We start from the raw sequence: 53,909 nt of genomic DNA on the forward strand, positions 1-53,909 counted from the left end.
TCATCGGCCCGGTGGACCGGTGTAAGGGCCCGTCCCGTGAGAATGAGCAAGCCAATACACAACGAAGAAGTAGGTTACCGGTCAGCCCCCGGACGGGTCAAAACGAGTCCGCCCGACACCCCGCACGAAACGCCCCGGAACCGGACGGCGGACAAACGCGGCATGCCGCCCGACGCCCTCCGGCACCCCCCGCGCCCCGTCTAAGATGCGCCCCATGAGTTACGGGCAGGGGGGACCCCAGTCTCCGTGGGATCCCTGGAAACCGCATTCCCAGCAGCCATGGAACAGCGCAGCCGACGACGGGTCGCCGGACTGGGCCGCGCTCGCCGAGGCCTCGGAGACGCGGAACAAGCGCCGCAAGCTGCTGTTCACAGCCGGCGGCGCGCTCGCCACCGTCGCGATAGGCACCGCGGTCGCCATGGCCGTCGTCTCCGCGAACGGCGGGGACGGCAGGACGGGCGCCGGCAGCGCGCCCGCCGGCTCCGCGCTGCCCGGCACCGGCACCGCGACGCCGTCGTTCGCACCCACCAGCGCCCCGCCACCGCTGGACCCCACGGAGTTCGTCTCCAGCGCCAGGAAGGACACCGCCCCGCTCAGCCCCGACACGCTGTTCCCGGGCACACGGCTGACCATCGGCGGCACGGTGTACAAGAAGGGCCTGACGGCCGACACCACGAGCTGTGCCACGGCCGCCGGTGCCACCCTGCCCAAGATCCTCACCGCCAACGGCTGCACCCGTCTGATGCGGGTGACCTACACCGACGGCGGCATCGGGGTCACCGTGGGCGTCGCCGTCTTCGACACCGCCGCCCAGGCCGCGAAGGCCCGCTCCCAGACCGACGACAGGAGCATCGTGCGCTCGCTGTTCGGCAAGGGGGTCAAGCCGTTCTGCGACGGGCCGTTCTGCCGCTCGACCCGCAACGCCTACGGCCGCTACGCCTACTTCACGATCTCCGGCTTCACCAGCGGCAAGGACGTCACCACCAAGGACACCACGGTCTTCCGCACCGGCAACGACCTGGCCCAGTTCACCGTCAATCAGATCAACCGCCGCGGCCGGATCCAGGCGTCGGCCGCCGCCGCACGCTAGCGGCCGGGCGGCCGGTGCCGCTTCAGGCGCAGCCGCAGCGGGACCACCGCCGACTCCAGCTGGGCGCGCAAGGTCATCTTCGAGACACCCTCCGTCCGCTCGGCGAAGCGGATCGGGATCTCGACGGCCCGGTGTCCGGCCCGTACGGCCTTGTACTTCAGCTCCACCTGGAAGCTGTAGCCCGCGCTGTCCAGGGACGCCAGGTCCACGTCCCTGAGAGTCGCCGCGGACCACAGGTTGAACCCGGCCGTGACGTCCTGGATCTCGGTGCCGAGGACGGCGCGCGCGTACCGGTTGGCGAAGCGCGACAGCAGCACCCGGTGCGCACCCCACTGCTCGTCCAGCGAGCCGCCCGCGACGTAGCGGCTGCCGACGACGAGACCGGCGCCCGAGTCGACGGCCGCGGCCAGCATGCGCGGCACGGCCTCGACCGGATGGCTGCCGTCGGCGTCCATCTGGACGACGTACGCGGCGCCCTCCTCCAGCGCGGCGGACATGCCGGCCGTGTAGGCCCGCCCCAGTCCGTCCTTCTCCGTGCGGTGCAGCACACTCATCCGGCGCCGGCCGCCGCTGCCGTACTTCTCCGCCAGCTCCTCGGCGATCCGCCCGGTGCCGTCCGGGCTGGAGTCGTCGACGATCTTCAGGTGCAACCCGTCCAGCGGCAGCCCGAGCACGGCCTCGGCCATGCCCGGCAGGTTCGCCGCCTCGTTGTACGTCGGCATCACCACGGTGACCGGCGTCTCGTCGTAAGCCCGCACTGCCCCTCCCCCGCCGGCGCCGGGGTGCCCGGCGCGCGAAAGTACCAGCCCGCCGCGGCCCAGCGGTCCGCGTCGAGCGCCCCTCGCCCGTCCACGATCCGGGACCGGGCCACCAGCGGGGCGGCGCGCACCGGGTCGATCGCCCGGAAGGGCGGCCACTCGGTCGGACGCAGGACCAGGTCGGCCCCGCGCAGCGCGTCCTCCAAGCGTAGGGGCCGGTAAGGCATCTACGCCCGCACCTGCGGACACGGCGCACATGTGATGCGGGCTGCAACGCGACTAACAGGTTTCACAACCCGAGGTCCCGGGGAGCGACCGCTTGTTCCGGGCCTCCTTGTTCCGGGCCGCCAGCAGCTCGTCGGCGGGGTAGCCGACCTCCTCCAGCGTCAGCCCGTGCGGTCGTACGACATGCACGGCGGAGTCCCGCACACCGGCGGCCAGCACCTTCCCCGGCCACTTCGGGCCCCGGTGCCCGTCGCCCACGAACAGCAGCGCCCCGATCAGCGAACGCACCATGTTGTGGCAGAACGCGTCCGCCCGGACGGTGGCGGTGATGATCCCGTCGCCGCCCCGCACCAGGCTCAGCTCCTGGAGCGTCCGGATGGTCGTGGCCCCCTCCCGCCGCTTGCAGTACGCGGCGAAGTCGTGCTCCCCCAGCAGCGTCCGGGCCGCCTCGTTCATGGCGTCCACGTCGAGCGGCCAGTCGTGCCACAGCACGTGGTGGCGCAGCAGCGGATCGACCCCGCCCGGATGGTCGGTGACCCGGTACGCGTAGCGCCGCCAGACCGCCGAGAAGCGGGCGTCGAACCCGGCCGGGGCCTCGGACAGCCGCCACACCCGGACGTCCTTCGGCAGCCGCCCGGCGAGCCGCTTGAGCAGCTTCTCCCCGTGCTCCGCCCACAGCCCGGCCGGCAGGTCGACATGGGCCACCTGCCCGCGCGCGTGCACGCCCGCGTCGGTCCGCCCGGCCACGGTCAGGTCGTACGTCTCCTTCGACCGCGTCACCGTCCGCAGGGCGTCCTCGATCTCGCCCTGCACGGTCCGCCTGCCGCCGGCCTGCTTGGCCCAGCCGTGGAAGGCGCTGCCGTCGTAGGACAGGTCGAGGCGGATGCGTACGAGTCCGGGGTGTACTTCGTCACTCACGTAGGGATCCTCTCAGGGCGAGTCCGGGGGCGGAGAACGCGAGAGCGGGCCCGCCCCGGAGGGCGGACCCGCTCACAGCGTCAGGCAGAGCCTCAGGCGTCCTTGGACTCCTCGGCCGGAGCAGCCTCGGTCTCCTCGACCTTGGTCTCCTCGGCCTTGGCCTCGTCGGACTCCTTGACCGCGCGCTTGGTGGCGGCCTCGGCCTCACCCACGGCGTTCTGCTGCACCGTCAGCGCCTCGACCAGCTCGATGACGGCCATGGGCGCGTTGTCGCCACGGCGGTTACCGATCTTGGTGATGCGGGTGTAGCCACCGGGACGGTTCTCGTACCGCGGGCCGATCTCGGTGAAGAGCGTGTGCACGATGCTCTTGTCCGTGATGACCTGGAGCACCTGGCGGCGGTTGTGAAGGTCGCCCTTCTTCGCCTTGGTGACCAGACGCTCGGCGTACGGACGCAGCTTGCGCGCCTTCGCCTCGGTGGTGGTGATGCGGCCGTGCTCGAAGAGCGCCTTCGCGAGGTTCGCGAGGAGCATCTTCTCGTGCGCGGCGCTGCCGCCCAGACGGGCACCCTTGGTGGGCTTCGGCATGGTGTCTCTCCTAGGTGTCTGCCCCGGCCGTGTCAGGTACCGGGGTCAGTGTCCGAGCGGGCGATCACCCGTCGGAGATCCGGGCGCCTCAGGCGCCCGGAGGGTCCGCGCCCCGTCAGGGGCGCGGGGACCGCGCGACCCGCCGCAGCGGGCCGGCAGCCGCAGCACCGGCCTCCTCGCGGAGTGCTCAGTACTGCTCGGTCTCCACGAACCCGGCGTCCGCGTCGTCGTCGGCGCCGAAGGCGTCGGCGGCGGCGGTCGGGTCGAATCCGGGCGGGCTGTCCTTCAGGGCCAGGCCCATGCCGGCCAGCTTCGCCTTGACCTCGTCGATGGACTTCGCACCGAAGTTGCGGATGTCCAGCAGGTCGGCCTCGGAGCGCGCGACCAGCTCACCCACGGAGTGGATGCCCTCACGCTTGAGGCAGTTGTAGGAGCGGACCGTCAGCTCCAGCTCCTCGATCGGCAGCGCGAGGTCGGCGGCCAGGGCGGCGTCCGTCGGGGACGGACCCATGTCGATGCCCTCGGCGTCGATGTTCAGCTCGCGGGCGAGACCGAACAGCTCGACCAGCGTCTTGCCCGCGGAGGCCATGGCGTCGCGCGGACGCATCGCCTGCTTGGTCTCGACGTCGACGATCAGCTTGTCGAAGTCGGTGCGCTGCTCGACACGCGTGGCCTCGACCTTGTACGTGACCTTCAGCACCGGCGAGTAGATGGAGTCGACCGGGATACGGCCGATCTCCTGGCCCACCTGCTTGTTCTGCACGGCGGAGACGTAGCCGCGACCGCGCTCGACGGTCAGCTCCATCTCCAGCTTGCCCTTGCCGTTGAGCGTGGCGAGGACGAGGTCGGGGTTGTGCACCTCGACACCGGCCGGGGGCGCGATGTCGGCGGCGGTGACCAGACCCGGGCCCTGCTTGCGCAGGTACATCACGACCGGCTCGTCGTGCTCCGAGGAGACGACCAGCTGCTTGATGTTGAGGATCAGGTCGGTGACGTCCTCCTTGACGCCCGGCACGGTGGTGAACTCGTGCAGGACGCCGTCGATCCGGATCGAGGTGACGGCGGCACCCGGGATCGACGACAGGAGGGTACGGCGCAGGGAGTTGCCGAGGGTGTAACCGAAGCCCGGCTCCAGCGGCTCGATCACGAACCGGGAGCGGAACTCGTCGACGACCTCTTCGGTCAACGAGGGACGCTGAGCGATCAGCATGAGTGGATCAGATCCTTCTTTCGTGGACGCCCGCTATTTGACGTCCGACAAAACCGTGGGTTCGCACCGCACGGGTATGGCAAGGGTACGGGCGATACGGCCCTTTCACGGAGCCGTACCGCCCGGAATCCTCAGACCGGCACGCGGCCGACGCGTCAGACGCGACGACGCTTCGGCGGGCGGCAGCCGTTGTGCGGGGTCGGGGTGACGTCCTGGATGGAGCCGACCTCGAGACCCGTGGCCTGAAGGGAACGGATCGCGGTCTCACGACCGGCACCCGGGCCCTTGACGAACACGTCGACGCGGCGCATGCCGTGCTCCTGCGCGCGGCGGGCAGCCGACTCGGCGGCCATCTGCGCGGCGAACGGCGTGGACTTCCGGGAGCCCTTGAAGCCGACGTGGCCGGCGGAGGCCCAGGAGATCACGTTGCCCGACGGGTCCGTGATGGAGACGATCGTGTTGTTGAACGTGCTCTTGATGTAGGCATTGCCATGAGCGACGTTCTTCTTTTCCTTGCGGCGCACCTTCTTGACGGCGCCCTGACGTCCCTTGGGGGGCATCTACTTACTCCTAGGGAGGTGGTCGGTCCTACAGCGAAGACCGTGGACAGATGTCCGCTGCGGACTACTTCTTGCCCGGCTTCTTCTTGCCGGCGATGGCGCGACGCGGACCCTTGCGGGTACGAGCGTTGGTGCTGGTGCGCTGACCGCGGACAGGCAGACCGCGACGGTGACGGAGACCCTGGTAGGTACCGATCTCGACCTTGCGGCGGATGTCGGCCTGGATCTCGCGACGGAGGTCACCCTCGGTCTTGATGTTGTTGTCGACGTACTCGCGGATCGCGACCAGCTGCTCTTCGGACAGGTCACGGACGCGGGCGTTCGGGTCGACGCCGGTCGCAGCCAGCGTCTCCTTCGAGAGGGTCCGGCCGATGCCGAACACGTAGGTGAGCGCGATCTCCACGCGCTTGTCGCGCGGGATGTCGACACCGGAAACGCGTGCCATTCAATGGCTCCTGGTGAATCTTCGGAGGTCTTCCACAGGACCGGTTCCCGGCCGCCGTACCAGGTACGAACCGGGTCCCCGGCCTCCGACCGGGGGTGTCAAGCCGCTCGCGACGACTTGGGCCCTGCGTATGAACATATTCAGCTCGCGTCGCGCGAATCTCTGCGATAGCGGTGCAGAGGGTGGTGTTCCTGCGTCAGCCCTGGCGCTGCTTGTGGCGCGGGTTCTCGCAGATGACCATGACCCGGCCGTGACGGCGGATCACCCTGCACTTGTCGCAGATCTTCTTGACGCTCGGCTTGACCTTCATGGGGTGAGGTTCTCCGGGTCAGTGCCATCGCTCCGGGCGGGCCCGGGGCTCGGGCAAGATCTACTTGTACCGGTAGACGATCCGGCCGCGCGTGAGGTCGTACGGAGAAAGCTCCACCACGACCCGGTCGTCAGGGAGGATACGGATGTAGTGCATACGCATCTTGCCGCTGATGTGCGCCAGGACCTGGTGGCCGTTCTGGAGCTCGACCTTGAACATGGCGTTCGGAAGAGACTCGACGACAGTGCCCTCGATCTCGATGGCACCTTGCTTCTTGGCCACGCTTCGCCCTTCGAATCGACTACCTTGATCGACCCTCGGGCGTTCCCTGGGATTCCCTTGCGGGAGCATGCGGACATGCGGGTGCACGAGAGCCGACGAGTCAGTCTACGTCGGCGCACCCGGAAAGGCGAATCGAGGAAGTCTGCCCCACGCGGGTGACCCTTATGCCAGAGGGTCCGGAGCGGCCGTGATGCCGTACTCCGCCAGCTTCGCCCGGCCGCCGTCCGGCGCCGTCAGGACCAGCGGCCCCTGCTCGGTGAGGGCGACCGAGTGCTCCCAGTGGGAGGACCAGGTGCCGTCCGTGGTGATGACGGTCCAGTCGTCCTCGAGGACCTCGGTGCGCGGGGTGCCGAGGGAGACCATCGGCTCGATCGCCAGGCAGAAACCGGGCACCAGCTTCGGGCCCTTGCCGCGCCGGCGGTCGACGTAGTTCAGCAGGTGCGGGTCCATGTGCATCTCGGTGCCGATGCCGTGGCCGCCGTAGTCCTCGATGATCCCGTACCGGCCGCCGCCCGGCTTGGGCTGGCGGCGGATGTACGTCTCGATCGCCCGGGAGACGTCGACCAGGCGGCCGCCCGGCTTCATGGCCGCGATGCCGGCCCACATCGACTCCTCCGTCACCCGCGACAGCTCGATCAGCTCCGGCGCGTGGCCGGAGCCGACGAACGCCGTGTAGGCCGCGTCGCCGTGCCAGCCGTCGATGATCGCGCCGCAGTCGACGGAGATGATGTCGCCGTCCTTCAGGACGACGTCCTCGGAGGGGATGCCGTGCACGACGACGTCGTTGACGGAGGTGCAGATGGTGGCCGGGAAGCCGCCGTAGCCGAGGAAGTTCGACCGGGCGCCGTGCTCGGCGAGGACCTTGCGGGCCACCTCGTCCAGGTCCTTGGTGCTGGCACCCGGCACGGCGGCCTCGCGCGTGGCCGCGTGGATGGCGGCGACGACCAGGCCCGCCGCCCGCATCCTGGCGATCTGCTCGGGGGTCTTGATCTGCACCATGGGGGGCCTGCGCTCTCCGTCACTCACGTCGACTGGGTTACCTGTACAACAGTACGGCCGCGGCGCCCAGGGGGTCCTCCCGGACGTCATCCGGGAGGAGGAGGGCACCGCGGCCGGAAAGGGCCGGGATCTACTGCTGGGCCTTCTCGCGCTTGAGGGCCTCCAGCGCCCGCTGCGTGATCTCGTCCACCGGGCCCAGGGACGAGATCGTCACGACCAGGCCCTGCGCCTTGTAGTAGTCGATGATCGGCTCGGTCTGCGTGTGGTAGACCTCGAGCCGCTTGCGGACCGTGTCCTCGGAGTCGTCGTCGCGCTGGTACAGCTCACCGCCGCAGACGTCGCACACGCCCTCCTGCTTCGGCGGGCTGTACGTCACGTGGAAGACGTGCGAGGAGTCGTTACGGCAGATGCGCCGGCCGGCGATCCGCTTGACGACCTCTTCCTCGGGGACCTCCAGGTCCAGGACCGCGTCCAGCGTGATGTCCTCGTTCTCCAGCAGCTGGTCCAGCGCCTGGGCCTGCGAGACGTTGCGCGGGAAGCCGTCCAGCAGGAAACCGCCCTCGGCGTCCGGCTGCGCCATGCGGTCCTTGGCCATCGCGATGGTGACCTCGTCGGGTACGAGGTTTCCGGCGTCCATGTAGGACTTCGCGAGCTTGCCCAGCTCGGTCTGCTGGCTGATGTTGGCCCGGAACAGGTCACCCGTGGAGATGTGCGGGATGGCCAGCTTCTCTGCGAGCCGGACGGCTTGCGTTCCCTTACCGGCACCCGGCGGCCCGACGAGGACGATACGCATCAGCGGAGGAACCCTTCGTAATTGCGCTGCTGGAGCTGGCTCTCGATCTGCTTCACCGTCTCGAGGCCGACACCCACGATGATGAGGATGCTGGTGCCGCCGAAGGGGAAGTTCTGGCTTGCCCCAAAGCCGACCAACGCCATTGTCGGTACGAGAGCGATCAGGCCCAGATACAGCGAACCCGGCCAGGTGATCCGGTTGAGCACGTAACTGAGGTACTCAGCGGTCGGTCGGCCAGCCCGGATGCCCGGGATGAAGCCACCATACTTCTTCATGTTGTCGGCGACTTCCTCGGGGTTGAAGGAGATCGCCACATAGAAGAACGCGAAGAAAACGATCAGCAGGAAGTACGTGGTGATGTAGATCGGGTGGTCGCCCTTGGTCAGGTTCTGCTCGACCCAGGTCTTCCAGCCCGACTTGTCGTTGCCCGCGAACTGGGCCACGAGCGCCGGGATGTAGAGCAGCGACGAGGCGAAGATGACGGGGATCACACCCGCCTGGTTCACCTTCAGCGGGATGTAGGTGGACGTACCGCCGTAGGAGCGGCGGCCGATCATCCGCTTCGCGTACTGCACCGGGACGCGGCGCTGGGCCTGCTCGACGAAGACGACGAGCGCGACCATGACCAGGCCCACGGCGATGACCGTGCCGAACTCGATCCAGCCGCCCGCCAGCGTGCCCTGCTTCTTGATGGCCCACAGCGCGGACGGGAACGTCGCGGCGATCGAGATGAACATCAGGATCGACATGCCGTTGCCGATGCCGCGGTCGGTGACCAGTTCACCGAGCCACATCACGACGGCCGTACCGGCGGTCATGCAGATGACCATGGTGATCGTCGTGAAGATGGCCTGGTCGGGAACGATGCTCGACGCGACCGAGCAGCCGTTGAAGAGCGCGCCGCTGCGGGCGGTGGCGACCAGGCCCGTGCCCTGGAGGATGGCGAGCGCCACCGTCAGATAGCGGGTGTACTGCGTGATCTTCGCCGTGCCGGCCTGGCCCTCCTTCTTCAGGGCCTCGAGGCGCGGGATGACCACGGTCAGCAGCTGAAGGATGATGCTGGCGGTGATGTACGGCATGATGCCGAGCGCGAAGACCGTGATCTGGAGCAGCGCGCCACCGCTGAACATGTTCACGAGGCCGAAGAGGCCCTGGTTGCCCGACGCCTCGTTCACACACTTCTGGACGGCCTGGTAGTTGACGCCGGGGATCGGGATGTGGGTACCGACCCGGTAGACCACGATGATGCCCAGCGTGAAGAGCAGCTTCTTGCGCAGGTCGGGCGTCCTGAACGCCCGGGCGAACGCGGTGAGCACGGTGCCTCCTGCGACCCCCGCGCAACTGCGTCAAGGGTGACGGTCTGAGGTTCGACGAATACGAAAAAGAACAGTGCAGGCCACCATACCGGCGACACTGCCTCCCTAGGAACGACCAACCGGGGATACCTCATTGTGAGGTATCCCCGGTCGGGTTCGTTTTACGTCATCGAGGCGTCGCCTGAGCGACTCAGACGAGCTCGGTGACCGTGCCGCCGGCGGCGGTGATCTTCTCCTTGGCGGACCCGGAGACGGCGTCGACCGTCACCTGGAGCGCCACGGAGATCTCGCCCTGGCCGAGGACCTTGACGAGGCTGTTCTTGCGAACGGCACCCTTCGCGATCAGCGACTCGACGGTGACCTCACCACCCTCGGGGTAGAGAGAGGCCAGCTTGTCGAGGTTCACGACCTGGTACTCGGTCTTGAACGGGTTCTTGAAGCCCTTGAGCTTCGGGAGACGCATGTGGAGGGGCATCTGGCCACCCTCGAAGCGCTCCGGAACCTGGTAACGGGCCTTGGTGCCCTTGGTACCACGACCGGCCGTCTTACCCTTCGACGCCTCACCACGACCCACACGGGTCTTGGCGGTCTTGGCGCCCGGGGCGGGACGGAGGTTGTGGATCTTGAGCGGGTTGTTCTCCGCCATGATCAGTCGACCTCCTCGACCGTCACGAGGTGGCGGACGGTGTGCACCATGCCGCGGAACTCGGGGCGGTCCTCCTTGACGACCACGGTGTTGATCCCCTTGAGACCAAGCGACCGCAGAGTGTCACGGTGGTTCTGCTTGCTGCCGATGTAGGACTTGACCTGCGTGATCTTGAGCTGAGCCATTACGCAGCACCAGCCCCGGCACGCGCGCGCAGCAGAGCCGCGGGAGCGACGTCCTCGAGCGGCAGACCACGGCGAGCCGCGATCTCCTCGGGACGCTGCAGGCCCTTCAGGGCCGCCACGGTCGCGTGCACGATGTTGATCGCGTTCGACGAGCCGAGCGACTTCGACAGGATGTCGTGCACGCCGGCGCACTCGAGCACGGCGCGCACCGGGCCACCGGCGATAACGCCGGTACCGGGGGAAGCCGGCTTGAGCAGGACGACGCCCGCAGCCTTCTCGCCCGTGATCGGGTGCGGGATGGTGCCCTGGATGCGGGGGACCTTGAAGAAGTGCTTCTTGGCCTCCTCAACACCCTTGGCGATGGCGGCCGGCACCTCCTTGGCCTTGCCGTATCCGACACCCACGGTGCCGTCACCGTCGCCCACCACGACCAGCGCGGTGAAGCTGAAGCGACGACCACCCTTCACAACCTTGGCGACGCGGTTGATCGCGACGACGCGCTCAACGTACGCGGTCTTCTCGGCGGCAGCTGCGCCGCCGTCACGGCCCTTCCGGTCCCGCCGCTCGCCGCCACCGGCACCGCCACCGCGGCGCTGGGGTCCAGCCATTGGAATTACCTCTCTCTGTTTCCGCTAGCTACGGAACCGGCTCAGAACTTCAGGCCGGCTTCGCGGGCGGCGTCCGCCAGAGCGGCGATGCGCCCGGCGTACTGGTTGCCACCACGGTCGAATACGACAGCCTCGACACCGGCGGCCTTGGCACGCTCGGCGACCAGGGCGCCGACCTGCTTGGCCTGCGCGGACTTGTCGCCCTCGCCACCGCGGATCGTGGTGTCCAGGGTCGACGCCGACGCCAGGGTGTGACCCTTGATGTCGTCGATGACCTGGGCCACGATGTGGCGGTTGGAGCGCGTCACGACGAGGCGCGGACGCTCAGCCGTACCCGAGATGTGCTTGCGGATCCGGATGTGGCGACGCTTGATCGCGGCGCGCTTGTAAGCGTCGCCCTTGAGGATCTTCTGTCCGTATGCCATGGCTTACTTACCCGCCTTTCCGACCTTGCGGCGGATGACTTCGCCCTCGTACTTGACGCCCTTGGCCTTGTACGGGTCGGGCTTGCGCAGCTTGCGGATGTTGGCCGCAACCTCGCCGACCTTCTGCTTGTCGATGCCCTCGACCGAGAAACGCGTGGGCGCCTCGACCTTGAAGGTGATGCCCTCGGGGGCCTCGACCACGATCGGGTGGCTGTAGCCGAGCGCGAACTCGAGGTTCGCACCCTTGGCGGTCACACGGTAACCGACACCACTGATCTCGAGCTTCTTCACGTAACCCGTGGTCACGCCGGTGATCATGTTCGCCACCAGCGTGCGGGACAGGCCGTGCAGGGCCTTGTTCTGACGCTCGTCGTTCGGGCGGGTGACGTTCAGAACGCCGTCCTCACCCTTGACGATCTCGATCGGTGCCACGACGGTGTGGGTCAGCTCGCCCTTGGGGCCCTTGACCTTGACCGTACGGCCGTCGATGGTGACGTCCACGCCGGCGGGAACCGCGATGGGGAGCTTGCCGATGCGCGACATAGCTGTTTCCTCCGTTCCCTTCCGCTACCAGACGTAGGCGAGGACTTCCCCACCCACGCCCTTCTTGCCGGCCTGCTTGTCGGTAAGGAGACCGTGCGACGTGGAGATGATCGCCACGCCGAGGCCGCCCAGCACCTTCGGCAGGTTGGTGGACTTCGCGTACACCCGGAGACCGGGCTTGGAGATGCGCTTGATCCCCGCGATGGAGCGCTCACGGTTGGGGCCGAACTTCAGCTCCAGGACGAGGTTCTTGCCGACCTCGGCGTCCTCGACCTTCCAGCCCGTGATGAAGCCCTCCTGCTGGAGGATCTCCGCGATGTGAGACTTGATCTTCGATGCCGGCATCGTCACGGAGTCGTGGTATGCCGAGTTCGCGTTCCGCAGACGCGTAAGCATGTCTGCGATCGGATCAGTCATGGTCATGAATTGGCCTTCGGCCTCTCTCGCCGGGGTTTCCTGGTGCGCCATCCCTCTCCCCGATCCGAGACGGGACGGGTGCGGCGCGGTGGACCTACGGCGTAGTAAGTCGTACGGGCGGCAGACGCCCAACCCCGCTAGCCTACGGCATGCGGAGACGGGCCTCTGCCGACCCAGATGCTTACCGAGAGTCTCCGGAATCCCTGGAAGGGGATTACCAGGAGCTCTTGGTCACGCCCGGCAGCTCGCCACGGTGAGCCATCTCACGAAGGCACACGCGGCACAGGCCGAACTTGCGGTACACGGAGTGCGGGCGGCCGCAGCGCTGGCAGCGGGTGTAGCCACGCACACCGAACTTGGGCTTGCGAGCAGCCTTGGCAATCAGAGCCTTCTTCGCCATCTCGCTCACGCCTCCTTGAACGGGAAGCCGAGGTGACGAAGGAGCGCGCGGCCCTCAGCGTCGTTGGTCGCCGTGGTGACCACGGTGATGTCCATGCCCCGGGTACGGTCGATCTTGTCCTGGTCGATCTCGTGGAACATGACCTGCTCCGTGAGACCGAACGTGTAGTTGCCGCGGCCGTCGAACTGCTTGGGGGACAGACCACGGAAGTCGCGGATGCGCGGCAGCGCGAGCGACAGGGTGCGGTCCAGGAACTCCCACATGCGGTCGCCACGGAGCGTGACGTGGGCACCGATCGGCTGACCCTCACGCAGCTTGAACTGCGCGATGGACTTACGGGCCTTGGTGACGGCCGGCTTCTGACCGGTGATCGTGGTGAGGTCGCGGATGGCGCCCTCGATCAGCTTGGAGTCGCGGGCGGCGTCGCCCACACCCATGTTGACCACGATCTTGACGAGACCGGGGATCTGCATGACGTTCTCGTACTTGAACTCGTCACGCAGCTTGCCCGCGATCTCCTCGCGGTACTTCTGCTTCAGACGCGGAGTCGTGGTGGTAGCCATCAGATGTCCTCACCCGTCCGCTTGGCAACGCGGATCTTGTTGCCCTCGTCGTCGAAGCGGTAACCGACGCGCGTGACGACCTTGTTGCCGTCCTTCTCCACGACCAGCTGAACGTTGGACACGTGGATCGGGGCCTCGGTGGTCACGATGCCGCCGGCCTGGGAACCGCTGGCGGTGGGGCCGGCCTTGGTGTGCTTCTTGACCCGGTTGACACCCTCGACCAGGACGCGGTCCTCGCGCGGGTAAGCGGCAATGACCTTGCCCTGCTTGCCCTTGTCCTTGCCGGTGATGACCTGGACCAGGTCGCCCTTCTTGATCTTCATGCTTACAGCACCTCCGGAGCCAGCGAGATGATCTTCATGAACTTCTTCTCGCGCAGCTCGCGCCCGACCGGGCCGAAGATGCGGGTGCCGCGAGGGTCACCGTCGTTCTTCAGAATGACGGCGGCGTTCTCGTCGAAGCGGATGTACGAGCCGTCCGGACGGCGGCGCTCCTTGACGGTGCGAACGATGACCGCCTTGACGACGTCACCCTTCTTCACGTTGCCGCCGGGGATCGCGTCCTTGACGGTGGCGACGATGACGTCACCGATACCCGCGTAGCGGCGACCGGAGCCACCGAGCACACGGATGCAAAGGATTTCCTTCGCACCAGTGTTGTCGGCGACGCGCAGTCGCGACTCCTGCTGGATCACGTCTATCTCCTGATCGTCTGCCGGTTCCCGGCAGGGGCCTCAGATCGAGGACCCCTGCCGAGCCTGGCGGAACTGACCTGCGGGTTTGCCCGCAGGAATTACTTGGCCTTCTCGAGGATCTCGACGACGCGCCAGCGCTTCGTCGCGGACAGCGGCCGGGTCTCCATGAGGAGGACGCGGTCGCCGACACCCGCGGCGTTCTGCTCGTCGTGGGCCTTGAGCTTGTTCGTACGGCGGATGACCTTGCCGTACAGCGCGTGCTTGACACGGTCCTCGACAGCGACGACGACGGTCTTGTCCATCTTGTCGCTGACGACCAGACCCTCACGGGTCTTGCGGAAACCGCGCGCTTCGGTGTTCTGCTCAGTCACGTTGCTCTCGCTCATCAGGCGCTCTCCACCGTCTCGATGCCCAGCTCGCGCTCACGCATCAGGGTGTAGATCCGCGCGATGTCCTTACGGACGGCCTTGAGCCGGCCGTGGTTCTCGAGCTGACCCGTCGCCGCCTGGAAGCGGAGGTTGAACAGCTCTTCCTTGGCTTCGCGGAGCTTGTTCAGCAGCTCCTCGTCACCCAGTTCGCGCAGCTCGGACGCCTTGGTACCGGCCGACATCACGCTTCACCTGCCTCGCGCTTGACGATCCGGCACTTCATCGGCAGCTTGTGGGCTGCGCGAGTCAGGGCCTCACGGGCGATCTTCTCGTTGGGGTAGGACAGTTCGAACATGACCCGTCCCGGGTGCACGTTCGCGATCCACCACTCCGGCGAACCCTTACCGGAACCCATGCGGGTCTCGGCAGGCTTCTTCGTGAGCGGGCGGTCCGGGTAGATGTTGATCCAGACCTTGCCGCCACGCTTGATGTGGCGGGTCATCGCGATACGAGCCGCTTCGATCTGGCGGTTCGTCACGTACGCCGGCGTGAGGGCCTGAATGCCGTACTCGCCGAACGCGACCGTCGTACCACCCTTGGCCTGACCACGGCGCTTCGGGTGGTGCTGCTTGCGGTGCTTGACCCTACGGGGGATCAGCATGTCGGTCAGGCCTCCGTTCCGGTGCTCTCAGCCGGAGCGGACGCGGGAGCCTCGGCCTTGGGGGCCTCGGCACCGGCAGCCTGCTGCGGCTTGCGACCGCGCCCGCCACGCTCGCCACCGCGGCCACCACGGGCCGGGCGGTCAGCGCCACCACGGGCCGGGCGGTTGCCGGCGCGGGCAGCAGCGTTCTCGGCGCGGACCTCGGCGATGTTCTTGACGTCGCCCTTGTAGATCCAGACCTTCACGCCGATGCGGCCGAAGGTCGTCTTGGCCTCGAAGAAGCCGTAGTCCACGTTCGCGCGGAGCGTGTGCAGGGGCACGCGGCCCTCGCGGTAGAACTCCGAGCGGGACATCTCGGCGCCACCGAGGCGGCCACCGCACTGGATCTTGATGCCCTTGGCGCCGGCCTTCATGGCGGACTGCATGCTCTTGCGCATGGCCCGACGGAAGGAGACGCGGGAGGAGAGCTGCTCGGCGACGGCCTGGGCGACCAGCTGGGCATCGGTCTCGGGGTTCTTGACCTCGAGGATGTTCAGCTGGACCTGCTTGCCCGTGAGCTTCTCGAGGTCACCGCGGATGCGGTCGGCCTCGGCGCCACGGCGGCCGATGACGATGCCCGGACGAGCGGTGTGGATGTCCACACGCACGCGGTCACGGGTGCGCTCGATCTCCACCTTGGAGATGCCGGCGCGCTCCATGCCGGACGTCATCATCCGGCGGATGGCGACGTCTTCCTTGACGTAGTCCTTGTACAGCTTGTCGGCGTACCAACGCGACTTGAAGTCGGTCGTGACACCGAGCCGGAACCCGTGCGGGTTTACCTTCTGGCCCATTACCGGGTTCCTTCCTTGCTGCTGACGACCACGGTGATGTGGCTGGTCCGCTTGCGGATCCGGTAGGCACGGCCCTGGGCACGCGGACGGAACCGCTTCAGGGTCGGGCCCTCGTCGACGTAGGCCTCGGAAATGACCAGGCTGTCGACGTCGGTGTGGTCGTAGTTGTGCGCGGCGTTGGCGATGGCGCTGTCGAGCACCTTGCCGACCGGCACGGAGGCGGCCTGCGGAGCGAATCGCAGGACGGCCTGGGCCTCCGTGGCGTCCATGCCACGGATGAGGTCCACCACGCGGCGGGCCTTCATGGGCGTGACGCGGATGTACCGCGCCTGGGCCCTGGCTTCCATGGTTGTCCCTTCAGTTACTTACGTGTCTGAATGCGATCCGCTGCTAGCGGCGCTTCGACTTCCGGTCATCCTTGACGTGGCCCCGGAAGGTGCGCGTCGGCGAGAACTCGCCGAGCTTGTGGCCGACCATCGCCTCGGTGACGAACACCGGGATGTGGGTCTTGCCGTTGTGCACCGCGATCGTGTGGCCGAGCATCGCCGGGACGATCATCGAGCGACGGGACCAGGTCTTGATGACGTTCTTGGTGCCGGCTTCGTTCTGCGTGTCCACCTTCTTGATCAGGTGGTCGTCGACGAAGGGCCCCTTCTTCAAGCTACGAGGCATCTCAACCCGTCCTTAGCGCTTCTTGTTCGTCTTGCGGCGGCGGACGATGTACTTGTTCGACGCCTTCTTGGGCGAACGAGTACGGCCTTCCTTCTTGCCCCACGGGGACACGGGGTGGCGGCCACCGGAGGTCCGGCCCTCACCACCACCGTGCGGGTGGTCGACCGGGTTCATGACCACACCACGGACGGTCGGGCGAACGCCCAGCCACCGCTTGCGGCCCGCCTTGCCCCAGTTGATGTTGCTCTGCTCGGCGTTGCCGACCTCGCCGACGGTGGCGCGGCAGCGCACGTCGACCAGGCGGATCTCACCGGAGGGCATGCGCAGGTGGGCGTAGGCGCCCTCCTTCGCGAGCAGCTGCACGGAGGCACCGGCGGAGCGGGCGAACTTGGCGCCGCCACCGGGACGGAGCTCGATCGCGTGGATCGTGGTACCGACCGGGATGTTGCGGAGGGCCAGGTTGTTGCCCGGCTTGATGTCGGCCCCGGGACCGTTCTCCACGGTGTCGCCCTGCTGCAGGTTGCGCGGGGCGAGGATGTAGCGCTTCTCGCCGTCCGCGTAGTGCAGCAGCGCGATGCGCGCGGTGCGGTTGGGGTCGTACTCGATGTGCGCGACCTTCGCCGGCACGCCGTCCTTGTCGTGACGACGGAAGTCGATCACTCGGTAGGCGCGCTTGTGTCCGCCACCCTGGTGGCGAACGGTCACACGACCGGCGTTGTTACGGCCGCCCTTGCTGTGCAGGGGACGGACCAGCGACTTCTCCGGCGTGGACCGCGTGACCTCGACGAAGTCGGCGACGCTGGCGCCACGACGGCCCGGCGTAGTCGGCTTGTACTTGCGGATTCCCATTTCTCAGTCCTCGTCCGATATCGGACGATCCGAACCGCCCTCAGGCGGTCGGACCGCCGAAGATGTCGATACGGTCGCCCTCGGCGAGGGTCACGATCGCCCGCTTGCTGCCGGCACGCTGACCGAAGCCGGTCTTCGTGCGCTTGCGCTTGCCCTGGCGGTTGATCGTGTTGACCCCGGTGACCTTGACGTCGAAGACCGCCTGGACGGCCTGCTTGATCTGGGTCTTGTTGGCGCCCGGGGCGACGATGAACGTGTACTTGTTCTCGTCGAGGAGCGCGTAGCTCTTCTCGGAGACGACCGGCTTGAGCAGCACGTCACGGGGGTCCGTGAAGGACTTGCTCAGCGGGGTCTCGACGGTGTTCTTGCCCTCGGCGGCGTGACGACGCGCCTTGGCGACGCGCGCGGCCTTGGCGGCCTTGGCGGCCTTCGAGGCGATAGCGGGGTGACGGATGGCCATCAGACCTCGCTCCCTTCGGTGTCAGTGGCCTTCGGGCCGGACACGAAGGACTCGAAAGCGGCCTGGGTGAAGACCACGTCGTCCGAGACGAGAACGTCGTACGTGTTCAGCTGGCCCGGCTCCAGGATGTGGACCTGGGGCAGGTTGCGGGCGGACAGCCACGCGGCCTCGTCGGCGCGCTCGACGACCAGGAGCAGGTTCTTGCGCTCCGAGATCTTGCCGAACAGCGTCCGGGCGGCCTTCGTCGACGGGTTCTCACCCTCGATGACGCCGGAGACGACGTGGATGCGGTTGTGGCGGGCCCGGTCGGTGAGGGCGTGGCGCAGGGCCGCGGCCTTCATCTTCTTCGGGGTCCGCTGCGAGTAGTCACGCGGCTGCGGGCCGTGGACGACGCCACCGCCGGCGAACTGCGGCGCGCGGGTCGAACCCTGACGGGCGCGGCCGGTGCCCTTCTGGCGGTACGGCTTCTTGCCGCCGCCGCGGACCTCGCCACGCGTCTTGGTCTTGTGAGTGCCCTGGCGGGCAGCGGCCAGCTGTGCGACGACGACCTGGTGGATCAGCGGAATGCTGATCTTTTCCACGTCGAAGATCTCCGCGGGGAGTTCGACGGAACCGGCCTTGTCGCCCGCCGGCGAAAGGATGTCAACAGTGCTCATCGGTTACCTCAGGCCCCCTTGGCCGCGGTGCGGACCAGGACGAGGCCGCCGTTCGGACCGGGAACCGCGCCCTTGATGAGCAGCAGACCCTTCTCCGCGTCAACGGCGTGGACGGTCAGGTTCTGGGTGGTGACCCGCTCGTTGCCCATGCGACCCGCCATGCGGAGGCCCTTGAACACGCGGCCCGGGGTGGCGCAGCCACCGATGGAGCCGGGCGAGCGGTGCTTGCGCTGGGTGCCGTGTCCGGCGCCGAGGCCCTTGAAGTTGTGACGCTTCATGACACCGGCGAAGCCCTTGCCCTTGCTCTTGCCGGTCACGTCGACCTTGATGCCGGCCTCGAACACCTCAGCGGTGATCTCCTGGCCGAGGGTGTACTCGCTGGCGTCAGCGGTACGGATCTCGACGAGGTGGCGGCGGGGAGTGACGTCGGCCTTGGCGAAGTGGCCCTTGAGGGGCTTGTTCACCTTGCGCGGGTCGATCTCGCCGAAAGCGATCTGGACGGACTCGTAGCCGTCGACATCGTTCGTACGGACCTGGGTGACGACGTTGGGGCCGGCCTTGACGACGGTGACCGGAACAACACGGTTGTTCTCGTCCCACACCTGCGTCATGCCGAGCTTCTCGCCCAGGATGCCCTTGATCTGCTTAGTCATCTCTCAGATCACCCGGCCTCAGAGCTTGATCTCGATGTCGACACCGGCCGGGAGGTCGAGTCGCATCAGAGAGTCAACGGTCTTGGGAGTCGGGTCGAGGATGTCGATCAGGCGCTTGTGCGTGCGCATCTCGAAGTGCTCGCGCGAGTCCTTGTACTTGTGCGGCGACTTGATGACGCAGTACACGTTCTTCTCAGTGGGCAGCGGCACCGGGCCCGCGACCGACGCGCCCGTGCGCGTCACCGTCTCGACGATCTTCTTCGCCGAAGAGTCGATGACCTCGTGGTCGTAGGCCTTGAGCCGAATGCGGATCTTCTGTCCCGCCATGGCTACTCAGTAGTCCTGTCTCTTCTCACGCTCTGGAACCCGGTGGTTCCGTATCCTTCCTTCCGACCCACGCGGTCGGGCGTGTCGCGCTCCCGCTGACACGGATGTCCCTTGTTCGAACATCCCTGCGGGGAATGCACACGGCCCTTCCGGAACCGTAGGCCGGGGGCGGAAGGCCCACCGGGTGCCTGGCCGGTGCCGCACCGCACTTCCCGAAAGATTCCCGTACGTCCGCCCCAGCGCTGCCGTGATGGCAGTTAGGGCGACGAGTACTGTGGGACTCGCTTCCGGTCCTCCCGGCGGGAGGCGCGCAGCATCAACACTCGACCGAGCAACTCGGACAGTCTGCCATACAGGACCGGCACTCCGCCAATCGAGCGGAAGAGATTACCCCGATAGTGACGTAGGTCAAACCCGGGGCGGTCACGACCCCCGCACCCGCCGGCTCTCCAGCGGGCCCAGGTACAGCGTCGGCAGGCCTCCCGTGTCGATCAGCAGGCGCTGGAGGACCACCGTCGGGTCCACCATCCAGAACCTCAGGAGCTGGGCGCCGGTCCTCGTCACCGTGTGCCGGGTCGCCGTCGCGTTGACGTTGTCCGAGGTGTGCCGGGCCCAGACCGCGTTCAGCGCGCCGTCGTCGGCGCCCGCGGTGATGTCCACGGTGCGGACGGGGCCCCGGTCGAGCGAGATCCCGTAGCGCAGGCCCGTCGTGCCGGGCAGGGCCGGGTTGCGGGGGGAGAGGTGGGCCCAGACCGTCACCTCGGTGCCGGGCTCCGCCAGGAGGGTCACCTCGTACGCCAGGTGCGGGGAGGAGCCGCCGGGGGTGCGGCGGGCCGCGGTCACCGGCCAGGGGGTCATGCCCGCGCCCGTGCGCCCGATGCCGTCGAGACGGCGCCACGGGCCGACCGCCCGGTCGTGGTGCTCGGCGTCGATCGCCACGTATCCGCAGGCTTCCACGAATCCCCGCAGGTCCCGCACCGACGGCCGTTCCGTCACGCAGCGCACCGGCACCGCCGAACCGGCCCCGGTCACGGTCAGCGTCGCCTCCGCTCGGCCCGCGGGGGCCCGCGTCCAGTCCACGCAGACCTCCAGCCGCACCTGCCGTGCGACGCGGCCGCGCGGGCGTTCCACGCGCAGCCACGGCGCCGAAGTCCGCACCTCGTAGGCGAAGGGCGTCCGGCCCCGGTTGAAGATCTCCAGGTACTGCTGGGGGCGGGTCTGGTACGGGCTGAACGACGGCAGCACCGCCTCCCTGCCGCCCGCGGCGCCTCCCGGCCACCACTCCCCCGAGTCCTCCGCGCCGTCGACCGACACGCCCAGCTCCGCCGCCTGTGGCACCTCGACGCGCCGGACGGCCGGGAAGAGGACGTCGGGCAGGGCGACGCCGTCCTTCTCCGGCTGCTGCCAGCCCGCTTCGGGCCCGTACCGGTCCACGTCCCCGTAGTCGATGTGCGGCTGCGTCTGGAAGCCCCGCCATTTCCCGCTCGCCACCGCGGAGTCGAAGCGGTCGGCCAGCGCGAGATCGCGGGCCAGGGCCGCTTCCGCCCGCGCCGCGAGCGCGTCGGTCGAGGACCGGCCCTGCCGGGCGTGGAGCAGGTTGGTGAACTCGGCTTCCCGGAGCGCGTACAGGTTCGCGGTCGCCGTCACCGCGTAGCCGGCCAGTTCGAACCAGGCGTCCCGCAGCCGGGCCGGCAGCCGGCGTTCGACGTCCTGCGCACGGCGGCCCAGCTCGCGCCACTGCGCGGTGACCCGCTCCAGTTCACGGTGGGCGAAGTAGTAGGGGCTCTGCCGGTCGTCGTTGGCCGACGGGCCGGCGGATCCGGTGATCCGGCGGTTGAGGAGTTCGGGTTTGCGACGGGCCTGGAGCCGGCCGTAGGCCGCCAGGAGCGAGGCGATCTGCCGTGCCTGGGCGTCGCCGAAGTTCTGCCGGGCGTAGCGCTCCTCCCACGCTCCCAGACGCTCCAGGGGCCAGGCGTCCGGGTTCCACGCGTACGTCAGGAAGAACTCGGTGGGGAGTTCGTTGCCCTTGAGGTCGCCGGCGTTGGCCACCCACAGGCCGTGGTTGCCGTAGGCGTGGGCCTGGTGGAGCTGGTCCCGGACGTTCCGCAGGTTCGCCGTGTCGACCCACTTGTAGTTACGGCCGGCGCCGACGTAGTCGAAGTGGTAATAGAGGCCGTAGCCGCCGGCACGGGGACCGTCCGGGTGCTTGCGGATGTTGCCCCAGTTGTCGTCGGTGAGGACGACGGTGACGTCGTCCGGTGCGCGCAGGCCCCGGTCCCAGTAGCGCTGCACCTCCTTGTACAGCGTCCACACCTGCGGAGTCTCGGACGCCGGCCGTCCGGTCACCTCCTCGATGATGCGGCGCTGGTCGGCGATGATCTGCTCCATCAGTTCGACGCCGTCGCCGTCGGGGAGGCCGGTGTCGCCGTTGCCCCGCATGCCGAGGGTCACGACGCCCTCGAAGCCCTGGTCGACCATGCGCCGGATGCCGGCGCGCCAGTACCGGCGGACGGCTTCCGCGTTGCGGCGGTACGACCATTCGCCGGTGCCCCCGTACGGGTCCGCCCCGGAGCCGGCGTGCCGGTTCCACTCCTCGATGCCCCGCATCATCGGCGCCTCGTGGGAAGTGCCCATGACGATGCCGTACTGGGCCGCCCGCCGGTGGTTCTCCGGGTCGTCCTCCGCGAAGGCCCGGCCCCAGACCGCGGGCCACAGGTAGTTGCCCTTCAGGCGCAGCAGCACCTCGAACACCTTCGCGTAGAAGTCCGCGGTGAAGCCGCCGGGGTGGCCGGGCGCCTTCCCGGGCCCGAAGTACGCAGGCGCCCAGGTGCCGAGCGCCGGGTTCTCGTCGTTGATGAAGATCCCCCGGTACCTCACCGCCGGGGTGCCCTGGGTGAAGCGGCCGGCCTTCACCCACACCGCGGCGCGCCGGGCCGGCGGTACGTCGTCCCACCAGTGCCAGGGCGAGACACCGATGCCGTACGAGACGTCGTACGCCCCGAAGACGGTGCCCCGCGGATCGCTGCCCGCGATGACGAACGCCCGCTCCACGCCCGGCAGGGGACGGTCCACGACCGTCTGGAGCGAGGTCTCCCACTTCCCGCGCACGCCGGTCACGTCCAGCTTGCCGGACCGGATCAGCCCGTCGATCAGCGGGCTGCGGCCGATCGTGCCGAGCAGGACCGGGAAGCGGCCGAGGGCGGCGCCCGGGCGCACCCCCGTCACCCGGGCGAGGTCGTCCCGCAGGTCGCCGGCGACGCGTACGACGCCGGGGTGGTCCTCGGGGCTGACCACGACGGGGGCGCCGACCAGGGAGAACACCCCGTCCGTGAAGGAGACGTACGCCCCCGGGTCCGTCAGCCGCGGCTCCTCCCCCGCGGCGGCCGCGGTCCCCGCCGTCCCCATCGGCAGCGCGGCCAGCCCGGCGCCCAGGACCGTCCCGCCCACTACCGTCCTACGGCTGACGTGCGCAGACGCCATGCGACACCCTTCCCCAGCTGTCATTTGGACAGTGACATGACAAATTCTGGGTGGTGGACAGCGGCGAGGGAACGGGTCGTACGCGCCGAATAGTTTCGCGGCGCCGGCACGGCCCGAGCAGGGCACACGCAGAAGAGGCCCGTACGACCGGAGTCGTACGGGCCTCCCCTAGGTCAGCTGGTGACCTGGAGCAAGCGGGAGCTTACTTCAGGATCTTGGTGACCTGGCCGGCGCCCACCGTGCGGCCACCCTCACGGATGGCGAACTTCAGGCCCTCTTCCATGGCGACGGGCTGGATGAGCGACACCGTCATCTCGGTGTTGTCACCCGGCATGACCATCTCGGTGCCCTCGGGGAGGGTCACCACGCCGGTCACGTCCGTCGTGCGGAAGTAGAACTGCGGACGGTAGTTGTTGAAGAACGGCGTGTGGCGGCCACCCTCGTCCTTGGACAGGATGTAGGCCTGCGCCTCGAACTCGGTGTGCGGCGTGACCGAGCCCGGCTTGATGATGACCTGGCCGCGCTCCACGTCCTCGCGCTTGATGCCACGGAGGAGCAGACCGACGTTCTCACCGGCCTGGCCCTCGTCGAGCAGCTTGCGGAACATCTCGATACCGGTGACCGTGGTGGTGGTCTTCTCGGTCTTGATGCCGATGATGTCGACGGTCTCGTTGACCTTCAGGACACCACGCTCGATACGGCCGGTGACGACCGTACCGCGACCGGTGATCGTGAAGACGTCCTCGATCGGCATGAGGAACGGCTTGTCGACCTCGCGCTCGGGCTGCGGGATCGACTCGTCGACCGCGTTCATCAGGTTGAGGACCGAGTCCACCCACTCCTTCTCGCCCTCGAGGGCCTTCAGAGCGGACACCTTGACGACCGGGAGGTCGTCGCCGGGGAACTCGTACTCGGAGAGGAGCTCACGAACCTCGAGCTCGACGAGCTCCAGGATCTCCTCGTCGTCCACCATGTCGGCCTTGTTCAGGGCGACGACGATGTACGGGACGCCGACCTGGCGGGCCAGGAGCACGTGCTCCTTGGTCTGCGGCATCGGGCCGTCGGTGGCGGCGACCACCAGGATCGCGCCGTCCATCTGCGCGGCACCGGTGATCATGTTCTTGATGTAGTCCGCGTGACCAGGGCAGTCGACGTGGGCGTAGTGACGCGCCTCGGTCTGGTACTCGACGTGCGCGATGGAGATGGTGATACCGCGCTGACGCTCCTCGGGCGCCTTGTCGATGTTGTCGAACGGGGTGGCCTCGTTCAGGTCCGGGTACGCGTCGTGCAGCACCTTGGTAATGGCGGCCGTGAGGGTCGTCTTACCGTGGTCGATGTGACCGATGGTGCCGATGTTGACGTGCGGCTTAGTCCGCTCGAACTTCGCCTTCGCCACTGGGGTCCTCCTGTGGAGTGGTTCTGTACGCCTTACTTCATCGGCGCCAGGTGATCTTTGCTGTAAAGGCCCGGAACCCGGGGCGAACACCCGCGTTTGCGGTTGTTTGCCCCATGAGGCTCCGGTGTCAAGCCTACGGCGTGTTAACGCGGTGCGTTACTCGCCCTTGGCCTTCGCGATGATCTCCTCGGCGACGTTCCGCGGAACCTCGGCGTAGGAGTCGAACTGCATCGAGTAGCTTGCGCGACCCGACGTCTTGCTGCGGAGGTCGCCGACGTAGCCGAACATCTCCGACAGGGGCACGAGGCCCTTCACGACGCGGGCACCAGCCCGCTCCTCCATGGCCTGGATCTGACCACGGCGGGAGTTGATGTCACCGATGACCTCGCCCATGTAGTCCTCGGGCGTGGTGACCTCGACGGCCATCATCGGCTCGAGCAGCACGGGGCTGGCCTTGCGCGCGGCCTCCTTGAAGGCCTGCGAACCGGCGATCTTGAAGGCGAGCTCGGAGGAGTCGACCTCGTGGTAGGCGCCGTCGTGGAGGATGACGCGCACGCCCGTCATCTCGTAGCCGGCGAGGATGCCGAACTGCATGGCCTCCTGCGCACCGGCGTCCACCGAAGGGATGTACTCCTTCGGGATGCGGCCACCGGTCACCTTGTTCACGAACTCGTACGAGGTGTCGCCACCCTCGAGCGGCTCGATGCCGATCTGCACCTTCGCGAACTGACCGGTACCACCGGTCTGCTTCTTGTGGGTGTAGTCGACGCGCTCGACGGCCTTGCGGATCGTCTCACGGTAGGCCACCTGCGGCTTGCCGACGTTGGCCTCGACCTTGAACTCACGGCGCATACGGTCGACCAGCACCTCGAGGTGCAGCTCGCCCATACCACCGATGATGGTCTGGCCGGTCTCCTCGTCCGAGTGGACCTGGAAGGACGGGTCCTCCTCGGCCAGGCGCTGGATCGCGATGCCCAGCTTCTCCTGGTCGCCCTTCGACTTGGGCTCGATGGCGACCTGGATGACCGGCGCCGGGAAGTCCATGGACTCCAGGATCACCGGCTGCTTGTCGTCGCACAGCGTCTCGCCGGTCGTGGTCTGCTTCAGACCCATGACCGCGACGATGTCGCCGGCGCCCACCGCGTCGATCTCCTCACGCTTGTTGGCGTGCATGCGGTAGATCTTGCCGATGCGCTCCTTCTTGCCCTTGACGGAGTTCAGCACCGAGGTGCCGGACTCCAGGCGGCCGGAGTACACGCGGACGAAGGTGAGCTTGCCGAGGTGCGGGTCGCTCATGATCTTGAACGCCAGCGCCGACAGCGGCTCGTCGTCGGACGGCTTGCGCTTGACGACCACCTCCGGGTCCTTGACGTCGTGGCCCTCGATGGCCTCGATGTCGACCGGGGACGGCAGGTAGCGCACGACCGCGTCGAGCAGGGGCTGGACGCCCTTGTTCTTGAAGGCCGTGCCGCAGAACACCGGGGTCACCGTGGTGCCGGTGCCCTTGCCGGAGGCGATGGTGATACGACGGACCGCGGCGTACAGCTGCTCCACGGAGGGCTCCTCGCCCTCCAGGTACAGCTCCATGATCTCTTCGTCGTTCTCCGCGACGGCCTCGAGCAGCTTGCCGCGCCACTCCTCGGCAGCCTCGGTGTGCGTGGCCGGGATGTCGACGGTGTCGTACATCTCGCCCTTGGTGGCCTCGGCGGACCAGACGAGGGCCTTCATCGTCACGAGGTCGACGACGCCCTTGAAGTCGGCCTCGGCACCGATCGGGAGCTGCATGACGATCGGCTGAGCGCCGAGGCGGTCAGAGATCATGTCGACGCAGCGGTGGAACTCGGCACCGGTCCGGTCGAGCTTGTTGACGAAGCAGATGCGCGGGACGCCGTAGCGGTCCGCCTGACGCCACACGGTCTCGGACTGCGGCTCCACGCCGGCGACACCGTCGAACACCGTCACGGCACCGTCGAGCACGCGCAGCGAGCGCTCCACCTCGACGGTGAAGTCGACGTGGCCCGGGGTGTCGATGATGTTGATCGTGTGGTCGACGTCCTCCAGCGGCCAGTGACAGGTGGTGGCAGCAGAGGTGATCGTGATGCCACGCTCCTGCTCCTGCTCCATCCAGTCCATGGTCGCGGCGCCGTCGTGGACCTCACCGATCTTGTACGACACACCGGTGTAGAACAGGATCCGCTCGGTGGTGGTCGTCTTGCCCGCGTCGATGTGGGCCATGATCCCGATGTTGCGGACCTTGGCCAGGTCAAGTGAAGTGGTAGCCATAAGGCTTCAGTCTTCTCTCGGTCTCGATGTGGGTAGCGACTACCAGCGGTAGTGCGCGAAGGCCTTGTTGGACTCGGCCATCTTGTGGGTGTCCTCACGCTTCTTCACAGCGGCGCCGAGGCCGTTGGACGCGTCGAGGAGCTCGTTGAGCAGGCGCTCGGTCATGGTCTTCTCGCGGCGGGCGCGGGAGTAACCGACGAGCCAGCGCAGCGCCAGGGTGTTGGCACGGCCCGGCTTGACCTCGACCGGCACCTGGTAGGTCGCGCCACCGACACGGCGGGACTTGACCTCGATGGTCGGCTTGATGTTTTCGAGCGCGCGCTTGAGCGTGATGACCGGGTCGTTGCTGGTCTTCTCGCGCAGACCCTCCATGGCGCCGTACACGATGCGCTCGGCGGTGGAGCGCTTGCCGTTCAGCAGCACCTTGTTGATCAGCGACGTGACAAGAGGAGAACCGTAGACCGGGTCGATGATGACCGGGCGCTTCGGGGCGGGGCCCTTACGAGGCATTCTTACTTCTCCTTCTTGGCGCCGTAGCGGCTGCGGGCCTGCTTGCGGTTCTTGACACCCTGGGTGTCGAGCGAACCGCGGATGATCTTGTAGCGAACACCGGGCAGGTCCTTCACACGGCCGCCGCGCACGAGCACGATCGAGTGCTCCTGCAGGTTGTGTCCCTCACCCGGAATGTAAGCGGTGACCTCGATCCCGCTGGTCAGACGCACACGCGCGACCTTACGCAGGGCCGAGTTCGGCTTCTTCGGGGTGGTCGTGAACACGCGCGTGCAGACGCCACGACGCTGAGGGGAACCCTCGAGTGCGGGCGTCTTGTTCTTCTCGACCTTGTCCTGCCGGCCCTTCCGGACCAGCTGCTGGATCGTAGGCACTACTTCTCCGGTTTCTGTGTGCCGAATGGTGAAGCTAACCTGGAACGTCGCCGACCCACGCGGTCGGGTGTGTCGAATCCGCCGGATCCCCGCCGCGAGGCGGAAAGGGCGCAGATCACGGTGGCCGCTCACGGCTCGCCATGCGGTTCACAGGCACGCACAGGAGCCAGGGCACACCCCAGGCACAAGGTCTGAGCGTACCTACCTCATTGGCTGCGGTCAAAACAAATGGGGTCGGCGCCCGCACGCCGGGGCTTGACAGTACGCCCGCGCGGCCTCCACGCGCTCCTGGACCGGCCGGGAGTCCGTCCGGACCACCACTGCGGGCCGGCCCCTCCTCGCACGTCAGGCCGCCGCTGAGCGGCCTTCGGGGCGGCTCGGTCCCCCGGGGCCCGGCGGCCGGCACCCGACCCCCCACACACGCCGGAGGGCGGCCACCCCGTCAACGGGATGGCCGCCCTCCGGCTCACGCTCGCCTACTGGTTGTACGGACCGTAGTCGTAGTCCTCCAGCGGAACGGCCTGGCCGGAGCCCGTGCCGAACGGCGAGTAGTCGATGTCGTCGTAGCCGACGGCCGAGTACATCGCGGCCTTGGCCTCCTCGGTCGGCTCGACCCGGATGTTGCGGTAGCGGGACAGACCCGTACCGGCCGGGATGAGCTTACCGATGATGACGTTCTCCTTGAGGCCGATGAGGCTGTCGGACTTGGCGTTGATGGCCGCATCCGTCAGGACTCGGGTCGTCTCCTGGAAGGAGGCGGCCGACAGCCAGGATTCCGTCGCCAGCGAGGCCTTGGTGATACCCATCAGCTGCGGACGACCGGAGGCCGGGTGACCGCCCTCCTGGACCACACGACGGTTCTCCTGCTCGAAGCGGGAGCGCTCGACCAGCTCGCCGGGCAGCAGCTCGGCGTCGCCGGACTCGATGATCGTCACGCGGCGCAGCATCTGCCGGATGATGATCTCGATGTGCTTGTCGTGGATCGACACGCCCTGCGAGTTGTACACCTTCTGGACCTCGCCGACCAGGTGGACCTGGACGGCACGCTGACCCAGGATGCGCAGCACGTCGTGCGGGTTGGTGGCACCCACGGTGAGCTGCTGGCCGACCTCGACGTGGTCGCCCTCGCGGACCAGGACCTTGGCGCGCTTGGAGATCGGGTACGCCGTCTCGTCGCTGCCGTCGTCCGGGGTGACGATGAGCTTCTTCGTCTTCTCGGTCTCCTCGATCCGGACGCGGCCGGAGGCCTCGGAGATCGGGGCGACACCCTTCGGCGTACGGGCCTCGAACAGCTCGACGACACGCGGCAGACCCTGCGTGATGTCGTCACCGGCCACACCACCGGTGTGGAAGGTACGCATCGTCAGCTGGGTGCCGGGCTCACCGATGGACTGGGCGGCGATGATGCCGACCGCCTCACCGATGTCGACCAGCTTGCCGGTCGCCAGCGAACGGCCGTAGCACATCGCGCAGGTACCGACGGCGGACTCGCAGGTCAGGACCGAGCGGGTCTTGACCTCCTCGATGCCGTGCTTGACCAGCTCGTCGATGAGCACGTCGCCCAGGTCGGTGCCGGCCGGGGCCAGCACCTTGCCGTCGACGACGATGTCCTCGGCGAGGCAGCGCGCGTACACGGACGTCTCGACGTCCTCCGTCTTGCGCAGCACACCGTCCGCGCCCCGCTCCGCGATGTGGAGCTTGAGGCCGCGCTCGGTGCCGCAGTCCTCCTCGCGGATGATGACGTCCTGGGAGACGTCGACCAGACGACGGGTGAGGTAACCCGAGTCGGCGGTACGCAGGGCGGTGTCCGCCAGACCCTTACGGGCACCGTGGGTGGAGATGAAGTACTCCAGCACGGACAGACCCTCACGGAACGAGGCCTTGATCGGACGCGGGATGGTCTCGTTCTTCGCGTTCGACACCAGACCGCGCATACCCGCGATCTGCCGCATCTGCATCATGTTTCCTCGGGCACCCGAGTCGACCATCATGAAGATGGGGTTGGTCTTGGGGAAGTTCTCGTTCATCGCCTCGGCGACCTCGTTGGTCGCCTTGGTCCAGATCGCGATGAGCTCCTGCGTGCGCTCTTCCTTGGTGATCAGACCGCGCTCGTACTGCTTCTGGACCTTCTCGTCCAGCGCCTCGTACCCCTTGACGATCTCCTTCTTCGCCTCGGGAACGACGACGTCGGAGATGGCCACGGTGACACCGGAACGGGTCGCCCAGAAGAAGCCGGCCGCCTTCAGGTTGTCGAGCGTCGCCGCCACGATGACCTTCGGGTAGCGCTCGGCCAGGTCGTTGACGATCTCGGAGAGCTGCTTCTTGCCCACCGAGTAGTCGACGAACGGGTAGTCCTCGGGCAGCAGCTCGTTGAAGAGCGCGCGGCCCAGGGTCGTGCGCAGCCGGAACGAGTCACCCTGCTGCCACTCGGGCTCGCCCTCCTCGCGGACCGGGGGGGTCCAGCCGCGCGGCGGGATGGTGCCCACCGGGAAGCGGATGTCGATCTGCGACTGGAGCGCCAGCTCACCGGCGTCGAACGCCATGATCGCCTCGGCCGTGGAGCCGAACGCGCGGCCCTCGCCCTTGGTGTCACGCAGCTCGCCGTCGGTGGTGAGGAAGAACAGACCGAGGACCATGTCCTGGGTCGGCATCGTCACCGGGCGGCCGTCGGCCGGCTTGAGGATGTTGTTCGAGGACAGCATCAGGATGCGGGCCTCGGCCTGCGCCTCCGCGGACAGCGGCAGGTGCACGGCCATCTGGTCACCATCGAAGTCCGCGTTGAACGCGGTGCAGACGAGCGGGTGGATCTGGATGGCCTTGCCCTCGACCAGCTGCGGCTCGAAGGCCTGGATGCCGAGGCGGTGCAGGGTGGGAGCACGGTTCAGCAGCACCGGGTGCTCGGCGATGACCTCTTCGAGGACGTCGTACACGACCGTACGGCCGCGCTCCACCATGCGCTTGGCGCTCTTGATGTTCTGCGCGTGGTTCAGGTCGACCAGGCGCTTCATCACGAACGGCTTGAACAGCTCCAGCGCCATCGCCTTGGGCAGACCGCACTGGTGCAGCTTCAGCTGCGGGCCGACGACGATGACGGAACGCGCCGAGTAGTCGACTCGCTTGCCGAGCAGGTTCTGACGGAAGCGGCCCTGCTTGCCCTTCAGCATGTCGCTGAGGGACTTCAGGGGGCGGTTGCCGGGACCCGTGACCGGGCGGCCGCGGCGGCCGTTGTCGAACAGCGCGTCGACGGCCTCCTGGAGCATGCGCTTCTCGTTGTTCACGATGATCTCGGGCGCGCCGAGGTCGAGAAGCCGCTTCAGGCGGTTGTTGCGGTTGATGACACGGCGGTACAGGTCGTTCAGGTCGGAGGTCGCGAAGCGGCCACCGTCCAGCTGCACCATCGGACGCAGGTCCGGCGGGATGACCGGGACGCAGTCCAGGACCATGCCCTTGGGGCTGTTGGACGTCTGGAGGAACGCGGAGACGACCTTCAGCCGCTTCAGGGCGCGGGTCTTCTTCTGGCCCTTGCCCGTGCGGATGATCTCGCGGAGCTTCTCGGCCTCCTCGTCGAGGTCGAAGGACTCCAGGCGCTTCTGGAGCGCCGCGGCACCCATCGAGCCGTCGAAGTACGTGCCGAAGCGGTCACGCAGCTCGCGGTAGAGCAGCTCGTCGCCCTCGAGGTCCTGGACCTTGAGGTTCTTGAACCGGTTCCACACCTCGTCGAGGCGGTCGATCTCGCGCTGCGCACGGTCGCGCAGCTGCTTCATCTCGCGCTCGGCACCCTCGCGCACCTTGCGGCGCACGTCGGCCTTGGCGCCCTCGGCCTCCAGCTCGGCCAGGTCGGTCTCGAGCTTCTTGGCGCGGGTCTCCAGGTCGGCGTCCCGGCGGTTCTCGATCTGCTGGCGCTCGACGGAGACGTGCGCCTCCAGGGAGGGCAGGTCGCGGGTACGACGCTCGTCGTCGACGTACGTGATCATGTACGCCGCGAAGTAGATGACCTTCTCGAGGTCCTTGGGAGCCAGGTCGAGCAGGTAGCCCAGCCGGCTCGGGACACCCTTGAAGTACCAGATGTGCGTGACGGGGGCGGCCAGTTCGATGTGGCCCATCCGCTCACGGCGCACCTTGGCGCGGGTGACCTCGACGCCGCAGCGCTCGCAGATGATGCCCTTGAAGCGGACGCGCTTGTACTTGCCGCAGTAGCACTCCCAGTCCCGGGTCGGACCGAAGATCTTCTCGCAGAAGAGTCCGTCCTTCTCGGGCTTGAGGGTGCGGTAGTTGATGGTCTCGGGCTTCTTGACCTCGCCGTGGCTCCACTGACGGATGTCGTCAGCGGTGGCCAGACCGATCCGGAGCTCGTCGAAGAAGTTGACGTCGAGCACTATGCGTCAATCCCTCTCAGGGTTGTTAAGACTGTGGTCTGAAACGGGGGCCTGGGGGTCGGCGGGGCCCTGTGAGCAAGGGCCCCGCCGGACTCCCGTCAGACCTCTTCGACGCTGCTCGGCTCGCGCCGCGACAGGTCGATACCGAGCTCCTCCGCAGCGCGGAAGACATCCTCGTCGGTGTCGCGCATCTCGATGGACATGCCGTCCGAGGACAGCACCTCCACGTTGAGGCACAGGGACTGCATTTCCTTGATGAGCACCTTGAAGGACTCGGGAATGCCAGGTTCCGGGATGTTTTCGCCCTTGACGATGGCCTCGTAGACCTTCACGCGGCCGGTGACGTCATCGGACTTGATGGTCAGCAGCTCCTGGAGGGCGTACGCCGCGCCGTAGGCCTCGAGTGCCCACACCTCCATCTCGCCGAACCGCTGGCCACCGAACTGGGCCTTACCACCCAGCGGCTGCTGGGTGATCATCGAGTACGGACCGGTCGACCGGGCGTGCAGCTTGTCGTCGACCAGGTGGTGGAGCTTCAGGATGTACATGTACCCGACCGAGATCGGGTCCGGGAACGGCTCACCGCTGCGGCCGTCGAACAGCCGCGCCTTGCCGGTCGGCAGCACCATGCGCTCGCCGTCCCGGTTCGGGATGGTGTGCTGGAGCAGACCGGCCAGCTCGTCCTCGCGGGCACCGTCGAAGACCGGGGTGGCGACGTTGGTGCCGGGGTCGACCTGGTCGGCTCCGATGACCTGGAGACGCTGGGCCCACTCGTCGGCGAGACCGGAGACGTCCCAGCCGCGGCTGGCGAGCCAGCCGAGGTGGATCTCCAGAACCTGTCCCGGGTTCATGCGGGACGGCACACCCAGCGGGTTGAGGATGATGTCGACCGGGGTGCCGTCCTCCAGGAACGGCATGTCCTCGATCGGCAGGATCTTGGAGATGACACCCTTGTTGCCGTGGCGGCCGGCGAGCTTGTCACCGTCGGTGATCTTGCGCTTCTGCGCGACGTAGACGCGGACCAGCTGGTTCACGCCCGGCGGCAGCTCGTCGCCCTCCTCGCGGTCGAAGAGGCGCACACCGATGACCTTGCCGATCTCGCCGTGCGGCACCTTCAGCGAGGTGTCACGGACCTCACGGGCCTTCTCACCGAAGATCGCGCGCAGCAGGCGCTCCTCCGGGGTCAGCTCGGTCTCGCCCTTGGGCGTGACCTTGCCGACGAGGATGTCGCCGGCGACGACCTCGGCACCGATGCGGATGATGCCGCGCTCGTCCAGGTCGGCGAGGACCTCCTCGGAGACGTTCGGGATGTCCCGGGTGATCTCCTCGGGGCCGAGCTTGGTGTCACGGGCGTCGACCTCGTGCTCCTCGATGTGGATCGAGGAGAGGACGTCGTCCTGCACGAGGCGCTGCGACAGGATGATCGCGTCCTCGTAGTTGTGACCCTCCCACGGCATGAACGCCACGAGCAGGTTCTTGCCGAGGGCCATCTCACCGTTCTCGGTGGCCGGACCGTCGGCGAGGACCTGGCCCTCGATGATCCGGTCGCCCTCGTTGACGATGACCTTCTGGTTGACCGAGGTGCCCTGGTTGGAGCGGGCGAACTTGGCCAGGCGGTACGTGATGTACGTGCCGTCGTCGTTGGCGGTGGTGATGTAGTCCGCGGAGACCTCCTGGACCACACCCGCCTTCTCGGCCTTGACCACGTCGCCGGCGTCGACGGCGGAGCGGTACTCCATGCCGGTGCCGACCAGCGGGGACTCGGACTTGATCAGCGGCACGGCCTGCCGCATCATGTTCGCGCCCATGAGCGCGCGGTTGGCGTCGTCGTGCTCCAGGAAGGGGATCATGGCGGTCGCGACCGACACCATCTGGCGCGGCGAGACGTCCATGTAGTCCACGTCCTCGGGGCCGACGTAGTCGACCTCGCCGCCACGGCGGCGGACCAGCACGCGGGCCTCGGCGAACCGCATGTCCTCACCGAGCGTGGCGTTGGCCTGCGCGATGACGAAGCGGTCCTCCTCGTCGGCGGTCAGGTAGTCGACGTCGTCGGTGACCTGGCCGTCGATGACCTTGCGGTACGGGGTCTCGACGAAGCCGAACGCGTTGACCCGGCCGTAGGAGGCGAGCGAGCCGATCAGGCCGATGTTCGGGCCTTCCGGCGTCTCGATCGGGCACATGCGGCCGTAGTGCGAGGGGTGCACGTCACGGACCTCGAAGCCGGCCCGCTCACGGGAGAGACCACCCGGGCCCAGCGCCGACAGACGGCGCTTGTGGGTGAGACCCGACAGCGGGTTGTTCTGGTCCATGAACTGCGACAGCTGGCTGGTGCCGAAGAACTCCTTGATGGAGGCGACGACCGGCCGGATGTTGATCAGGGTCTGCGGCGTGATCGCCTCGACGTCCTGGGTCGTCATGCGCTCGCGGACGACGCGCTCCATACGCGCCAGGCCCGTACGGACCTGGTTCTGGATGAGCTCGCCGACGCTGCGCAGACGGCGGTTGCCGAAGTGGTCGATGTCATCGGTCTCGACGACGATCGAGTCGCCGTTGTCACCGGTGGTCTCGGTCTCGCCGGCGTGCAGCTGCACCAGGTACTTGATCGTCGAGATGATGTCCTCGACGGTCAGGATGCCCGCGTCGAGCGGGGCGTCCGCACCCAGCTTCTTGTTGACCTTGTAACGGCCGACCTTGGCGAGGTCGTAGCGCTTGGGGTTGAAGTAGAGGTTCTCCAGCAGCGTCTGCGCGGCCTCACGCGTGGGGGGCTCGCCCGGACGCAGCTTGCGGTAGATGTCGAGCAGCGCGTCGTCCTGGCCCTGGGTGTGGTCCTTCTCCAGGGTGGCGCGCATCGACTCGTACTCGCCGAACTCCTCGAGGATCTGCTCGGTCGTCCAGCCGAGCGCCTTGAGGAGCACGGTGACCGACTGCTTGCGCTTGCGGTCGATGCGGACACCGACCATGTCGCGCTTGTCGATCTCCATCTCCAGCCAGGCACCCCGGGACGGGATGATCTTGGCGGAGAAGATGTCCTTGTCGGACGTCTTGTCGATGCTGGAATCGAAGTAGACACCGGGCGAACGGACCAGCTGGGACACCACGACACGCTCGGTGCCGTTGATGACGAAGGTGCCCTTGTTCGTCATGAGCGGGAAGTCGCCCATGAAGACGGTCTGGGACTTGATCTCGCCGGTCTCGTTGTTGGTGAACTCAGCCGTGACGAAGAGCGGGGCGGCGTACGTGAAGTCGCGCTCCTTGCACTCGTCGATGGAGTTCTTGGGAGGCTCGAAGCGGTGGTCGCGGAACGTCAGCGACATCGACCCGGAGAAGTCCTCGATCGGGGAGATCTCCTCGAAGATCTCCTCGAGGCCGGACTTGGTGGGGACGTCCTGACCGGACTCCAGAGCCGCCTCGACGCGAGCCTTCCAGGCGTCGTTGCCGAGCAGCCAGTCGAAGCTCTCGGTTTGCAGCGCGAGAAGGTTCGGAACCTCGAGGGGCTCCTTGATCTTTGCAAAGGAAATGCGCAGCGGGGCGGTGCTGGCGCCGTTGTTCATATTCGCGGTCGAGGCAGTGCGCGAGGCGGCCAAGAGGGGGTCCTTCCGAGGGCTCGGACTCACTACGCGCGTACCGGTCCCTCTCGTGCACAGAGACGGAAACCCCAGGTCGGGGGGCTCTGGTCGACTGTGCTCAAGAGAGGGCAGACCCCTGGTGACGGGCAGGGGACAGCTAACAGGCAGCGCAAAGGGTCAGTGTAGCCACTTGGCACACTGATGTCCAATGCGGGTTTTCGAAGACCCTCGTTGTCGTCACCCTCGTCGTCGTCAGCGCCCTCGGCATCCTGCCCTCAACGCACGTTGATACTGCCCTCTTCGTCGTCGATCCATGCCTCGGATGCGGATCCTTGTGACGACGCGTCCTGAGAATTGCGCGCTGCGTGCCGTTCGTCAAGGCCCCCCAGCCGGAAGCCGGCCCTCCGGAGACACGACGAAGATCACCATACCCCCCGCCGTAGCGAGTGCAAGGTAACCGCGGTCGGCTCCCCGGATACGCCGAAGAGCGACCACCCGGATGGATGATCGCTCTTCGGTACGTCCGCGTTACAGCCTCCGGGGCACTGACTTCAGCGCCCCGGCGGACCGTGTGCGACGTGTGTTCGGATCCTGCGGACCCGAAGGGTGTTACTTGACCTCGACGGAGGCGCCGGCGCCCTTGAGGGACTCGGCGGCCTTCTCGGCGGCGTCCTTGGCGACCTTCTCGAGGACGGGCTTCGGGGCGCCGTCCACGAGGTCCTTGGCCTCCTTCAGACCCAGGGAGGTCAGCTCACGCACGACCTTGATGACCTGGATCTTCTTCTCGCCGGCGCCGGTGAGGATGACGTCGAACTCGTCCTTCTCCTCCTCGGCCTCGGCAGCGGCGCCACCGGCGGCACCGCCGGCGACGACGACCGGCGCGGCAGCGGCGGCGGTGACGTCGAACTTGTCCTCGAAGGCCTTCACGAACTCGGAGAGCTCGATGAGGGTCATCTCCTCGAACTGAGCAAGCAGCTCGTCCTGGGTGAGCTTCGCCATGGTGGCGGTCCTTCCACTCAAATCGGCAGGTGCCGGATGTACTGGATAAGGCGGGCGTACGTCGGCCCGCTGCGACCCGCGCCTGTGGTGCGGGTCAGAAAGCGAGCCGAATTACTCGGCACCGCCCTGCTCGGCCTGCTTGGCGCGCAGCGCGTCCACGGTGCGGACGAGCTTCGACGGCAGCGCCTGGAAGACGGAGGCAGCCTGGGACTGCTTCCCCTTGAAGGCACCGGCCAGCTTGCTGAGCAGAACCTCGCGGGACTCGAGGTCCGCAAGCTTCTTGATCTCGTCGGGCGACAGCGCCTTACCGTCAAGGACACCGCCCTTGATGACGAGATTCGGGTTGTCCTTGGCGAAGTCACGGAGACCCTTCGCCGACTCCACCGGGTCACCGGTGACGAAGGCGACAGCCGTCGGACCGTTGAACAGGTCGTCCAGCGTCGTGATCCCGGCCTCGTTGGCCGCAATCTTGGTCAGCGTGTTCTTCACCACGGCGTACTGAGCGTTCTCACCGAGCGACCGGCGCAGGTTCTTGAGCTGCGCCACGGTGAGACCGCGGTACTCGGTAAGCACGGCAGCGTTGGAGTTGCGGAACTGCTCCGTCAACTCGGCCACTGCGGCAGCCTTGTCGGGCCTCGCCATAGAGCCTCGGCCTCCTTCCGGGTGATTCTGACCGCGCGGACCCGAAGGAGGACTGGGAAAACGAAACGCCCCGGCGCAGGCGCACGGGGCGTACTCAACCGGCTGCACACGCCATGGCGTGTGCTCCAGGAGATCTTCCACGGTCACCTGCGCGGGTCGTCCACTTGTCAGCGGATCCTTCGGCCACCGCACCCTCATTCGAGCGCACGGCAACGACCAGCGGTCTTTGGCTTCTTCAAGAGAGTACGGGACCGGGACGCCGTCGAGCAAATCGGCCCGTTCGCAGCCGGGCACGGCCTCCGGCCGGGGGTTGGCGGGACGGCTTCCTGCCGGGGTGTGCCGCACGGCTGGTGGCGGTTGCGGGCCGCGGCTCCCGCCGGTGCGCCGTACGGTCCGGCGCCGGACCGACCTGCGGCTTCTGCCGGTGCGCCCTGCGGCTGGCTGGCGGCGCCGCCGTGCGGCCGGGTGCCGGTGTTCCTCGTGCCCTGGTCCCGGCGTTCCGCGTGTCCGGGTGCCGGGGGGCCTGCGGTTGTCTGCCGGTGTGTCGTTGTCCTGCCGGGCCGGTGTGCGGTAGGGGCCGGGGCGCGGACGGACCGGTGTGCGGCGGCATGTGCCAAGGGCCGGGGCGGGCGGCCCGGAGGGCGGTGGCGGTGTTTCCCGCGCCGCCTGCGCCCGGCCGGGCGCTTGTGCGATGCCCGCTGCGGGCGACGTACGCCGTGTTCACGGCCGAGGGCGGTCACCACGGCCCGGACCCGGGCGCGGACCCGGGTCCGGGCCCGGGGTCACGCCGCTGGTCAGGAGACGGTGCCGGTACCGGTGCCGCCCGTCGCGGTGCCGGACTTCAGGAGGTCGGCGAAGTCCTTGGTGTCGCTCGCCGGAGGCGCCTCGGCGGTGACCTTCACGCCGTAGTCGCTGAAGAAGGTGGTGTTCGTCATGGCACCGTTGGCCGTGTCGGCCTTCTCGGTCTTCTTGACGAGCAGGTTGTCGCCGTTGATCCACAGGTCGACGGTCTCGGTGGTGACGCCCGCCTGGGTCAGCTGCTTCTTCAGGGCCGACAGCTGCTCGGCGCTGAGGTCGCTGGTCTTCCCCGCGAGGTCGGCGACGTTCACCTTGCCGGAGTAGTGCGTGGTGTGGGCGCCGGAGACCGTCTCCTCGCCGACCTTCTTGACGTCGCCGGAGGCCAGCAGCAGCTTCACGGACTGGTTCGGCGTGGCGTTCTGGATCTGGTCCTTCATGTACGAACCGGAGGCGCCGCCGAGCTTGGCGAGGTCGTCGTAGGAGTACCTGAGCCAGTGCTTGCCGCCCGTCTGCTGGGCATACGCGTCGCTCATGTGCGCGTAGTAGGCGTCCGGCAGATACCGGGCCTCCATCGACGAGGTGCCGGCCTTCTTCATCATCTCGGCCATCTGGCCGCCGGTGTACGTGATGGTGAGGTTGCCCTTGAGGCCGCCCGACCAGGTCAGCGCGCCGTTCGCGGTCATCGCCATGAGCTTGCCGACGGACGTGCTGGAGCGCACCTTGGCCGAGTCGGCCTTGTCGGTGGACTGCTCGGCGGCGCGCAGTGCGGCTATGGGGCTGACACGCGTCACGCTCTTGCCCGCCGCGTCGCCTCCGTCCTTGTCCGAGTGCGAGGAGCCGCAGGCGGCCACCCCGGTCAGTGCGGCCACCACCGCGATGGAAAGGGTCGTACGGCGCACGGTCGTGCTGTTCATCTGGTCCCGCCCCTGTTGGAGTCCTGTGCCTGCACCGTAACCCAGGCCACTGACAGTCGTACGAAAGGTCGCACAAAGAAAGGACGGGCCCCGCACCTCGAAGGTTGCGGGGCCCGCCCTTTTCTTACGCGTACCTGACGCGGCTACCGGGCTGAGCGAAGGGCTCAGACGGCGGCCGGGTCCTCCTCGACGAGGAGGTTGCGGGTGCGGTTCGGGTCGACCGGGACACCGGGGCCGATCGTGCTGCTGATCGCGGCCTTCTTGATGTAGCGACCCTTGGCGGCGGACGGCTTCAGCCGGAGGATCTCCTCCAGCGCGGCGCCGTAGTTCTCCACCAGCTTGGTGTCGTCGAACGACGTCTTGCCGATGATGAAGTGCAGGTTCGAGTGCTTGTCGACGCGGAACTCGATCTTGCCGCCCTTGATCTCGGTCACAGCCTTGGCGGTGTCCGGGGTCACGGTGCCGGTCTTCGGGTTCGGCATCAGACCACGCGGGCCGAGGACGCGGCCGAGACGGCCGACCTTGCCCATGAGGTCCGGGGTGGCGACGACGGCGTCGAAGTCCAGACGGCCCTTCGCCACCTCGTCGATCAGCTCGTCGGCGCCGACGATGTCGGCGCCCGCGGCACGCGCGGCCTCGGCACGGTCGCCGGTCGCGAAGACCAGGACCCGGGCGGTCTTACCGGTGCCGTGCGGAAGGTTCACGGTGCCACGGACCATCTGGTCGGCCTTACGCGGGTCGACACCCAGACGGAAGGCGACCTCGACGGTGCCGTCGAACTTGGACGTGGAGGTCTCCTTGGCGAGACGGACGGCCTCGAGCGGGGCGTACAGCTTCTCCCGGTCGATCTTGGCGTCCGCAGCGCGGAGAGCCTTGCTGCGCTTGCTCACAACTTGCTCCTGTGTGTTCTGAAAGGAGTCGTGGTCCCTGGGCCGAGCAGGCCCTGCCACGTGCGACCGGCTACGGCCGCATGACTGCTGGGGGTGGGGTTCAGCCCTCGACCGTGATGCCCATGGAGCGGGCGGTGCCGGCGATGATCTTCGACGCGGCGTCCAGGTCGTTGGCGTTCAGGTCGGGCATCTTGGTCTCGGCGATCTCGCGGACCTGCGCCTCGGTGATCTTGGCGACCTTGGTCTTGTGCGGCTCGCCCGAGCCCTTCTCGACCCCAGCGGCCTTGAGGATCATCTTCGCGGCCGGCGGCGTCTTGGTGACGAAGGTGAAGGAGCGGTCCTCGTAGACCGTGATCTCCACCGGGATCACCCAGCCACGCTGCGACTCGGTCGCGGCGTTGTAGGCCTTGCAGAACTCCATGATGTTGACGCCGTGCTGGCCCAGCGCGGGGCCGACCGGCGGAGCCGGGTTCGCCGCACCGGCGTTGATCTGGAGCTTGATAAGCCCCGTGACCTTCTTCTTCTTGGGAGGCATGCTCTCTCCGGGTCCTTGCTGAGAGGTTGACTGCCATCCGCGTCATCCGGATCCATGCCGTGCACGATCCCGCAGATGGCATACCGCACAACGATAGCCGCTGTGCCCTCGGGACAAGAAATCGTCCAGGTCAGGCGGCTTGCGCGGATCCGTCCGGGCCGTCGGCCGCGCGGTTCCGGCGGGCAGCGCGGGCGGGGGCGTGCCGTCCGGCGCGAGCGGCGCGGCCGGGATCGAGTCGCGCCCGCGCTCACCGGCGCGCGACTCGTCGCGGCTCACCGGGTTGCGGCGCGTGGCCGCAGGCGGGCGGGCCGGACGCGAAGGGCCGCCGGTCGACCGCTGCGCACATGCCGAGGGCGCCCCGGCCCGGTTGTCACCGGTGGGGCGCCCTCGGGGCGATGCTCAGTTCTTCTGGATCTGGTCGAAGGACAGCTCGACCGGCGTCTCGCGGCCGAAGATCTCCACGAGGCCCTTGACCTTCTTCGAGTCGGGGTTGATCTCGTTGATGGTCGCCTGGAGCGTGGCGAACGGGCCGTCGGTGACGGTGACCGAGTCGCCGACCTCGAAGTCCAGCACCTGGACCTCGACCTTGCGCTGCGGAGCGGGCTTGCCCTCGGCCTCGGCGGCCTCGCGGGCGGCCTTCTCCTCGGCCTCCGGGGCGAGCATCTTGACGATCTCGTCCAGGGTCAGCGGGTACGGGTCGTAGGCGTTGCCGACGAAGCCGGTGACGCCCGGGGTGTTGCGGACGACGCCCCAGGACTCGTTGGTGAGGTCCATGCGGACCAGGACGTAACCCGGCAGCTTGTTCTGCTTGATCGTCTTGCGGTCGCCGTTCTTGATCTGGACGACCTCTTCCTGCGGCACCTCGGCCTGGAAGATGTAGTCCTCGACGTTCAGCGAGACGGCGCGCTGCTCCAGGTTGGTCTTCACGCGGTTCTCGTACCCGGCGTAGGTGTGGATGACGTACCACTCGCCGGGCAGGGCGCGCAGCTCGTCGCGCAGGGCCTGGATGGGGTCGACGGGCGCGGCAGGCTCCTCGTCGGCAACTTCCGCGACGGCGTCCTCGTCGCTCTCGTCGACGAGGGCGTCCTCGTCGGCGTCCGCGACGGCGGTCTCCTCGTCGGCCTCGTCGGCGTCATCGCCGTCTTCGTCCTCGACGTGCAGGGCGGCCTCTTCGGCCGACTCGCCCGACTCGGCCTCGGCAGCCTCGAACTCGTCCTGTTCGTCCGCGCCCTCGACGATGTCGAGTTCGTCATCGACCGTCTTGTCCGGCTCGATGGCGTCGTTCAGGTTCGGGTCAGACACGATGGCTGCTTCTTCCTGGATACATAGGGGTGGAACATGCGAAAACGGGCGCCGGTACCACGGCGCCCTTCGCTTTTGGCTCAGCCGAAAACGTACTTGGCCGCGTGGTTGAGCCCATAGTCAATCACGGTCACCAGCGCGATCATGATGGCGACGAAGAAGATCACCACGGTGGTGTACGACGTCAGCTGGTTGCGTGACGGCCAGACGACCTTGCGGAGTTCCGCGACGATCTGGCGGTAGAAGGTGGCCAGGCGCTTCAGCGGGCCCTTCTTGGCGCGCTTGCCGCCCTTGCGGGCCTTCTTGGACTCGGGCACCTCGTCCTGGGCATCAGGCGTATCGATGGAGCCCACGGCGTCCGTCATAATCCTCACCTGATCCCGGGTCGTGGCCGTGCCGCGCCCGGTTCCTGAGCCGCACGGCGGTGCATTGCTGGACGTACATGCGCACACATCCTGGCGGTGTGTGTAGCAGGGCCGGAGGGACTTGAACCCCCAACCGCTGGTTTTGGAGACCAGTGCTCTACCAATTGAGCTACGACCCTTTGTTTGCCCACCAACGTACCGCATCCGCCCGGATGCTCGGTGTGCACCGGCTGGAACACGGCTGCTGGAGGCCAACGAGGTGAGAGTGTACGTGGTCCGAGCCCCGGCGTCGAACAGAAAGCGCCCGTCCGGAACGCCGTGACCGAAGATCGTCCTGGCCGGGGGCCGGATTCGGACCCGTGTTCACGACTCGACCCGTTGCTGTTCAGTCTGTGAAACCCGTGTGCCGGGGACTTTTCCGGTCTGGAACGATGGGCCGCATGAGCGCTGCAACCCCTCCCACCGAGCGCCGGGTCTCCGCCCGCGTCGGCGCGATCTCCGAGTCCGCCACCCTTGCCGTGGATGCCAAGGCCAAGGCCCTGAAGGCCGCCGGTCGTCCGGTGATCGGCTTCGGCGCCGGTGAGCCCGACTTCCCGACCCCGGACTACATCGTCGAGGCGGCCGTCGAGGCCTGCAAGAACCCCAAGTACCACCGCTACACGCCGGCCGGCGGCCTGCCCGAACTGAAGGCCGCGATCGCCGCGAAGACGCTGCGCGACTCCGGCTGGGAGCCCGACGTCTCGCAGATCCTGGTCACCAACGGCGGCAAGCAGGCCATCTACGAGGCGTTCGCCGCCATCCTCGACCCGGGCGACGAGGTCATCGTCCCGGCGCCGTACTGGACGACGTACCCGGAGTCGATCCGTCTCGCCGGCGGTGTCCCGGTGGAGGTCGTCGCCGACGAGACGACGGGCTACCGGGTCTCGGTCGAGCAGCTGGAGGCGGCGCGCACGGAGAAGACGAAGGTCGTGCTGTTCGTCTCCCCGTCCAACCCGACCGGCGCGGTGTACTCCGAGTCCGAGACGGAGGCGATCGGCCGCTGGGCCGCCGAGCACGGCCTGTGGGTGCTGACCGACGAGATCTACGAGCACCTGGTCTACGGCGACGCCGTCTCCGTGTCGCTGCCCGCGCTCCTGCCCGAGCTGCGCGACAAGTGCATCGTGGTCAACGGTGTGGCGAAGACGTACGCGATGACCGGCTGGCGCGTGGGCTGGGTCATCGGCCCGAAGGACGTGGTCAAAGCCGCGACGAACCTCCAGTCGCACGCCACCTCCAACGTCTCCAACGTCGCCCAGGTGGCCGCGCTGGCCGCCGTGTCCGGCGGCCTGGAGGCCGTCGCGCAGATGCGCGAGGCCTTCGACCGGCGCCGCAGGACCGTCGTGCGGATGCTCAACGAGATCGACGGTGTGGTCTGCCCGGAGCCCGAGGGTGCCTTCTACGCCTACCCGTCGGTCAAGGGGCTGCTCGGCAAGGAGATCCGCGGCAAGCGCCCGCAGGACACCGTCGAGCTGGCCGCGCTGATCCTGGAGGAGGCCGAGGTCGCGGTCGTCCCGGGTGAGGCCTTCGGCACGCCGGGCTACCTGCGGCTGTCGTACGCGCTCGGCGACGAGGACCTCGTCGAGGGCGTGAGCCGGATGCAGAAGCTGCTGGCGGAGGCGCGGGACTAGTTCCTCCCCTTCCACGCGCGCGTGCGGGCCGTTTCCCTGCGGGGAGGCGGCCCGCTCCTGTGTGCGGGCAAGACCCCGAACGGGGAAACGGCTACCGGGACGGCGGGGACATACGGCAGGATCTGGGAATGGAGCGTGTACGTGATCTCTCTGAGCTGCCGAAGGCCCATCTGCACCTGCACTTCACCGGCTCGATGCGGCCGGGGACGGTTCTGGAACTGGCCGACAAGTACGGAGTACATCTGCCCGAGACGCTGGCGGAGGCCCTCACCAGCGGGGAACCGCCCAAGTTGCGTGCCACGGACGAGCGGGGCTGGTTCCGTTTCCAGCGGCTGTACGACGCGGCCCGCTCCTGCGTGCGCGAGCCGGAGGACATCCGGCGGCTGGTACGGGAGGCCGCCGAGGAGGACCTGAAGGACGGCTCGGGCTGGCTGGAGATCCAGGTGGACCCGACGTCGTACGCGCCGCGGCTGGGAGGACTGATCCCGACGCTGGAGATTATCCTGGACGCGGTGGACACGGCCTCGCGGGAGACCGGCCTCGGCATGCGCGTGCTGGTCGCCGCGAACCGTATGAAGCACCCGCTGGACGCCCGCACGCTGGCCCGCCTCGCGGTGCGGTACGCGGACCGGGGCGTGGTCGGCTTCGGGCTGTCCAACGACGAGCGGCGGGGTCTGGCGCGCGACTTCGACCGGGCCTTCCACATCGCGCGCGAGGGCGGCCTGCTGTCGGCACCGCACGGCGGCGAGCTGAGCGGCCCCGCGTCCGTCCGGGACTGCCTGGACGACCTGCACGCCACGCGGCTCGGGCACGGGGTGCGCGCCGCCGAGGACCCGCGGCTGATGAAGCGGCTGGCCGACCGCGGCGTGACCTGCGAGGTGTGCCCGGCCTCGAACGTGGCGCTCGGTGTGTACGAGAAGCCGGAGGACGTCCCGCTGCGCACCCTCTTCGAGGCGGGCGTCCCGATGGCGCTCGGCGCCGACGACCCGCTGCTGTTCGGCTCCCGGCTGGCCGCCCAGTACGAGATCGCCCGCCACGCGCACGGCTTCACGGATGCCGAGATCGCGGAGCTGGCCCGGCAGTCCGTGCGGGGCTCGGCCGCCCCGCAGGACGTCAAGGCGCGGCTGCTGGCCGGCGTGGACGACTGGCTGACCCGCCCGGCGGCCTGAGGCGTGGGCGGCCGGGTCGCCGGGCCGGTACGGCTACAGGCTGACGCCGACCGTCACGGGCTCGTTGACCAGCGTGACGCCGAAGGCCTCGCGGACGCCGGCGACCACCTCGCGGGCGAGGGCCAGGAGGTCCTCGGTGGTGGCGCCGCCCCGGTTGGTGAGGGCGAGGGTGTGCTTGGTCGAGATGCGGGCGGGCCCGGTGCCGTAGCCCTTGGTGAAGCCCGCCTTGTCGATCAGCCAGGCCGCGGACGTCTTCGTACGGCTCTGTCCCGCCGGGTAGGCGGGCGGCTCGACGCCGTCGCCCAGCCGCCGGCGCACGCGCGCGTGGAACGCGGCGAACTGCTCGTCGGTGAGGATCGGGTTGGTGAAGAAGGACCCGGCCGACCAGGTGTCGTGGTCCTCGGCGTCCAGCACCATGCCCTTGCCCGCGCGCAGCTTCAGCACGGTCTCGCGGGCGTCGGCCAGCGGCACACGGTCGCCGGGCCCGACACCGAGCGCGCGCGCCGCCTCGGCGTACTTCACCGGCGCGGACATCCCGCCGGCGTCCTCCAGCTCGAAGCGGACCCGGAGCACGACGTAGCGCTCGGGGTCGGCCTTGAAGCGGCTGTGGCGGTAGGAGAACGCGCACTCCTCGCCGGCCAGCGCGACGGTCTCGCCGGCGCGCCGGTCGTAGGCGATCACCTCGGTGATCGTCGAGGACACCTCCTGGCCGTAGGCGCCCACGTTCTGGACCGGCGTGGCACCCGCGGATCCGGGGATGCCGGCCAGGCACTCGATCCCGGCGAGTCCGGCCTCGACGGTGCGGGCCACGGCGTCGGTCCAGACCTCGCCGGCCGCCACCTCCAGGCTGGTGCCGCGCAGTTCGACACCGCGCGTGGCGATGCGCAGCGCGGTGCCGTCGAAGCCCTTGTCGCCGATGACCAGGTTCGATCCACCGCCGATCACCAGCAGCGGCGTGCCGCTGTCGTCGGCCTCGCGGACGGCGGCGATCACCTCGGCGTCGGTCGTGGCGGTCAGCAGCCGCGTCGCGGGACCGCCCAGCCGGAAGGTGGTCAGCGGGGCGAGGGGGGCGTCGTGGAGTACCTGCACGGGCCCAAGACTACGAGACACCTCCGACACCTCCGACCGCCCCGCATGCCGCACGCACGCGAACGGGCCGGCGGTGGGCCGGCCGGGGCCCCTCCCCCGCGTGGCCCGCCGATGCCGCGGGGCCCGGAAGGGCATGGGGCGGCGAACCGCCACGCGCGCGTGGGCCTGTCGTGGCCCACGCGCGCGTGCACGCCGTTCCTCCCGCGGCCGCCGTCTCCCCCTACGGGTGCGAAGTCAGCCGGAGGTGGTCTCCAGGACCGGTGCCGAGGGCTGGCCGGCCGCCCGCACCGACCGGCCGGCGCCGCGGCGGCCCGGGATCAGCAGGGCCGCGACCGCGGCGAGGGCGACCACCGCCGAGCCGGTGACCAGCGCCGGCCGCAGTCCGTCCACGAAGGACTGCGCGGAGCCGTAGCCACCCCGCGCGGAGAAGATCGACGCCATGACCGCGATGCCGAGCGCGCCGCCCACCTCGCGCAGGGCGTTGTTCGCACCGGAGGCGATGCCCTGCTCCTGGGGGCGGACGCTGGACATGACCAGGTCGGCGGCCGGGGCGAAGTACAGGGCCATGCCGACGCCGCTGATGATCAGGGCGGGCAGCTGGACGGCGTAGGAGGCGTCCGTGGTGGCCACCCGGGCCATGTAGGCGAGGCCGGCCGCCTGGAGGAACAGGCCCGCGGCGACGACCGGCCGGCCGCCGATGCGGTCGGAGAGGATCCCGGCGACGGGCGCGACGAGCATCGGCATGCCGGTCCAGGGCAGCATCCTGAGGCCCGCCTCGGTGGGCGAGTAGCCGAGCACTCCCTGCATGTACTGGCTGAGCAGGAAGATCGAGCCGAACATGCCGACGAACATCAGCAGGCCGGCCGCGTTGATGCCGGCGAAGGCGCGGGAGCGGAACAGCCGCATCGGCAGCATGGGGGCCGCGGCGCGCGAGCTGTAGAGCACGAAGCCCGCCAGCAGCGCTCCGCCCGACGTCAGCGCGGTCAGGACGACCGGGTCGGTCCAGCCGTCGGCGGGCCCGCGGACCAGCCCGTACACGATCCCGAAGAGCCCGCCGCTGGCGAGCAGTGTGCCGGGGACGTCGAGCCGGGTGCCGGCGCCGTACGACTCGGTGAGACGCAGCCGGGCGAGCGGCAGCGCGACCAGGCCGAGCGGGACGTTCAGCCAGAAGATCCACTGCCAGGAGACGTGCTCGGTGAGGCTGCCGCCGATGAGCGGCCCGGAGGCGACGGCGAGCCCGTTGACGGCGCCCCAGATGCCGTAGACGGTGCCGCGTCTGGCCGCGGGGACGGCGGCGGTCAGCAGGGTCAGCGTGAGCGGCATCATCACGGCCGCGCCGATGCCCTGGACCGCGCGGGCCGCGATCAGCGAGCCGATGCCGGGGGCCAGGGCCGCGGCGGCGGAGGCGCCGGTGAAGACGGCGAGTCCGGCGACGAAGAGCCGGCGCCGTCCGAAGCGGTCGCCGAGCGCGGCGCCGGTCATCAGCAGGACGGCGAAGGTGAGTGTGTAGGCGCTGACGGTCCACTCCAGGTCGTCCAGCGCGCCGCCGAGGTCCTGGCGTATGGAGGGCAGCGCCGTGGTGACGACGAGGTTGTCCAGGGACGCCATGAAGCCGGCGGCGCTGGTGATGACAAGGGCCCACACGGCACCCGCGCGGGACGGTGCGGTGGTGTCGGGTGCTGCGGTGTTCTGTGGCATCGCTCCCCCTGAGCGGGTGATTCCGGTTAGTTATCGATGACTAACTTTCGCGGGCGTGGACGGCCCCTGAGGGCTGCGAGGCCCTGCGGGAGGCCGCACGGTGACCCCCCCGGTCGCGCTACGCCTTCAGGTGGCCCGTGGGGCGGGCCGACGGGTAGAGCCCCTCCCACACCCGGTGGCCGGGCGGGAAGCCCATGGCCACGAGGCAGTTGATGAGCATGCCGCACGCCAGGAACTCGGTCGTCCCCTCGACGTCCGCGCCGAGCACCAGCCGAACGGTGTCCCACAGCCGCATCCAGCCGGCGCGCACGCTCTCGCCGAACTCGCGGTCACCCTCCTGCTCCGCGGACGCCACGGCGACGTACATCTGCATCTGCATCATCAGCCGCTCCGGCCGTTCTGCGATGACCTTGGTGTACGCGTCCGCCATGGCGTGCAGGGCCTCCTCGCCCCGCAGCCCCTGCGAGGCGTCCTCGAAGGTCCGGATGGTGTCCTCCACACAGCGCTCGGCCGCCGCCAGGAAGATCGCCTTCTTGCTCGGGAAGAGCCGGAAGAGGTACGGCTGCGAGACACCGACCCGTCTGGCGATCGCCTCCGTGGAGGTGCCGTGGTAACCACCGCGCGCGAACTCGGCGGTCGCCGCGCGGACGACGCTCTCGCGTCGCTCCTCTGCGCTCATCCTGGGCATGGACCTAAGTTAGTGCTCAATCACTAACTGGGCAAGCCCCCGCCGCACGGGGACCGGGCGCAGGGGGGGCCCATCATGCGTGAGGGGCGCCCCCAGGGGACGCCCCTCACCTCCAGGCAGGCCGCCGGCCGTCAGGCCAGGCGCACGACCGCCCGGGACATGCCCAGCACCTTCTGACCGCCGCTCATGGCGGTCAGGTCGACGCGCACGGTGTTGCCGTCCAGCTTGGCCGCGACCTTGGCGCTGACCTCGACGAGGGCGCCCCGGTCGTCGTTCGGGACGACGACGGGCTTGGTGAAGCGGACGCCGTACTCCACGATGGCGCCGGGATCCCCGGCCCAGTCGGTGACCACCCGGATCGCCTCGGCCATGGTGAACATGCCGTGCGCGATGACGTCCGGCAGGCCCACCTCCTTGGCGAACTTCTCGTTCCAGTGGATCGGGTTGAAGTCCCCGGAGGCGCCCGCGTACCGCACGAGCGTGGCGCGGGTCACGGGAAAGCTCTGCGCGGGCAGCTCGGTGCCGACCTCGACGTCGTCGTAAGCGATCTTCGCCGTCATCGTGTCGTCACGCCTCCTCGGCCGCGCGGGCCACGAGCTTGGTCCAGGCGGTCACGACGCGTTCGCCCGTCTCGTCGTGCACCTCACCGCGGACGTCCAGGATGTCGTTGCCCGCGAGCGACTTGATCGCCTCGATCGTGGAGGTGACCGTCAGCCGGTCGCCGGCGCGGACCGGGCGGGCGTAGGCGAATCTCTGGTCGCCGTGCACCACGCGGCTGTAGTCCAGTCCCAGCTGCGGGTCCTGGACGACCTGACCGGCGGCCCGGAACGTGATGGAGAACACGAACGTCGGCGGTGCGATCACGTCGGGATGACCCAGCGCTTTGGCAGCCTCGGGATCGGTGTACACCGGGTTGGTCTCGCCCACCGCCTCGGCGAATTCGCGGATCTTCTCCCGGCCCACCTCGTAGGGCTCGGTGGGCGGGTACGTCCGTCCCACGAAGGACTGGTCGAGCGCCATGGCCCGCACCTCCTGATGTCTGCTGTGCTGGCCCCAAATTAGCCGGAAGCCGGCCACGGAATGCGCAGGGGGCCGGGCGCGGGCGGGGCGGGATGCAGGGCCGGTGAAAACGCCGTGAGGCCGCCCCCACGGAAGGGGACGGCCTCACGAACGAGCCTGATTTATCGCGTTTCGCGGTGCGCGGTGTGCGCATTGCAACGCGGGCAGTGCTTCTTCATCTCCAGACGATCCGGGTTGTTACGCCGGTTCTTCTTGGTGATGTAGTTCCGCTCCTTGCACTCCACGCAGGCCAGCGTGATCTTCGGGCGGACGTCGGTGGCAGCCACGTGAGTGCTCCTAAGACGAACGGATGGACTGGTTCAACGCAAGCAAGAGTAGCCGATCGAAGGACCGACCCCGCAATCGGCTACTGTCAGTAGCGGTGACCGGACTTGAACCGGTGACACAGCGATTATGAGCCGCTTGCTCTACCGACTGAGCTACACCGCTTTGATGAGATCAGCTCCCGTCTCGCGACGGGAACCTCTCACACCAGAGCCCCAAAACGGAATCGAACCGTTGACCTTCTCCTTACCATGGAGACGCTCTGCCGACTGAGCTATTGGGGCGAGCGATGAAGACATTACACGGTCCGCCGCCGTTCACCCAAATCCGTATCCCACCGCCCCTCGCGACCCGCTTCCCGGGCCTCTCACCCGCCTCCTGGACCCCGGGCGGGGTGCCCGCCGGGCCCGGGCGCGGCGGGTCAGGGACGCGGCGGACGGCGTCGTCGTGCGTCCGGGGCGGCCGCGCGCGGCACGGGCCACGCGGGTGGGCGACACGTGCACCACCTGGGGCGGACCACGCCGGTACGACTATTGCGCTCCTACCCGCCCCGCACGGCTCGCCACCCTAGGCTCGTCTCACTCTGCGTGATCTTGGGGCCCGCGCGGCCCCGGGATCCCCCGACCCCGGTCCGGCCGGTCCCCCGGCCCCGACCCTGGAGCGCGATGCCCGACAGTCAGCCGCAGCCGCACCCGCCGTCGAACTCGCCGGGTTCGTCCGGGGCGTCCGATGGGGACGTCCTCCTGCTCAGCGGGGCCCGGCTCACCGACGGGCGGACCGTGGACGTACGGCTGGGCGGCGGGCGCATCGAGGCGGTGGGCACGACCGGCAGCCTCACCCCGGGCCCGGCCCGTACGGCCGCCGCACGCGTGGACCTGAGCGGCTACCTGCTCCTGCCGGCCCCGGCCGAACCCCACGCCCACGGCGACACCGCCCTGACCGCCGAGCGCCCCGGCCCCGTGTCGTACGCGCCCGAGGACATCCAGCGCCGGGTGACGGAGGCGTCCCTGCTCCAACTCGGGCACGGGGCGACGGCGGTACGCGCGCACGTGCGCGTCGGCGACGTCCAGGGACTCGGTGCGCTGGGCGCGGTCCTGCGGGCCCGGCGGTCGCTGCGGGGACTCGCGGAACTGACGGCGGTGGCGATGCCCCGGCTGCTGACCGGAGCGGCCGGGGCCGACGGGCTGGCGGTGCTGCGGGACGCCGTGAAGATGGGCGCGTCCGTGGTGGGCGGCTGCCCGGACCTGGACCCGGACCCCACCGGCTACGTGGAGGCCGTCCTGGAGGTCGCCTCCGAACACGGCTGTCCGGTGGACCTGCACACGGACGCCGCCGACCCGGCCCGGCTGTCCCGGCTCGCGGCGATGGCGGGCGGCCTGCGCCCCGGCGTGGCGATCGGACCCTGCACCGGTCTCGCGCGCCTGCCCGGCGAGGCCGCCCGCCGGGTCGCCGACCAGCTCGCGGCGGCCGGTGTGACCGTGGTGTGCCTGCCCCAGGGCGGCTGCGGCAGCGCCGACCGGCGCGGCACGGCTCCGGTACGGCTGCTGCGGGCGGCCGGAGTGCGGGTGGCGGCCGGCAGCGGCGCCCTGCGCGACGTGTCGAACCCCGTCGGACGCGGCGATCCCCTGGAGGCCGCCTACCTCCTCGCCTCCGCCCACGGCCTGCGCCCGCAGGACGCCTACGACGCCGTGTGCGCCTCGGCGCGTACGGCCCTGGGCCTGCCCGAGGTCCGCGTGGAGGCGGGCTTCCCCGCCGAGCTCCTCGCCGTACGCGGTGACCACCTGGCCGGCGCCCTCTCCCTGGCCTACAGCCGGATCGTGGTGCACCGGGGCCGGGTGGTGACCCGGACGAGCGCGGTACGGGAGTACTGCGACTCGGCGGCGACGGCGGAGCTGGGACTGCCGCGGCAGGGGCGCGGCGAGCCGTCCTGAACGTCCACGCGCGCGTGCGCCCCCCGGGTGCCGCGCTCGCCGGCCCACTCGTGCGGCGGATGCGCCCCCTCGGGCGTACGGTCGGAATCATGCGCATTGTCATTGCTGGTGGTCATGGTCAGATCGCGTTGCGGCTGGAGCGCCTGCTCTCCGCGCGCGGAGAGCAGGTGGCGGGCATCATCCGCAAGGCCGAACAGGGCGACGATCTGCGGGCCGCCGGTGCCGAACCGGTCCTGCTGGACCTGGAGTCGGCCTCGGTGGAGGAGGTCGCGGCACACCTCCAGGGAGCGGACGCGGCGGTCTTCGCGGCCGGCGCGGGCCCGGGCAGCGGTACGACCCGCAAGGACACCGTGGACCGGGGCGCGGCGGTGCTGTTCGCGGACGCGGCCGTACGCGCGCGTGTTCGCCGGTTCGTGGTGGTGTCCTCGATGGGCGCGGACCCCTCGCACCAGGGCGACGAGATCTTCGACGTGTACCTGCGCGCCAAGGGCGAGGCCGACGCGTACGTCACCCGGCAGGAGGCGCTCGACTGGACGATTCTGCGCCCCGGTTCGCTGACGGACGACGCGGGCACCGGGCTGGTCCGGCTGGAGGCGCACACGGGTCGCGGCGCGGTCCCGCGGGACGACGTGGCGGCCGTTCTCGCGGAGCTGGTGGACACTCCGGCGACGACCGGGCTCACGCTGGAACTGGTCGGCGGTTCGACGCCGGTGTCGGTCGCGGTGAAGTCGGTGGCCGGGAACTGAGGGCGGCCGCCGGCCGGCCGTTCATGGGTCGTACGCGCCGAGCGGTGGCGAGTTGACGGGCCGACGGGTCGGCGGGACCAGGGGCAGCGGCACGCAACCCGCCGTGCCGTCCCACCCACCCTCCGACGGCCCGACAGGCTCGGACCCCGCGTCAGAACAACGGCAACTGCCCGGGAAAGTCCGGTACGACGTACCCGTCCAGCGAGGGCTGGGCCGCCCCCAGTTGTGCGGGCTGCCGGGAGCCGGCACAGGAGACGAGGCCGGCGCTCTCGCGCGTCCCGGGCGGGTCGTGCCGCGCGAAGCGGCCCGCGACGACGGCGATCTCGCGGTGGCACACGGGGCAGGTTCTGCGTCGGGAGGACATGCCCGCCAGTGTGCCCCGGCCGGGCCGTGGACGCGCCCGCGCCGAGGCCTGGGCGGGCGCCTGGTGCGCCTGACCGGGGGGCGACTGCGTGCGCCGGCCCGGGGCGAGGTGACGGTGGAGCCGGGCGGAGCGGCGGCGTTGGGGCGGGTGACGGGGGTGGCGTCATGGGTCCGGGTGACGGCGTGGGGCCGGGTGGCGTCATGGGTCGGATGGCGGGCCGTCCGTCACGTCCGGGTCTCCGCCTCCCACCGGTCGGGCCCCACGCCGCGCCAGTCGATCAGCGGTGAATCGGCGACCTCTTCCGGCTCGATCTCCAGCCCCGCCCGGCGCAGGAACTCCACCAGGTCCCGCACGTTGTGCGCGAGGCCGAGGATCTCGCCGTCCACCCGGACCCGGCGACCGCCGGTCGGGGACGGCAGGTGCACGATGATCGGACGTTTCCCTGCCATGGCTCCAGCATCATCCGGTCGGCTCGGGCCCGCACCCGGGCCGGTCATTCGAGGATCCCCAGCGCGGTGTCCGGCCGGCACAGCGGGCACGCGGGGACCCCTTCCTCGGTGAGTGCGCGTACCGCCTGCTCGCGGTCCACGTCCTTCGCCCGTCCGCCGGCGGCCGTACAGGCGCCGGCGTGGACGTACACCGCGCCGCGGCCGTTCAGTGCGCGCTCGACGGCCCACTCCGCGGCGGCCTGCCGGGGGGCGGGCCGCCGCTTCCGTCCGGCCGCCTCCCGGCGCTCCTCATCCGCGATCCACCGGTCCATCAGCGCAAGCTGCCGGGCAGCCTGGTGTTCGACGACGCGGCGGGCGAAGCGCAGCATGTCGAGACGCGTCAGCGGACGGTTCTCGTTCACATGTTCGATTCTAGTCCCGCGGGAACGGAACGCGACAGCGGGCCCGGCCCGGATGCGGCCACGGCCCCCGCCGGACAGCACAACGACGAGGACCCCGTGACCTGCTTTCGCAGGTCACGGGGTCCTCGTTCCCGTGTGGCGGCGCCAGGATTCGAACCTGGGAAGGCTGAGCCGGCAGATTTACAGTCTGCTCCCTTTGGCCGCTCGGGCACACCGCCGGGGTTGTGCCGCCGTGTCGCATCCGCTTTCGGCGGTGCTCCCCGGCAACGACGTAAACAATACCCGATGCCCGAGGGTGCTTCGCCACCCGATTGACCGCCGCCTCCCGGCCCGTGGGGTGGCTAGGCTGGTGCGGATGCGGCCCGGTGCCCACCGGGCCCGGTGGCCGCCGCCGCGCACGCCGGCACGCATCCGATACGCACCCCGATACAAGGAGCCACAGGACATGGCCGACTCCAGTTTCGACATCGTCTCGAAGGT

At 68.9% G+C, this 53,909-nt stretch carries 61 protein-coding genes and 4 tRNA genes (1 of these 65 only partly in view); 6 read left to right on the top strand and 59 right to left on the bottom strand.

Translation table 11 applies throughout. From position 1 onward, the window contains the following. Window positions 1-214: 214 nt before the first annotated feature. Complete coding sequence (locus ACGFT1_RS13165) at window positions 215-1,090, top strand: hypothetical protein (RefSeq protein ID WP_373909066.1); 876 nt, start codon at window positions 215-217, stop codon at window positions 1,088-1,090. On the opposite strand, the gene ACGFT1_RS13170 is transcribed toward ACGFT1_RS13165, so the two are convergent. The 47 genes from ACGFT1_RS13170 to ACGFT1_RS13400 all read right to left on the bottom strand — a co-directional run bounded on the left by ACGFT1_RS13170 (window position 1,087) and on the right by ACGFT1_RS13400 (window position 42,062). Continuing rightward, the gene (locus ACGFT1_RS13170) at window positions 1,087-1,812 is read right to left on the bottom strand and encodes a polyprenol monophosphomannose synthase (protein ID WP_373909233.1); all 726 of its coding nucleotides are present in this window, start codon (window positions 1,810-1,812) and stop codon (window positions 1,087-1,089) included. The genes ACGFT1_RS13165 and ACGFT1_RS13170 overlap by 4 nt on opposite strands. Window positions 1,813-2,127: 315 nt before the next feature. Next, window positions 2,128-2,991 (bottom strand): tRNA pseudouridine(38-40) synthase TruA, encoded by an 864-nt coding sequence (truA, locus tag ACGFT1_RS13175; RefSeq protein ID WP_373909067.1) that lies wholly within the window; start codon window positions 2,989-2,991, stop codon window positions 2,128-2,130. Between the two features lie 92 nt (window positions 2,992-3,083). Continuing rightward, on the bottom strand, window positions 3,084-3,578 hold the full coding sequence (rplQ, locus tag ACGFT1_RS13180) for a 50S ribosomal protein L17 (protein WP_373909068.1): 495 nt from the start codon (window positions 3,576-3,578) through the stop codon (window positions 3,084-3,086). Window positions 3,579-3,765: 187 nt separating this feature from the next. Then, window positions 3,766-4,788 carry a DNA-directed RNA polymerase subunit alpha gene (locus ACGFT1_RS13185; RefSeq protein WP_003966937.1) on the bottom strand — a complete coding sequence of 341 codons (1,023 nt, stop codon included), beginning with the start codon at window positions 4,786-4,788 and terminating at the stop codon, window positions 3,766-3,768. A 155-nt stretch (window positions 4,789-4,943) separates the two neighbouring features. Beyond that, complete coding sequence (gene rpsK, locus ACGFT1_RS13190) at window positions 4,944-5,348, bottom strand: 30S ribosomal protein S11 (RefSeq protein WP_121787366.1); 405 nt, start codon at window positions 5,346-5,348, stop codon at window positions 4,944-4,946. Window positions 5,349-5,412: 64 nt separating this feature from the next. Then, complete coding sequence (gene rpsM, locus ACGFT1_RS13195; RefSeq protein WP_121787367.1) at window positions 5,413-5,793, bottom strand: 30S ribosomal protein S13; 381 nt, start codon at window positions 5,791-5,793, stop codon at window positions 5,413-5,415. Window positions 5,794-5,989: 196 nt separating this feature from the next. Next, on the bottom strand, window positions 5,990-6,103 hold the full coding sequence (gene rpmJ / locus ACGFT1_RS13200; protein ID WP_003998809.1) for a 50S ribosomal protein L36: 114 nt from the start codon (window positions 6,101-6,103) through the stop codon (window positions 5,990-5,992). Between the two features lie 60 nt (window positions 6,104-6,163). Further along, a complete protein-coding gene (gene infA / locus ACGFT1_RS13205) occupies window positions 6,164-6,385 on the bottom strand; it encodes a translation initiation factor IF-1 (RefSeq protein WP_003948620.1) in 222 nt (73 codons plus the stop codon). Between the two features lie 162 nt (window positions 6,386-6,547). Further along, the gene (gene map / locus ACGFT1_RS13210) at window positions 6,548-7,384 is read right to left on the bottom strand and encodes a type I methionyl aminopeptidase (protein ID WP_373909234.1); all 837 of its coding nucleotides are present in this window, start codon (window positions 7,382-7,384) and stop codon (window positions 6,548-6,550) included. A 130-nt stretch (window positions 7,385-7,514) separates the two neighbouring features. Further along, entirely contained in the window at window positions 7,515-8,177 is a 663-nt protein-coding gene (locus tag ACGFT1_RS13215) for an adenylate kinase (protein WP_373909069.1), read from the bottom strand. Then, the gene (gene secY, locus ACGFT1_RS13220) at window positions 8,177-9,493 is read right to left on the bottom strand and encodes a preprotein translocase subunit SecY (RefSeq protein ID WP_356818721.1); all 1,317 of its coding nucleotides are present in this window, start codon (window positions 9,491-9,493) and stop codon (window positions 8,177-8,179) included. Before secY ends, ACGFT1_RS13215 begins: the two co-directional genes overlap by 1 nt. A gap of 190 nt (window positions 9,494-9,683) precedes the next feature. Beyond that, window positions 9,684-10,139: a 50S ribosomal protein L15 gene (gene rplO / locus ACGFT1_RS13225; protein ID WP_121787371.1), complete on the bottom strand. Its 456-nt coding sequence runs from the start codon at window positions 10,137-10,139 to the stop codon at window positions 9,684-9,686. Window positions 10,140-10,141: 2 nt separating this feature from the next. After that, the gene (rpmD, locus tag ACGFT1_RS13230) at window positions 10,142-10,324 is read right to left on the bottom strand and encodes a 50S ribosomal protein L30 (RefSeq protein WP_003998814.1); all 183 of its coding nucleotides are present in this window, start codon (window positions 10,322-10,324) and stop codon (window positions 10,142-10,144) included. Beyond that, complete coding sequence (gene rpsE / locus ACGFT1_RS13235; protein ID WP_007384078.1) at window positions 10,324-10,932, bottom strand: 30S ribosomal protein S5; 609 nt, start codon at window positions 10,930-10,932, stop codon at window positions 10,324-10,326. Before rpsE ends, rpmD begins: the two co-directional genes overlap by 1 nt. Before the next feature lie 41 nt (window positions 10,933-10,973). Further along, window positions 10,974-11,357 carry a 50S ribosomal protein L18 gene (gene rplR / locus ACGFT1_RS13240; protein WP_356818725.1) on the bottom strand — a complete coding sequence of 128 codons (384 nt, stop codon included), beginning with the start codon at window positions 11,355-11,357 and terminating at the stop codon, window positions 10,974-10,976. A gap of 3 nt (window positions 11,358-11,360) precedes the next feature. Beyond that, entirely contained in the window at window positions 11,361-11,900 is a 540-nt protein-coding gene (gene rplF, locus ACGFT1_RS13245) for a 50S ribosomal protein L6 (RefSeq protein WP_121787372.1), read from the bottom strand. 24 nt (window positions 11,901-11,924) lie between these two features. Further along, a complete protein-coding gene (rpsH, locus tag ACGFT1_RS13250) occupies window positions 11,925-12,323 on the bottom strand; it encodes a 30S ribosomal protein S8 (protein WP_007384075.1) in 399 nt (132 codons plus the stop codon). A 208-nt stretch (window positions 12,324-12,531) separates the two neighbouring features. Then, the gene (locus ACGFT1_RS13255; RefSeq protein WP_003948630.1) at window positions 12,532-12,717 is read right to left on the bottom strand and encodes a type Z 30S ribosomal protein S14; all 186 of its coding nucleotides are present in this window, start codon (window positions 12,715-12,717) and stop codon (window positions 12,532-12,534) included. Between the two features lie 5 nt (window positions 12,718-12,722). Then, entirely contained in the window at window positions 12,723-13,280 is a 558-nt protein-coding gene (gene rplE / locus ACGFT1_RS13260) for a 50S ribosomal protein L5 (protein ID WP_023547375.1), read from the bottom strand. Further along, a complete protein-coding gene (gene rplX / locus ACGFT1_RS13265; protein WP_310764877.1) occupies window positions 13,280-13,603 on the bottom strand; it encodes a 50S ribosomal protein L24 in 324 nt (107 codons plus the stop codon). The genes rplE and rplX overlap by 1 nt, the downstream gene beginning before the upstream one ends. A 2-nt stretch (window positions 13,604-13,605) precedes the next feature. Beyond that, a complete protein-coding gene (rplN, locus tag ACGFT1_RS13270; RefSeq protein ID WP_003998823.1) occupies window positions 13,606-13,974 on the bottom strand; it encodes a 50S ribosomal protein L14 in 369 nt (122 codons plus the stop codon). A gap of 98 nt (window positions 13,975-14,072) precedes the next feature. Further along, a complete protein-coding gene (gene rpsQ / locus ACGFT1_RS13275; protein WP_030641193.1) occupies window positions 14,073-14,360 on the bottom strand; it encodes a 30S ribosomal protein S17 in 288 nt (95 codons plus the stop codon). Then, window positions 14,360-14,584 (bottom strand): 50S ribosomal protein L29, encoded by a 225-nt coding sequence (rpmC, locus tag ACGFT1_RS13280; protein ID WP_005481220.1) that lies wholly within the window; start codon window positions 14,582-14,584, stop codon window positions 14,360-14,362. Before rpmC ends, rpsQ begins: the two co-directional genes overlap by 1 nt. Next, window positions 14,584-15,003, bottom strand: a complete 420-nt coding sequence (rplP, locus tag ACGFT1_RS13285) for a 50S ribosomal protein L16 (RefSeq protein WP_004927269.1) — start codon at window positions 15,001-15,003, stop codon at window positions 14,584-14,586. The genes rpmC and rplP overlap by 1 nt, the downstream gene beginning before the upstream one ends. A 5-nt stretch (window positions 15,004-15,008) precedes the next feature. Continuing rightward, window positions 15,009-15,836, bottom strand: coding sequence for a 30S ribosomal protein S3 (gene rpsC / locus ACGFT1_RS13290; protein ID WP_116148545.1), 828 nt, complete (start codon window positions 15,834-15,836; stop codon window positions 15,009-15,011). Further along, window positions 15,836-16,183 (bottom strand): 50S ribosomal protein L22, encoded by a 348-nt coding sequence (rplV, locus tag ACGFT1_RS13295; RefSeq protein ID WP_026252021.1) that lies wholly within the window; start codon window positions 16,181-16,183, stop codon window positions 15,836-15,838. Before rplV ends, rpsC begins: the two co-directional genes overlap by 1 nt. A 43-nt stretch (window positions 16,184-16,226) precedes the next feature. After that, complete coding sequence (gene rpsS, locus ACGFT1_RS13300; protein WP_373909070.1) at window positions 16,227-16,508, bottom strand: 30S ribosomal protein S19; 282 nt, start codon at window positions 16,506-16,508, stop codon at window positions 16,227-16,229. 12 nt (window positions 16,509-16,520) lie between these two features. Beyond that, window positions 16,521-17,357 carry a 50S ribosomal protein L2 gene (rplB, locus tag ACGFT1_RS13305; protein WP_030601203.1) on the bottom strand — a complete coding sequence of 279 codons (837 nt, stop codon included), beginning with the start codon at window positions 17,355-17,357 and terminating at the stop codon, window positions 16,521-16,523. A 40-nt stretch (window positions 17,358-17,397) separates the two neighbouring features. After that, on the bottom strand, window positions 17,398-17,817 hold the full coding sequence (rplW, locus tag ACGFT1_RS13310) for a 50S ribosomal protein L23 (protein ID WP_121787376.1): 420 nt from the start codon (window positions 17,815-17,817) through the stop codon (window positions 17,398-17,400). Further along, window positions 17,817-18,473, bottom strand: coding sequence for a 50S ribosomal protein L4 (gene rplD / locus ACGFT1_RS13315; RefSeq protein WP_356818729.1), 657 nt, complete (start codon window positions 18,471-18,473; stop codon window positions 17,817-17,819). Before rplD ends, rplW begins: the two co-directional genes overlap by 1 nt. An 8-nt stretch (window positions 18,474-18,481) precedes the next feature. Then, on the bottom strand, window positions 18,482-19,126 hold the full coding sequence (gene rplC, locus ACGFT1_RS13320; protein ID WP_356818731.1) for a 50S ribosomal protein L3: 645 nt from the start codon (window positions 19,124-19,126) through the stop codon (window positions 18,482-18,484). Between the two features lie 18 nt (window positions 19,127-19,144). Then, complete coding sequence (rpsJ, locus tag ACGFT1_RS13325; RefSeq protein ID WP_003948644.1) at window positions 19,145-19,453, bottom strand: 30S ribosomal protein S10; 309 nt, start codon at window positions 19,451-19,453, stop codon at window positions 19,145-19,147. A gap of 423 nt (window positions 19,454-19,876) precedes the next feature. Further along, entirely contained in the window at window positions 19,877-22,933 is a 3,057-nt protein-coding gene (locus ACGFT1_RS13330) for a glycosyl hydrolase 115 family protein (RefSeq protein ID WP_373909071.1), read from the bottom strand. Between the two features lie 202 nt (window positions 22,934-23,135). Next, on the bottom strand, window positions 23,136-24,329 hold the full coding sequence (gene tuf, locus ACGFT1_RS13335; protein ID WP_373909072.1) for an elongation factor Tu: 1,194 nt from the start codon (window positions 24,327-24,329) through the stop codon (window positions 23,136-23,138). 156 nt (window positions 24,330-24,485) lie between these two features. Further along, window positions 24,486-26,612 carry an elongation factor G gene (gene fusA, locus ACGFT1_RS13340; protein WP_373909073.1) on the bottom strand — a complete coding sequence of 709 codons (2,127 nt, stop codon included), beginning with the start codon at window positions 26,610-26,612 and terminating at the stop codon, window positions 24,486-24,488. 39 nt (window positions 26,613-26,651) lie between these two features. After that, a complete protein-coding gene (gene rpsG / locus ACGFT1_RS13345) occupies window positions 26,652-27,122 on the bottom strand; it encodes a 30S ribosomal protein S7 (protein ID WP_121787381.1) in 471 nt (156 codons plus the stop codon). 2 nt (window positions 27,123-27,124) lie between these two features. Beyond that, window positions 27,125-27,496 carry a 30S ribosomal protein S12 gene (gene rpsL / locus ACGFT1_RS13350; RefSeq protein ID WP_003948652.1) on the bottom strand — a complete coding sequence of 124 codons (372 nt, stop codon included), beginning with the start codon at window positions 27,494-27,496 and terminating at the stop codon, window positions 27,125-27,127. A gap of 476 nt (window positions 27,497-27,972) precedes the next feature. Beyond that, window positions 27,973-31,872: a DNA-directed RNA polymerase subunit beta' gene (locus ACGFT1_RS13355; RefSeq protein ID WP_373909074.1), complete on the bottom strand. Its 3,900-nt coding sequence runs from the start codon at window positions 31,870-31,872 to the stop codon at window positions 27,973-27,975. Window positions 31,873-31,970: 98 nt separating this feature from the next. After that, complete coding sequence (rpoB, locus tag ACGFT1_RS13360; protein ID WP_373909075.1) at window positions 31,971-35,456, bottom strand: DNA-directed RNA polymerase subunit beta; 3,486 nt, start codon at window positions 35,454-35,456, stop codon at window positions 31,971-31,973. A 591-nt stretch (window positions 35,457-36,047) separates the two neighbouring features. Next, on the bottom strand, window positions 36,048-36,437 hold the full coding sequence (gene rplL / locus ACGFT1_RS13365; protein ID WP_121787384.1) for a 50S ribosomal protein L7/L12: 390 nt from the start codon (window positions 36,435-36,437) through the stop codon (window positions 36,048-36,050). Window positions 36,438-36,548: 111 nt separating this feature from the next. Continuing rightward, window positions 36,549-37,079 (bottom strand): 50S ribosomal protein L10, encoded by a 531-nt coding sequence (gene rplJ, locus ACGFT1_RS13370; RefSeq protein WP_356818747.1) that lies wholly within the window; start codon window positions 37,077-37,079, stop codon window positions 36,549-36,551. Between the two features lie 794 nt (window positions 37,080-37,873). Then, the gene (locus tag ACGFT1_RS13375) at window positions 37,874-38,791 is read right to left on the bottom strand and encodes a hypothetical protein (RefSeq protein WP_373909076.1); all 918 of its coding nucleotides are present in this window, start codon (window positions 38,789-38,791) and stop codon (window positions 37,874-37,876) included. Between the two features lie 164 nt (window positions 38,792-38,955). Further along, the gene (rplA, locus tag ACGFT1_RS13380; protein ID WP_356818751.1) at window positions 38,956-39,681 is read right to left on the bottom strand and encodes a 50S ribosomal protein L1; all 726 of its coding nucleotides are present in this window, start codon (window positions 39,679-39,681) and stop codon (window positions 38,956-38,958) included. A gap of 100 nt (window positions 39,682-39,781) precedes the next feature. After that, a complete protein-coding gene (gene rplK / locus ACGFT1_RS13385; RefSeq protein WP_020941656.1) occupies window positions 39,782-40,216 on the bottom strand; it encodes a 50S ribosomal protein L11 in 435 nt (144 codons plus the stop codon). 399 nt (window positions 40,217-40,615) lie between these two features. Further along, a complete protein-coding gene (gene nusG / locus ACGFT1_RS13390) occupies window positions 40,616-41,518 on the bottom strand; it encodes a transcription termination/antitermination protein NusG (RefSeq protein ID WP_373909077.1) in 903 nt (300 codons plus the stop codon). A gap of 80 nt (window positions 41,519-41,598) precedes the next feature. Beyond that, window positions 41,599-41,883, bottom strand: a complete 285-nt coding sequence (gene secE / locus ACGFT1_RS13395) for a preprotein translocase subunit SecE (RefSeq protein ID WP_121787390.1) — start codon at window positions 41,881-41,883, stop codon at window positions 41,599-41,601. Between the two features lie 106 nt (window positions 41,884-41,989). Continuing rightward, window positions 41,990-42,062: transfer RNA gene (locus ACGFT1_RS13400), tRNA-Trp, on the bottom strand. Window positions 42,063-42,323: 261 nt separating this feature from the next. Between ACGFT1_RS13400 and ACGFT1_RS13405 the strand changes: the two genes are divergently transcribed. Continuing rightward, on the top strand, window positions 42,324-43,550 hold the full coding sequence (locus ACGFT1_RS13405; protein WP_373909078.1) for a pyridoxal phosphate-dependent aminotransferase: 1,227 nt from the start codon (window positions 42,324-42,326) through the stop codon (window positions 43,548-43,550). 128 nt (window positions 43,551-43,678) lie between these two features. Continuing rightward, window positions 43,679-44,719 (top strand): adenosine deaminase, encoded by a 1,041-nt coding sequence (locus tag ACGFT1_RS13410; RefSeq protein WP_373909079.1) that lies wholly within the window; start codon window positions 43,679-43,681, stop codon window positions 44,717-44,719. 33 nt (window positions 44,720-44,752) lie between these two features. Here the strand turns inward: ACGFT1_RS13410 and ACGFT1_RS13415 are convergent, their stop codons facing one another. From ACGFT1_RS13415 to ACGFT1_RS13450, 8 genes are all read right to left on the bottom strand, one after another. Next, on the bottom strand, window positions 44,753-45,943 hold the full coding sequence (locus ACGFT1_RS13415) for a UDP-N-acetylmuramate dehydrogenase (protein ID WP_373909080.1): 1,191 nt from the start codon (window positions 45,941-45,943) through the stop codon (window positions 44,753-44,755). 99 nt (window positions 45,944-46,042) lie between these two features. Then, window positions 46,043-47,506: an MFS transporter gene (locus ACGFT1_RS13420; protein WP_373909081.1), complete on the bottom strand. Its 1,464-nt coding sequence runs from the start codon at window positions 47,504-47,506 to the stop codon at window positions 46,043-46,045. 118 nt (window positions 47,507-47,624) lie between these two features. Then, window positions 47,625-48,194: a TetR/AcrR family transcriptional regulator gene (locus tag ACGFT1_RS13425; RefSeq protein ID WP_373909082.1), complete on the bottom strand. Its 570-nt coding sequence runs from the start codon at window positions 48,192-48,194 to the stop codon at window positions 47,625-47,627. 131 nt (window positions 48,195-48,325) lie between these two features. Continuing rightward, a complete protein-coding gene (locus tag ACGFT1_RS13430) occupies window positions 48,326-48,754 on the bottom strand; it encodes a MaoC family dehydratase (RefSeq protein WP_373909083.1) in 429 nt (142 codons plus the stop codon). A 7-nt stretch (window positions 48,755-48,761) separates the two neighbouring features. Further along, entirely contained in the window at window positions 48,762-49,214 is a 453-nt protein-coding gene (locus ACGFT1_RS13435; protein WP_373909084.1) for a MaoC family dehydratase N-terminal domain-containing protein, read from the bottom strand. Between the two features lie 161 nt (window positions 49,215-49,375). After that, a complete protein-coding gene (gene rpmG / locus ACGFT1_RS13440; protein ID WP_003948671.1) occupies window positions 49,376-49,540 on the bottom strand; it encodes a 50S ribosomal protein L33 in 165 nt (54 codons plus the stop codon). 90 nt (window positions 49,541-49,630) lie between these two features. Continuing rightward, a tRNA-Met gene (locus ACGFT1_RS13445) sits at window positions 49,631-49,703 on the bottom strand. A 46-nt stretch (window positions 49,704-49,749) separates the two neighbouring features. Next, window positions 49,750-49,822: transfer RNA gene (locus ACGFT1_RS13450), tRNA-Thr, on the bottom strand. Between the two features lie 381 nt (window positions 49,823-50,203). Here ACGFT1_RS13450 and ACGFT1_RS13455 point away from each other — a divergent pair. Then, window positions 50,204-51,469: an amidohydrolase family protein gene (locus ACGFT1_RS13455; protein ID WP_373909085.1), complete on the top strand. Its 1,266-nt coding sequence runs from the start codon at window positions 50,204-50,206 to the stop codon at window positions 51,467-51,469. A gap of 89 nt (window positions 51,470-51,558) precedes the next feature. Then, on the top strand, window positions 51,559-52,215 hold the full coding sequence (locus ACGFT1_RS13460; protein ID WP_373909086.1) for an NAD(P)H-binding protein: 657 nt from the start codon (window positions 51,559-51,561) through the stop codon (window positions 52,213-52,215). A 151-nt stretch (window positions 52,216-52,366) separates the two neighbouring features. On the opposite strand, the gene ACGFT1_RS13465 is transcribed toward ACGFT1_RS13460, so the two are convergent. From ACGFT1_RS13465 to ACGFT1_RS13480, 4 genes are all read right to left on the bottom strand, one after another. Beyond that, window positions 52,367-52,579 (bottom strand): hypothetical protein, encoded by a 213-nt coding sequence (locus ACGFT1_RS13465; protein WP_356818770.1) that lies wholly within the window; start codon window positions 52,577-52,579, stop codon window positions 52,367-52,369. Between the two features lie 224 nt (window positions 52,580-52,803). Then, a complete protein-coding gene (locus ACGFT1_RS13470) occupies window positions 52,804-53,028 on the bottom strand; it encodes a hypothetical protein (RefSeq protein ID WP_030641125.1) in 225 nt (74 codons plus the stop codon). Window positions 53,029-53,072: 44 nt separating this feature from the next. Next, window positions 53,073-53,429 (bottom strand): DUF6233 domain-containing protein, encoded by a 357-nt coding sequence (locus ACGFT1_RS13475; protein ID WP_373909087.1) that lies wholly within the window; start codon window positions 53,427-53,429, stop codon window positions 53,073-53,075. A 136-nt stretch (window positions 53,430-53,565) separates the two neighbouring features. Next, window positions 53,566-53,647: transfer RNA gene (locus ACGFT1_RS13480), tRNA-Tyr, on the bottom strand. A 227-nt stretch (window positions 53,648-53,874) separates the two neighbouring features. Between ACGFT1_RS13480 and ACGFT1_RS13485 the strand changes: the two genes are divergently transcribed. Then, window positions 53,875-53,909: the 5' portion of a YajQ family cyclic di-GMP-binding protein gene (locus ACGFT1_RS13485; protein ID WP_373909088.1), read on the top strand. The gene runs 454 nt beyond the window's last position; only the first 35 of its 489 coding nucleotides appear in the window; its start codon is at window positions 53,875-53,877; the stop codon falls past the right edge of the window.

Origin of the sequence: Streptomyces sp. Y20 (assembly GCF_043195475.1) — a bacterium.
Classification (GTDB): domain Bacteria; phylum Actinomycetota; class Actinomycetes; order Streptomycetales; family Streptomycetaceae; genus Streptomyces.

What these genes read in the sequence shown, in the direction of transcription:
- ACGFT1_RS13165 (WP_373909066.1), top strand. Translation starts at nt 215, where the DNA reads ATGAGTTACGGGCAGGGGGGACCCCAGTCTCCGTGGGATCCCTGGAAA.
- ACGFT1_RS13170 (WP_373909233.1), bottom strand. Translation starts at nt 1,812, where the DNA reads ATGCCGACGTACAACGAGGCGGCGAACCTGCCGGGCATGGCCGAGGCC.
- rplQ (WP_373909068.1), bottom strand. Translation starts at nt 3,578, where the DNA reads ATGCCGAAGCCCACCAAGGGTGCCCGTCTGGGCGGCAGCGCCGCGCAC.
- ACGFT1_RS13185 (WP_003966937.1), bottom strand. Translation starts at nt 4,788, where the DNA reads ATGCTGATCGCTCAGCGTCCCTCGTTGACCGAAGAGGTCGTCGACGAG.
- rpsK (WP_121787366.1), bottom strand. Translation starts at nt 5,348, where the DNA reads ATGCCCCCCAAGGGACGTCAGGGCGCCGTCAAGAAGGTGCGCCGCAAG.
- rpsM (WP_121787367.1), bottom strand. Translation starts at nt 5,793, where the DNA reads ATGGCACGCGTTTCCGGTGTCGACATCCCGCGCGACAAGCGCGTGGAG.
- rpmJ (WP_003998809.1), bottom strand. Translation starts at nt 6,103, where the DNA reads ATGAAGGTCAAGCCGAGCGTCAAGAAGATCTGCGACAAGTGCAGGGTG.
- map (WP_373909234.1), bottom strand. Translation starts at nt 7,384, where the DNA reads ATGGTGCAGATCAAGACCCCCGAGCAGATCGCCAGGATGCGGGCGGCG.
- ACGFT1_RS13215 (WP_373909069.1), bottom strand. Translation starts at nt 8,177, where the DNA reads ATGCGTATCGTCCTCGTCGGGCCGCCGGGTGCCGGTAAGGGAACGCAA.
- rplO (WP_121787371.1), bottom strand. Translation starts at nt 10,139, where the DNA reads ATGGCGGAGAACAACCCGCTCAAGATCCACAACCTCCGTCCCGCCCCG.
- rpmD (WP_003998814.1), bottom strand. Translation starts at nt 10,324, where the DNA reads ATGGCTCAGCTCAAGATCACGCAGGTCAAGTCCTACATCGGCAGCAAG.
- rpsE (WP_007384078.1), bottom strand. Translation starts at nt 10,932, where the DNA reads ATGGCTGGACCCCAGCGCCGCGGTGGCGGTGCCGGTGGCGGCGAGCGG.
- rplR (WP_356818725.1), bottom strand. Translation starts at nt 11,357, where the DNA reads ATGGCATACGGACAGAAGATCCTCAAGGGCGACGCTTACAAGCGCGCC.
- rplF (WP_121787372.1), bottom strand. Translation starts at nt 11,900, where the DNA reads ATGTCGCGCATCGGCAAGCTCCCCATCGCGGTTCCCGCCGGCGTGGAC.
- rpsH (WP_007384075.1), bottom strand. Translation starts at nt 12,323, where the DNA reads ATGACCATGACTGATCCGATCGCAGACATGCTTACGCGTCTGCGGAAC.
- ACGFT1_RS13255 (WP_003948630.1), bottom strand. Translation starts at nt 12,717, where the DNA reads ATGGCGAAGAAGGCTCTGATTGCCAAGGCTGCTCGCAAGCCCAAGTTC.
- rplE (WP_023547375.1), bottom strand. Translation starts at nt 13,280, where the DNA reads ATGGCTACCACCACGACTCCGCGTCTGAAGCAGAAGTACCGCGAGGAG.
- rplX (WP_310764877.1), bottom strand. Translation starts at nt 13,603, where the DNA reads ATGAAGATCAAGAAGGGCGACCTGGTCCAGGTCATCACCGGCAAGGAC.
- rpsQ (WP_030641193.1), bottom strand. Translation starts at nt 14,360, where the DNA reads ATGAGCGAGAGCAACGTGACTGAGCAGAACACCGAAGCGCGCGGTTTC.
- rpmC (WP_005481220.1), bottom strand. Translation starts at nt 14,584, where the DNA reads ATGTCGGCCGGTACCAAGGCGTCCGAGCTGCGCGAACTGGGTGACGAG.
- rplP (WP_004927269.1), bottom strand. Translation starts at nt 15,003, where the DNA reads ATGCTGATCCCCCGTAGGGTCAAGCACCGCAAGCAGCACCACCCGAAG.
- rpsC (WP_116148545.1), bottom strand. Translation starts at nt 15,836, where the DNA reads ATGGGCCAGAAGGTAAACCCGCACGGGTTCCGGCTCGGTGTCACGACC.
- rplV (WP_026252021.1), bottom strand. Translation starts at nt 16,183, where the DNA reads ATGGAAGCCAGGGCCCAGGCGCGGTACATCCGCGTCACGCCCATGAAG.
- rpsS (WP_373909070.1), bottom strand. Translation starts at nt 16,508, where the DNA reads ATGCCTCGTAGCTTGAAGAAGGGGCCCTTCGTCGACGACCACCTGATC.
- rplB (WP_030601203.1), bottom strand. Translation starts at nt 17,357, where the DNA reads ATGGGAATCCGCAAGTACAAGCCGACTACGCCGGGCCGTCGTGGCGCC.
- rplW (WP_121787376.1), bottom strand. Translation starts at nt 17,817, where the DNA reads ATGGCCATCCGTCACCCCGCTATCGCCTCGAAGGCCGCCAAGGCCGCC.
- rplD (WP_356818729.1), bottom strand. Translation starts at nt 18,473, where the DNA reads ATGAGCACTGTTGACATCCTTTCGCCGGCGGGCGACAAGGCCGGTTCC.
- rplC (WP_356818731.1), bottom strand. Translation starts at nt 19,126, where the DNA reads ATGACTAAGCAGATCAAGGGCATCCTGGGCGAGAAGCTCGGCATGACG.
- rpsJ (WP_003948644.1), bottom strand. Translation starts at nt 19,453, where the DNA reads ATGGCGGGACAGAAGATCCGCATTCGGCTCAAGGCCTACGACCACGAG.
- ACGFT1_RS13330 (WP_373909071.1), bottom strand. Translation starts at nt 22,933, where the DNA reads ATGGCGTCTGCGCACGTCAGCCGTAGGACGGTAGTGGGCGGGACGGTC.
- fusA (WP_373909073.1), bottom strand. Translation starts at nt 26,612, where the DNA reads ATGGCTACCACTTCACTTGACCTGGCCAAGGTCCGCAACATCGGGATC.
- rpsG (WP_121787381.1), bottom strand. Translation starts at nt 27,122, where the DNA reads ATGCCTCGTAAGGGCCCCGCCCCGAAGCGCCCGGTCATCATCGACCCG.
- rplL (WP_121787384.1), bottom strand. Translation starts at nt 36,437, where the DNA reads ATGGCGAAGCTCACCCAGGACGAGCTGCTTGCTCAGTTCGAGGAGATG.
- rplJ (WP_356818747.1), bottom strand. Translation starts at nt 37,079, where the DNA reads ATGGCGAGGCCCGACAAGGCTGCCGCAGTGGCCGAGTTGACGGAGCAG.
- ACGFT1_RS13375 (WP_373909076.1), bottom strand. Translation starts at nt 38,791, where the DNA reads ATGAACAGCACGACCGTGCGCCGTACGACCCTTTCCATCGCGGTGGTG.
- rplK (WP_020941656.1), bottom strand. Translation starts at nt 40,216, where the DNA reads ATGCCTCCCAAGAAGAAGAAGGTCACGGGGCTTATCAAGCTCCAGATC.
- secE (WP_121787390.1), bottom strand. Translation starts at nt 41,883, where the DNA reads ATGACGGACGCCGTGGGCTCCATCGATACGCCTGATGCCCAGGACGAG.
- ACGFT1_RS13405 (WP_373909078.1), top strand. Translation starts at nt 42,324, where the DNA reads ATGAGCGCTGCAACCCCTCCCACCGAGCGCCGGGTCTCCGCCCGCGTC.
- ACGFT1_RS13410 (WP_373909079.1), top strand. Translation starts at nt 43,679, where the DNA reads ATGGAGCGTGTACGTGATCTCTCTGAGCTGCCGAAGGCCCATCTGCAC.
- ACGFT1_RS13415 (WP_373909080.1), bottom strand. Translation starts at nt 45,943, where the DNA reads ATGCCCTTCCGGGCCCCGCGGCATCGGCGGGCCACGCGGGGGAGGGGC.
- ACGFT1_RS13420 (WP_373909081.1), bottom strand. Translation starts at nt 47,506, where the DNA reads ATGCCACAGAACACCGCAGCACCCGACACCACCGCACCGTCCCGCGCG.
- ACGFT1_RS13425 (WP_373909082.1), bottom strand. Translation starts at nt 48,194, where the DNA reads ATGCCCAGGATGAGCGCAGAGGAGCGACGCGAGAGCGTCGTCCGCGCG.
- ACGFT1_RS13430 (WP_373909083.1), bottom strand. Translation starts at nt 48,754, where the DNA reads ATGACGGCGAAGATCGCTTACGACGACGTCGAGGTCGGCACCGAGCTG.
- ACGFT1_RS13435 (WP_373909084.1), bottom strand. Translation starts at nt 49,214, where the DNA reads ATGGCGCTCGACCAGTCCTTCGTGGGACGGACGTACCCGCCCACCGAG.
- ACGFT1_RS13455 (WP_373909085.1), top strand. Translation starts at nt 50,204, where the DNA reads ATGCCCGACAGTCAGCCGCAGCCGCACCCGCCGTCGAACTCGCCGGGT.
- ACGFT1_RS13460 (WP_373909086.1), top strand. Translation starts at nt 51,559, where the DNA reads ATGCGCATTGTCATTGCTGGTGGTCATGGTCAGATCGCGTTGCGGCTG.
- ACGFT1_RS13465 (WP_356818770.1), bottom strand. Translation starts at nt 52,579, where the DNA reads ATGTCCTCCCGACGCAGAACCTGCCCCGTGTGCCACCGCGAGATCGCC.
- ACGFT1_RS13470 (WP_030641125.1), bottom strand. Translation starts at nt 53,028, where the DNA reads ATGGCAGGGAAACGTCCGATCATCGTGCACCTGCCGTCCCCGACCGGC.